Annotated in this window: 33 protein-coding genes; 19 read left to right on the top strand and 14 right to left on the bottom strand. The window is 72.5% G+C overall.

What is annotated here, in order from left to right:
• The first annotated feature begins 282 nt into the window (after nucleotides 1-282).
• Nucleotides 283-696 (top strand): tetratricopeptide repeat protein, encoded by a 414-nt coding sequence (locus M8I34_RS37285; RefSeq protein WP_244419967.1) that lies wholly within the window; start codon nucleotides 283-285, stop codon nucleotides 694-696.
• 96 nt (nucleotides 697-792) lie between these two features.
• On the opposite strand, the gene M8I34_RS37280 is transcribed toward M8I34_RS37285, so the two are convergent.
• Complete coding sequence (locus M8I34_RS37280; RefSeq protein WP_250057355.1) at nucleotides 793-1,107, bottom strand: DUF6343 family protein; 315 nt, start codon at nucleotides 1,105-1,107, stop codon at nucleotides 793-795.
• 46 nt (nucleotides 1,108-1,153) lie between these two features.
• Nucleotides 1,154-2,734 carry a UvrD-helicase domain-containing protein gene (locus tag M8I34_RS37275; protein ID WP_250057353.1) on the bottom strand — a complete coding sequence of 527 codons (1,581 nt, stop codon included), beginning with the start codon at nucleotides 2,732-2,734 and terminating at the stop codon, nucleotides 1,154-1,156.
• A 563-nt stretch (nucleotides 2,735-3,297) separates the two neighbouring features.
• On the opposite strand from M8I34_RS37275, the gene M8I34_RS37270 reads away from it, so the two are divergent.
• From M8I34_RS37270 to M8I34_RS37260, 3 genes are read left to right on the top strand one after another with little or no spacing between them, the layout of a single operon-like run.
• Nucleotides 3,298-6,243: a DEAD/DEAH box helicase gene (locus M8I34_RS37270; protein WP_250057351.1), complete on the top strand. Its 2,946-nt coding sequence runs from the start codon at nucleotides 3,298-3,300 to the stop codon at nucleotides 6,241-6,243.
• The gene (locus tag M8I34_RS37265) at nucleotides 6,240-7,709 is read left to right on the top strand and encodes an SWIM zinc finger family protein (RefSeq protein ID WP_250057350.1); all 1,470 of its coding nucleotides are present in this window, start codon (nucleotides 6,240-6,242) and stop codon (nucleotides 7,707-7,709) included. The genes M8I34_RS37270 and M8I34_RS37265 overlap by 4 nt, the downstream gene beginning before the upstream one ends.
• The gene (locus M8I34_RS37260) at nucleotides 7,706-9,658 is read left to right on the top strand and encodes a helicase-associated domain-containing protein (RefSeq protein ID WP_250057348.1); all 1,953 of its coding nucleotides are present in this window, start codon (nucleotides 7,706-7,708) and stop codon (nucleotides 9,656-9,658) included. Before M8I34_RS37265 ends, M8I34_RS37260 begins: the two co-directional genes overlap by 4 nt.
• A gap of 78 nt (nucleotides 9,659-9,736) precedes the next feature.
• Here the strand turns inward: M8I34_RS37260 and M8I34_RS37255 are convergent, their stop codons facing one another.
• Both M8I34_RS37255 and M8I34_RS37250 read right to left on the bottom strand, forming a co-directional pair.
• Nucleotides 9,737-10,813: an RNA ligase (ATP) gene (locus tag M8I34_RS37255; RefSeq protein WP_250057346.1), complete on the bottom strand. Its 1,077-nt coding sequence runs from the start codon at nucleotides 10,811-10,813 to the stop codon at nucleotides 9,737-9,739.
• 128 nt (nucleotides 10,814-10,941) lie between these two features.
• Nucleotides 10,942-12,576, bottom strand: a complete 1,635-nt coding sequence (locus M8I34_RS37250) for an NAD(P)/FAD-dependent oxidoreductase (RefSeq protein ID WP_250057344.1) — start codon at nucleotides 12,574-12,576, stop codon at nucleotides 10,942-10,944.
• 774 nt (nucleotides 12,577-13,350) lie between these two features.
• On the opposite strand from M8I34_RS37250, the gene M8I34_RS37245 reads away from it, so the two are divergent.
• From M8I34_RS37245 to M8I34_RS37235, 3 genes are all read left to right on the top strand, one after another.
• On the top strand, nucleotides 13,351-14,295 hold the full coding sequence (locus M8I34_RS37245; protein ID WP_250057343.1) for a zinc-binding dehydrogenase: 945 nt from the start codon (nucleotides 13,351-13,353) through the stop codon (nucleotides 14,293-14,295).
• Between the two features lie 147 nt (nucleotides 14,296-14,442).
• On the top strand, nucleotides 14,443-15,369 hold the full coding sequence (locus tag M8I34_RS37240; RefSeq protein WP_250057341.1) for an IclR family transcriptional regulator C-terminal domain-containing protein: 927 nt from the start codon (nucleotides 14,443-14,445) through the stop codon (nucleotides 15,367-15,369).
• A gap of 96 nt (nucleotides 15,370-15,465) precedes the next feature.
• Nucleotides 15,466-16,104 (top strand): uridine kinase, encoded by a 639-nt coding sequence (locus M8I34_RS37235; RefSeq protein ID WP_250057339.1) that lies wholly within the window; start codon nucleotides 15,466-15,468, stop codon nucleotides 16,102-16,104.
• A gap of 63 nt (nucleotides 16,105-16,167) precedes the next feature.
• Here the strand turns inward: M8I34_RS37235 and M8I34_RS37230 are convergent, their stop codons facing one another.
• Nucleotides 16,168-17,595, bottom strand: a complete 1,428-nt coding sequence (locus M8I34_RS37230) for a WGR domain-containing protein (protein WP_250057338.1) — start codon at nucleotides 17,593-17,595, stop codon at nucleotides 16,168-16,170.
• Between the two features lie 139 nt (nucleotides 17,596-17,734).
• On the opposite strand from M8I34_RS37230, the gene M8I34_RS37225 reads away from it, so the two are divergent.
• Nucleotides 17,735-18,196, top strand: a complete 462-nt coding sequence (locus tag M8I34_RS37225) for a type II toxin-antitoxin system PemK/MazF family toxin (protein ID WP_250057337.1) — start codon at nucleotides 17,735-17,737, stop codon at nucleotides 18,194-18,196.
• A gap of 19 nt (nucleotides 18,197-18,215) precedes the next feature.
• On the opposite strand, the gene M8I34_RS37220 is transcribed toward M8I34_RS37225, so the two are convergent.
• The 3 genes from M8I34_RS37220 to M8I34_RS37210 form a co-directional block, all read right to left on the bottom strand.
• Nucleotides 18,216-18,758 carry a DUF1697 domain-containing protein gene (locus tag M8I34_RS37220; protein WP_250057336.1) on the bottom strand — a complete coding sequence of 181 codons (543 nt, stop codon included), beginning with the start codon at nucleotides 18,756-18,758 and terminating at the stop codon, nucleotides 18,216-18,218.
• Nucleotides 18,759-18,834: 76 nt separating this feature from the next.
• Nucleotides 18,835-19,428 (bottom strand): methylated-DNA--[protein]-cysteine S-methyltransferase, encoded by a 594-nt coding sequence (locus M8I34_RS37215; RefSeq protein WP_250057335.1) that lies wholly within the window; start codon nucleotides 19,426-19,428, stop codon nucleotides 18,835-18,837.
• 89 nt (nucleotides 19,429-19,517) lie between these two features.
• Nucleotides 19,518-20,402, bottom strand: a complete 885-nt coding sequence (locus M8I34_RS37210) for a glycerophosphodiester phosphodiesterase family protein (RefSeq protein WP_250057334.1) — start codon at nucleotides 20,400-20,402, stop codon at nucleotides 19,518-19,520.
• A 650-nt stretch (nucleotides 20,403-21,052) separates the two neighbouring features.
• Between M8I34_RS37210 and uvrB the strand changes: the two genes are divergently transcribed.
• From uvrB to M8I34_RS37185, 4 genes are all read left to right on the top strand, one after another.
• Nucleotides 21,053-23,185, top strand: a complete 2,133-nt coding sequence (gene uvrB, locus M8I34_RS37205; RefSeq protein ID WP_244415552.1) for an excinuclease ABC subunit UvrB — start codon at nucleotides 21,053-21,055, stop codon at nucleotides 23,183-23,185.
• A gap of 239 nt (nucleotides 23,186-23,424) precedes the next feature.
• Nucleotides 23,425-24,003 carry a TerD family protein gene (locus M8I34_RS37195; protein ID WP_030993064.1) on the top strand — a complete coding sequence of 193 codons (579 nt, stop codon included), beginning with the start codon at nucleotides 23,425-23,427 and terminating at the stop codon, nucleotides 24,001-24,003.
• A gap of 100 nt (nucleotides 24,004-24,103) precedes the next feature.
• Nucleotides 24,104-26,188: a TerD family protein gene (locus tag M8I34_RS37190; protein WP_250057333.1), complete on the top strand. Its 2,085-nt coding sequence runs from the start codon at nucleotides 24,104-24,106 to the stop codon at nucleotides 26,186-26,188.
• 219 nt (nucleotides 26,189-26,407) lie between these two features.
• Complete coding sequence (locus tag M8I34_RS37185; RefSeq protein ID WP_250057331.1) at nucleotides 26,408-27,391, top strand: TerC family protein; 984 nt, start codon at nucleotides 26,408-26,410, stop codon at nucleotides 27,389-27,391.
• A gap of 115 nt (nucleotides 27,392-27,506) precedes the next feature.
• On the opposite strand, the gene M8I34_RS37180 is transcribed toward M8I34_RS37185, so the two are convergent.
• From M8I34_RS37180 to M8I34_RS37170, 3 genes are all read right to left on the bottom strand, one after another.
• Nucleotides 27,507-28,163 (bottom strand): MBL fold metallo-hydrolase, encoded by a 657-nt coding sequence (locus M8I34_RS37180; RefSeq protein WP_030993057.1) that lies wholly within the window; start codon nucleotides 28,161-28,163, stop codon nucleotides 27,507-27,509.
• Nucleotides 28,164-28,189: 26 nt separating this feature from the next.
• Nucleotides 28,190-28,933, bottom strand: coding sequence for a maleylpyruvate isomerase family mycothiol-dependent enzyme (locus tag M8I34_RS37175; RefSeq protein WP_250057329.1), 744 nt, complete (start codon nucleotides 28,931-28,933; stop codon nucleotides 28,190-28,192).
• Between the two features lie 123 nt (nucleotides 28,934-29,056).
• On the bottom strand, nucleotides 29,057-30,616 hold the full coding sequence (locus M8I34_RS37170; protein ID WP_250057328.1) for an FAD-dependent monooxygenase: 1,560 nt from the start codon (nucleotides 30,614-30,616) through the stop codon (nucleotides 29,057-29,059).
• Between the two features lie 60 nt (nucleotides 30,617-30,676).
• Between M8I34_RS37170 and M8I34_RS37165 the strand changes: the two genes are divergently transcribed.
• Complete coding sequence (locus M8I34_RS37165; protein ID WP_250057325.1) at nucleotides 30,677-31,432, top strand: TetR/AcrR family transcriptional regulator; 756 nt, start codon at nucleotides 30,677-30,679, stop codon at nucleotides 31,430-31,432.
• A 265-nt stretch (nucleotides 31,433-31,697) separates the two neighbouring features.
• Complete coding sequence (gene uvrA, locus M8I34_RS37160) at nucleotides 31,698-34,682, top strand: excinuclease ABC subunit UvrA (protein ID WP_250057323.1); 2,985 nt, start codon at nucleotides 31,698-31,700, stop codon at nucleotides 34,680-34,682.
• A gap of 163 nt (nucleotides 34,683-34,845) precedes the next feature.
• On the opposite strand, the gene M8I34_RS37155 is transcribed toward uvrA, so the two are convergent.
• Together M8I34_RS37155 and M8I34_RS37150 are read right to left on the bottom strand one after the other, a co-directional pair.
• Entirely contained in the window at nucleotides 34,846-35,844 is a 999-nt protein-coding gene (locus M8I34_RS37155) for a carbohydrate kinase (protein ID WP_250057321.1), read from the bottom strand.
• On the bottom strand, nucleotides 35,841-36,887 hold the full coding sequence (locus M8I34_RS37150; RefSeq protein ID WP_250057319.1) for a LacI family DNA-binding transcriptional regulator: 1,047 nt from the start codon (nucleotides 36,885-36,887) through the stop codon (nucleotides 35,841-35,843). Before M8I34_RS37150 ends, M8I34_RS37155 begins: the two co-directional genes overlap by 4 nt.
• A 180-nt stretch (nucleotides 36,888-37,067) precedes the next feature.
• Between M8I34_RS37150 and M8I34_RS37145 the strand changes: the two genes are divergently transcribed.
• Genes M8I34_RS37145 through M8I34_RS37135 form a run of 3 tightly spaced genes read left to right on the top strand, consistent with a single transcriptional unit; the run spans nucleotide 37,068 to nucleotide 39,938 of the window.
• Nucleotides 37,068-38,084 carry a zinc-dependent alcohol dehydrogenase family protein gene (locus M8I34_RS37145; RefSeq protein ID WP_250057317.1) on the top strand — a complete coding sequence of 339 codons (1,017 nt, stop codon included), beginning with the start codon at nucleotides 37,068-37,070 and terminating at the stop codon, nucleotides 38,082-38,084.
• A 5-nt stretch (nucleotides 38,085-38,089) separates the two neighbouring features.
• Complete coding sequence (locus M8I34_RS37140; protein WP_250057316.1) at nucleotides 38,090-39,502, top strand: sugar porter family MFS transporter; 1,413 nt, start codon at nucleotides 38,090-38,092, stop codon at nucleotides 39,500-39,502.
• 22 nt (nucleotides 39,503-39,524) lie between these two features.
• Entirely contained in the window at nucleotides 39,525-39,938 is a 414-nt protein-coding gene (locus M8I34_RS37135; RefSeq protein ID WP_250057315.1) for a Rieske (2Fe-2S) protein, read from the top strand.
• Between the two features lie 30 nt (nucleotides 39,939-39,968).
• Here the strand turns inward: M8I34_RS37135 and M8I34_RS37130 are convergent, their stop codons facing one another.
• On the bottom strand, nucleotides 39,969-40,904 hold the full coding sequence (locus tag M8I34_RS37130) for a hypothetical protein (protein ID WP_250057314.1): 936 nt from the start codon (nucleotides 40,902-40,904) through the stop codon (nucleotides 39,969-39,971).
• A gap of 241 nt (nucleotides 40,905-41,145) precedes the next feature.
• Between M8I34_RS37130 and M8I34_RS37125 the strand changes: the two genes are divergently transcribed.
• Both M8I34_RS37125 and M8I34_RS37120 read left to right on the top strand, forming a co-directional pair.
• A complete protein-coding gene (locus M8I34_RS37125) occupies nucleotides 41,146-41,793 on the top strand; it encodes a papain-like cysteine protease family protein (protein ID WP_250057313.1) in 648 nt (215 codons plus the stop codon).
• A gap of 4 nt (nucleotides 41,794-41,797) precedes the next feature.
• Nucleotides 41,798-42,670, top strand: coding sequence for a hypothetical protein (locus M8I34_RS37120; RefSeq protein WP_250057312.1), 873 nt, complete (start codon nucleotides 41,798-41,800; stop codon nucleotides 42,668-42,670).
• Nucleotides 42,671-42,698: the final 28 nt, after the last annotated feature.

The following is a 42,698-nucleotide window of genomic DNA, read 5'->3' as shown; positions in this document are numbered from 1 at the left end:
TCGGCTCGGCTCGGCTCGGCCCGGCCCGGCCCGGCCCGGCCCGGCTCGGCCTGTCTCGGCCCGTCCCGCGTCCTGCCTGTTCCTGTGCCCTCCTCCCGCCCAGCTCGTAGTGGCTTTCATGCGGAGGGCACGGAGGAGCACGAAGGTCACGGAGGCCGGTGGAGCCGGTTGAGGCCGTGCCGGCCGGGGAATGCCGCGACCGACGGGATTGTTGTGCCGCAGGCGACGCCGTACGGTCCGTGGTTGACGGATGCCCCCAGCGGCGACGGAGAGGAGCGGGCCGTGCCCGAGAGCAGCCCCGAGACGCATGTCATCGATTTCCGCGCCGCGGAGCAGCTGTTGGCGGCCCGTGACCCTCGCGGTGCGATCCGGCTGCTGGACTCGGTCATCACCGCGCACCCCGAGAACACCGCGGCCCGACTGCTGCGTGCCCGCGCCTTCTTTCTCGCCGCTCAACTACGGCCTGCGGAGCTGGAGTTCCAGATCGTGCTGGAGCGCGAGCCGGACAACGCCTTCGCGCACTTCGCACTCGGCCGCACCCTGGAGCGTGCCGGGCGCTCCGAGGAGGCACTGCGCCATTTCCGACTTGCAGCGGCCCTCGAACCGCGCCCGGAGTTCATCGAAGCGGCACGCTTCGCACCCGGTACGGGCGGCGGGGATCGCGACCCCGGCAGTCCGGACGGCGATCCGGAGTAGCTGCGCCGACCGTGCCGGTCGGAGTGTCGGCCTCCCTGCCGCCGGAGGCGATGCGCGCAGCGTCGCGCTACAGCATCTACCGTCTCGCTACAGCTTCTACGGTCTGGTGTTCCGTCGCCGGCCCGTGCCGTTCCGTATGCCGAACGAGTCGTTCCGGCCGCGGTCCGGGGCGTAGGGCGGTATGTCCTTGCCCGGCTGGTAGTGCGGTCCCTGGCGGATATGGCGGATCACCATCGCCAGGTCCGTCGCCGCCACCATCGCCAGTGCGGCACACGCTGCCGCCCATTCCGGTCGCCCGGCATTGGCGAAGGCCACGGCTCCGGCGATCGCCCACAGCAACCCCCACAGCGCCAGCCCGCGGCGGATTTTCAACGGGCTGCGTGCCTGAAGTGGCTCATTTCCCGTACGCATCGGCACCCATCTCCCACCTCCAGGATCCTCCCGATCGGCGCGCCAGTCATCTGTCCCTGACACCTCTTTTCGTGGTGGATGCCGTTCTTTCCGGTGCGTGCTCCACGGGATTCCTCTCGGTGGAGGGCGGGTCGGGGTGCGGGTCGGCCAGTGGGTCGCCGGCGGGGTGGCTGTTGATCCAGGACAGCCCGCCGATATCGAGCAGCGACCGGGCGCGGGTCACGGCGACATAGGCCAAGCGCGCCTCGTCGATGTCGATCGGGCCGGGCAGCGGGGCTCCGTCCTCCCCGGCCTCGTCGAGATCATCGGGCCCCGTGAAATCGTCCGCGATACGCACGCTCGCCCACTCCCGTCCCTTGGCCCGATGGACCGTGGACACCGTCACGTCGGCGGAGTCCTCGGGCGACAGCTGATCCAGGGCGCGCAGTAGCGCCTCCGTGCCGTGCTCGTCGACGACCTCCACCAGGGGCAGCAGGTCCCGTCCGGCCGGATCGCACTCCGCGTACTCGCGCAGTTCGCCCCAGGTCTCGAAGAGCATCAGCTCGGGGTGGCCGGTGCGGCGCCCGGCCTCGAGGTCGTGTGCGGCGCGGGCGAGAGCGCTGAGTGCCTCGCCGCCGCCCGCGAGGGCAACCCGGCGGTCCGCCTCCAGTTGTCGTATCACCTCCACCATCGCTCCCACATTTGTCCGGCACAGGATCGCCTCCGGCGCGCGGACGGCACGTAACTCCGTGTGAAGAAGAGGCGAACCTGTGAGCCGGATCGGGGCACCGACGATCGTGAGCCAGCGATTGGCCTCGGCCGCAAGCGCAGGACCGAAGCGGAACGAGCGGGAGAGGCTGAGCTGTCTGCCGTCGAATCCGGTCATCACGTCGCGCGCGCCGCGCCAGCCGTAGATGGCCTGGGCGGAGTCTCCGACCAGCACCAGTTGGGCGTGGTCGCGTTGTGCGGTGAAGACCTGCTCGACCACGGGGTTGGTGTCCTGTGCCTCGTCCAGGAGCAGGAAGTCCGCCGGGATGACGGGCTCACGCAGTGCCCACATCTTGAGGTAGTGGTCGTGCTCGAAGCGGACGACGCCGCGGTCCGGATGTTGCAGGTCGGCCCAGGCCTTGCGCGCGTAGGGCAGGACCAGCTCGGTGAGTTGTGCGTGCAGCGGCTCGGATTCGGCGCCGCGCAGGGGCGGGACGTGGTGCGGCCCGATGTCTCTGTCCGCCGACTGGCAGAAGCGGGTGACCGTCCGCAGGACTGTGTACGAGAGTGCCTTGTGGGTGACCTTGCGGGCGCCGGCCCGCATGGTCATGTCCTCGTCGATGCCCAGAGCCGCGCCCGTGCGCCATCCCGCTTGCCGAGGGGCGTTCATCCGCGCCTGGTAGCGCCTGCCCACGGCGGTGTAGGCAAGGGCATGGGCGGTCCCGCAGGCCACCTCGGCGGGGAACGTCCGTGCGGCATGGCGCGCGACCGCTCTGTTGAAGGCGATATAGCGGCCTGACCGGCCCTGGCGCCGCGCGGTGCGGGCGAGCATCGCGAGGGTCGTCGTCTTGCCGGTCCCGGCGCCGGCCTGGATCACCAGATGCGAGCCGGTCGGAAATGCCTCCGCCGCGGCGGATTGTTCGGGTGTGGGGAGATGCATGAGCGCTCCTCAGCGAGGCCGGTCGATTACTTAGAGTGATGACGTCACTCACCGTAGCGGATTTCGGGCTGAGGGCAAGAGGGAAATGTGCGGCCTGTGGATAACTCCGGACGGTGCGTGGAAGGCCTGGTCAGGGCGCATTGTCAGTGCCGTCTGCTTCTATCGGTCTTGCGTGGCCGGAGGCCGCGCGGCGGAGCCGGGGTCGGCGGGCAGCGCGTCGCCTCCTGCGTCCTGCGGTGGGAGGGGCGTGCGCGGGCCGAGGGATGGTTCGGTCCACGCGTACGCGTCCCGTAGTGCGTCGCCCGGCGCCGGAGGGAGGTGCGGAGGCCGGGGGCGGAGGCGGAAGGCGCTGCGGATACGTCCGTAGACTCGCAGGTCGGGGGCGTAGGAAGCGGGGGTCGGGCGGGGCTCGGCGGCCGTTGCGGCCGCGGCAGGCATCGCGAGCGCTCCGGGCGTTGCGGCCGGGGCGGGACGGCCAAGCCGTAACGACCGAGAATGAACGACCGAGAATTCTTGACCAAGATCGACGACAGAGAATTGACGAGCAAGAAGTAAGGGATGGCATGACGAGGCGGTGGGAGGCGGCGGCAGGGGAGTCCCGGCCGTGGGGCGACCCGCCCACGCCCACGGCCGGGTCCGGTGGTGTGGGGAAGGACGGTGCAAGCGGCGCTGGCCTGGGGCGATGTGCCGCGGTTTTCCTGCCCGCGCAGCCGCCGCGCGCCGGGAGGATCGCCTTGTGGCGGCCCGATGGCGGTGCGCTCCCGGACGTCGAAACCGGGGGGAAGGACGATGCGGCGCCGGGCATCGACGGGGTGGCCGAGCAGGGTCAGCTGACGGTCGCCCGCCGTCATGGAAACGGCGCCCGCAGCCGTACGGTCCCCGCGCTGCTGCTGCCGCTGGCCGAGGCCGTCCCGCTGCTGGTCCGTGCCCGGCACGATCCGGCCGCCCACCCGGCCGCCGCCTGCTGGGGCGCGGCCACCCTGCATGCGCTGCATCTCGCCGCGCGCGGCAGACTGCTCCCCGGGCTGACCACCGAGGACACCGACGCCTGGCGCGCCGGCCCGCTCGACCCCGACGACATCGCGCACCTGCGGGCCATCGCCGCCGCCATGCCCGCCGACGCCCATGCGGTGCCGATTCCCGGCAGCCGCCCGCTCCAGGTGCACGACCCCGCGGCCCTGGTGCGGCTCTACGTGGATGCGGTCGCCGATACGCTGCCGCGCACGCCCGCCGCGGCGCTGGTGACCGGTGCCCCGTTCGCCGCGAGTGCGCCCCAACACCTCCCCGGCGCCCGGGAATGGGCCGCCGAGGTCGCAGCCGGCGTCGACGCGGGAGTACGGCTCTCCCTGCGTCTCGATCTCGCCCCGCACAAGCTCTTCGACAGGGGCGAGGAGAGCGGGACGGGTGGTACCGAGGAGCGCAGTGCGGCGGCTGCGGTCCTCCAGGTGCACAGCCTCACCGACCCCACCCTGGTCGCCGACGCCCGCGGACTGTGGGAGGGCGAAGGCCCCGACCACTTCGGCCCGCGCTCCCGTATCGACACCCTCCTCGCCCTGCGCCGCGCCGCCCGCGTCTGGGCGCCCCTCACCCGCCTCCTGGAGCAGCCGGTCCCCGACGTACTGGCGCTCAGCGAGGACGAGTTGTACGAGCTGCTGGGGGAGGCGGCGCCACGCCTGGGCGCCGCGGGAGTGACCGTCCACTGGCCCAGGGAACTGACCCGAGGTCTGACCGCGGCGGCGGTGCTGCGCCCGGCACCGGGCTCGGCAGCGGACGGCTTCGGCTTCTTCGACACCCGTGAACTGCTGGATTTCCGCTGGCAGGTGGCCATGGACGGAGTGCCGCTGAGCGAGGCGGAGATGGACGCCCTCGCCGAGGCGCACCGGCCCGTCGTCCGGCTGCGCGACCAGTGGGTCCTGGTCGACCCCGGGCTCGTCCGCAAGGCCAGGAAGCGCGAACTGGGCTACCTGGAGCCGGCCGATGCCCTCGCCGCGACGCTCAACGGCACCACGGAGGTGGACGGCGAGGAGGTCGAGGTGGTGCCCCTGGGGGCTCTCGCCGCGCTGCGCGGCCGCCTCACCACCGAGGCGCGCCCCCTGCCCCAGCCGCCCGGACTGCGGGCCACCCTCCGTGACTACCAACTACGGGGCATGGCCTGGCTCGACACCATGACCTCCCTGGGCCTCGGCGGCTGCCTCGCCGACGACATGGGCCTGGGCAAGACCATCACCGTCATCGCGCTGCATCTGCACCGTCAGCCCGTGGAACCGGTGCTCGTGGTCTGCCCGGCGTCCCTCCTCGGCAACTGGCAGCGCGAGATCGAGCGCTTCGCCCCCGGTACGCCCGTACGCCGCTTCCACGGCGCCGGCCGCAGCCTCGACGGCCTGGAGGGCGGCTTCGTGCTGACGACGTACGGGACAATGCGCAGCAGCGCCGCCCAACTGGCCGGACGGGCCTGGGCCTGGATCGTCGCCGATGAGGCCCAGCACGTGAAGAACCCGCGCTCCTCGACGGCCAAGGCGCTGCGCAGCATCGAGGCCCCCGCCCGGATCGCCCTGACCGGCACGCCCGTGGAGAACAACCTCTCCGAATTGTGGGCGCTCCTCGACTGGACGACCCCCGGGCTCCTCGGCTCCCTCAAAACGTTCCGTGCGCTGCACGCCCGTGAGGTCGAAGGCGGCGAGGACCCGCGGGCGGCCGAGCGGCTGGCCAGGCTGGTGCGCCCGTTCATCCTGCGCCGGAAGAAGTCCGACCCCGGGATCGCCCCCGAACTCCCGCCCAAGACCGAGACGGACCACCCGGTGGCGCTCGGGCGCGAACAGGCCGCGCTGTATCAGGCCGTCGTCCGCGAGACCCTCTCCCGGATCGAGACCTCCGAGGGCATCGCGCGCCGCGGCCTGGTCATGAAACTGCTCACCGCCCTCAAGCAGATCTGCAACCACCCCGCGCAGTACCTCAAGGAGGCCGCCCCCGGCCTCGCCGCCCGCTCCGGGAAGCTCGAACTCCTCGACGAACTCCTGGACACCATCCTCGCCGAGGGCGGCGCCACCTTGATCTTCACCCAGTACGTGGGCATGGCACGGCTGCTCGAAGGCCATCTGACCCACCGGGGCATCCCGGTACAGCTCCTGCACGGCGGTACCCCCGTCGCCGAACGGGAGCGGATGGTCGACCGCTTCCAGTCGGGCCACACCCCGGTCTTCCTGCTGTCCCTGAAGGCGGCGGGCACCGGCCTGAACCTGACCCGCGCGGGCCATGTGATCCACTACGACCGCTGGTGGAATCCGGCGGTGGAGGAGCAGGCCACCGACCGTGCGTACCGCATCGGCCAGACCCAGCCCGTCCAGGTCCACCGGCTGATCGCCGAGGGCACGGTCGAGGACAACATCGCCCAACTCCTCAGCGCCAAAAGGATGCTCGCCGACGCGGTGCTCTCCGGTGGCGAGACCGCGCTCACCGAGCTGTCCGATGCCGAACTGGCCGACCTCGTCTCCCTCAGGAGGCCCGGATGACCCCTCGCCCCGCCTCCGGGCGCGCCGCCGCCGCGGACCGGCTGGCCCGCGCGGACCGCTCGCGCACCTTCCCGCCCCTGCCGGCCCGGCCCGGCGCCCGCGGGCTGTTCGCCGAATCCTGGTGGGGCAGCGCCTGGCTGGACGCCCTGGAGTCCACGGCCCTCGACAGTGCCCGGCTCGCCCGCGGCCGGACCTACGCCCGCGACGGCCATGTCGACACCATCAACGTCACCCCGGGCCGCATCGTCGCCACCGTACGCGGCAGCAGGCCCCGCCCCTACAGCGCGGAAATCCGCCTCAGGACCCTCACCGACCAGGAGTGGGACGGCCTCCTGGACTCCATCGCCGCGGACCCCGGCCGGCTCACCGCCCTGCTGGCCAAGAAGCTGCCCCAGGCCCTGGCCGAGGGCGAGGTGCGCCTCCTCCCGGGGCCGGGCGACCTCGTCCCCCGGTGTTCCTGCCCCGACCACGGCAGGCCCTGCAAACACGCTGCCGCCCTCTGCTTCCAGGTGGCCCGCCTCCTGGACGCGGACCCGTTCGTCCTGCTGCTGATGCGCGGCCGCGGCGAACGCGAACTCCTCGACGAGCTTTCCCGCCGCAACACCGCCCACACCGCCCGCGAAACCCACGCCCACACCCATACCCACGCCCCCGCGTCCGCCCGGCCGCCCCGGCACCGTCGCGACCCCGAGGCCGGGGGAGAGACCCGCGACGCCGTTACCGCGCCAAGCGCCCCGGCGACGCCCGGCGTTGACCCAGGGGAGCCCGAGGCGCCGGGCGCCCCGCCGGTGGGCGGTGTGATGGCCAAGGCGGTGCTCGCCGACCGCCCCCGCCCGCCGCTCCCGCCCCCGCTGCCGGCCCCGGCCCGGCCCGGCCGCCCGCCGGCCCTGCCGGACGGTGACGCCCTCCCCTTCGACCCGGCCGCCCTCGAATTCCTGGCAGCCGATGCCGCGGCCCGCGCCCACGCCTGCGTCTCCGCCGCCGCATCCCCGGGTCACGGCGGAGGGCACCCGCCCGTCCACAGCCCGTTCCCCGCGCTGCCCCCGTGGGAGGACGCCATCCGCCTGGCCGCGACCGCCCACCCCACCGCCGGTCTGACCTCCGCCACCCGGGCCCTCTACCGTGACCTCGCCGCGGCGACCGGCCGTACGACCACGGACGTGGCCCGCTCCGTCGCCGCCTGGCGGCAGGGCGGCCCCGAGGGCCTCGCCCTCCTCGACACCCCCTGGGACCCGCCGGCCGGCGACTTCGACCGGGCCCGCAGCGCCCTCCTCGCCGCGGACCTCCCGGCCCTGCGCCCGCGCCACAACCACCTCACCGACGCGGACCGCGGCATCCAGCTCCGCTTCGGCCACGACAACCGCTGGTACCCGTACGAATCCGAGCCCGGCACCGAGGACTGGTGGCCCACCGGCCCCGCCGACCCCGACCCCGTAGGCGCCCTCAGCGCCCTGCTCGCGCGATGACTAACCTCAACGCCGTGGAAGGTCTCGACGCACTCACCCGGTCCCTCGCCCGGCGCACCCCCGAGCAGCTCGCCGCGCTCCTCACCCGTCATGCCGAGCCGCTCGCCCGCCGCCCCGCCCCCACCGAACTACGCGGCCTGGCACAGGCGTTGTGGTCCTATGAAACCCTCCACCAACTGGTGCTGCATCTCGACCACCCGCAGATCCAGGTGCTCGCCGCCACCGCCCGCATCAGCCAGGAGCGTGCCGGGCGGGACGCCCCCGGCCCCGCCGCCCCCGCCCCGGGCGCCGACTACCAGTCGCTGATGGCGCACCGGCTGTCCTTCGCGCATCTGGCCACCGAACCCGTCGAGCCCGAGGACGTCTTCGCCGCCCTCGGAGCCGCCTCGCCCGGACCCGCGCGCACCGCCGCGGAAGCCGCACTGCACCACCTCTACGACGACGGCCTCGCCGCGCCGGCCGAGGACGGCACGGTCGTCGTACCGCCGCGCGCCCCGCAACTCCTGGCCGCCCACGACCTCGGCCCGTTCCTCGCGGACGCCCCCCGGCCCGTCCCGGACGACACCACCACCCCCGCGACGCCCGCCGCCACCATCCCTCCGACGACCTCGCCGCACGACGAATCGCGGGCCGCCGCGGCCACCCTCGCCGCCACCGTCGACCGTCTGCTGGCCGCCCTGGCGACGCAGCCCGCCGCGCTGCGCAAGTCGGGCGGGCTGGCCGTACGGGAGATCAAACGGCTGGCCAAGGCGGCTGGCGCCACCGAACCGCACACCCGCCTCCTCCTCGACCTCACGCTCGCCGCCGACCTGATCGCGCTCACCCGCAGCCCGTCCGGCATCACCGCGCTGCCCACCGGCGCCTACGACGACTGGCTCGGCCGCCCGCCCGGCGCCCGCCTCGCCCCCCTCCTGGCCGCCTGGTCAGGGCTGTGGGACATCCCCACCCACACCCCGTTCGGCGAGACCCCGACCGCCCTGGTCCGCGGACACGACCGGCACGCACCCGCCCTCCGGCACGCCCTCCTCGCCGCCCTGGACACCGTCCCCCTCGGCGCGGGAGCACCCCTCCCGCCGCTGCCGTTCACGGAACCACCGGAGCCGGAGGCGGGCATGCGCACCCCGTGGAAGGACCTCCTCCGGGCAGCGGACTGGCACCGGCCCCTCGCCGTCACCCGCCAGCCGATGGCCGGGGAGCGCGCCGCCCACACCCTCCACGAAGCCACCTGCCTGGGGCTGGCCGCCCACGGCACCCTCACCCCCCTCGGCCGGGCGCTGCTCGCCGACCCGCGCTCCCTCGACGAGCCGCTCGCCGATCTGCTCCCGCCGCTCCTCGAACAGGCCCACTTCCAGGCCGATCTGACCGCCGTCGTGCCCGGCCGCCCCGCCGCCGCGCTCGACGCACTGCTCGCCTCCGCGGCCGACCGCGAATCCGAGGGCCACGCCGTGACCTGGCGCTTCACCCACCGCTCCGTACGCCGCGCGCTGGACGCCGGGCACCGCGCCGAGACCCTCCGGGAGGACCTCACCCGCGCCTCGGCGACCGGCACCCTGCCCCAGCCGCTCGGCTACCTCCTCCAGGATGCCGCCCGCTCCCACGGCCGGATGCGCGTCCTGCCCGCCGCCTGCTGTATCCGCTCCGACGACGAAGCCCTGGTCGAAGAGCTTGCCGCGCACCGTGCACTGCGCGACCTCGGGCTGCGCGCCATCGCCCCGACCGTCCTGGTCAGCGGCCGCCCACCGGCCGCCACCCTGGACGCGCTGCGCGCCGCGGGCTACGCACCGGCCCTGGAATCCGACACCGGCACCACGACCGTCGAACGCCTCCCCGCGCACCGCGCCAAGGCACCCGCCGCCACCCGCAACCCTCACGCACCACTGGCCCTCGCCCACCGCCTCCTGGGGCACCCGACGGAACCCCAGGAGGCCATCGCGGCAGGCGAGAGATGACCCGGTGGCCGACCGCACTGCACACGGCACAGGGCATCGCACTACGGGCCGCACCACGGGCCGCGGTGCGGGGGCGGGCTACTCGTACTCCGTGCCGCCCTTGCGCGTCAGATACGCGCCGCTGACCACCTTCGCGATCGCCCGCCCGCCCAATTCCGCGCTGTAGCGGTCCTGGAGCGGACGGACGACCACCCCCTCCCGGAGGTGGACCGCACGTCCCGACAGGGACTCGCGGCCCTCGGCCAGCTCCATCACCAGCCGCGCGTCATACGGGCCGCTGTACAGCGTCGGCACCACCGGAAGCCTGCCGTCCAGCACCGTCGTCAGCTCCTGCGGATCCAGCCACCGCAGCAGTCCGCCGATGTCCACGGCGATATCGAACACCGCGTACGCCGGCTCGCCGCGCCGGCTGTCCGCGCCGTAGCCGAGATCCTGGACGCCGTCGCCGTACACCTCGCCGTACACGCCGACCCGCGACGCCCCCAGCTCCCCGGCGATCTCCGCCGCGACCCGCGGTACGTCATGACCGCGCACCGCCCGCCAGTACAGATTCTTCGGATCCTCGACCAGCGCGAGCCGCTGTGCACCGAGCCCCTTGGACGTCACCTGGACGTGCTCGTCCCGGACGCCGAAGGTCAGACAGCACGCGGTGCCGTGCACCTTCTCCGTGACCGCCACCGGCTCGCCCTCGGAGAACGCCGCCGGATACCGCTTCAGGTTCTCGATATCGATCCACGGCAGAAGACCGGGCGCCGCCTCGACCTCCCCGCTCATCGAAACCGGCACCGGCGGCACCCACTTCACGACCCCCAGCTCCGCCGCGAGGTCGGCACCGTCCGCGTGCGCCCGCACCAGATCCGCGCCGTTCAGCGCCTTCGGACGGCAGACGATGCCCTGCGACAGCTCGCCACGCAGCCGGATCGCCTTGACACGGTTGGCCGCGGACCCGGCCAGCTTGCCCGACAGCCCCAGCTCGGCCACCAACTCCTCGGGGAGGACGGCCTGTTCGGGTAGGTACACGGCGAGGTCGCCGGTGCGGTAGACGCCCTTGGCGACCACCGCGCGATACAGACCCACCTGCGCGAGTTCCAGCGCATCGGCATGCGGATGCTCATGAACCGTCAGTTCCTCGACCGTGACGCGCAGCGTCGACATCCCGTTCCCCGTTCCACACCAGCAGTCGGGCGCCGCCGACGCGGCCGCCCCGCCACCACTGTGCGCGAGGCCGGGCCGCCGGGCGACCGGTTTTCACCCGGGACGGGGCCGGGCCGGCGGGCGGGACCTCAGTCGTCGGCCGGTTTCCGCCGGCCGGCCCCGCCGATGCGGCGCAGTGCCGTCGGGCCGAAGCCGAGCGGGCGCGGGAGGCGCCTGGGGGCGGGTTCGGAGGCGGGGTGCGGGGACGGAGGTGAGGGGTGTCCCGGAACGGGCGGCGCGGCCGAGAGAGCGGCGGCAGGTGTCGCCGGGAGGGCGGCGGCACCGGTCGCTGCCGGGGGGCGCGGGCTTGCGGCCGACGACGTGCCGGTCGTGGCCGGCACAGGGGCCGGGGCCGCCTCCGGCGCGGCCGGTCCGCCCGGTGTGCCACTCGCCGCCGGGCGGATCCGTGCCGTACCCCGGAGCAGGCCGAGCGCCGCGGCGATCCGCGGGGCCGGGGCTTTCGGAGCGGAGGGCGTCACCACGTCGAGGTAGGCGCGGCTGACGACGGGCCGGCCCGCGGTGGGGGAGTGGAGGCCCGTGCCGGCGGCCAGCGACCACGGTTCCTGCACGAGGCGCCCGATGGCCTGCTGCACCTTGCGGGCGAGTGCCGGATCGTCCATCCCGTGCCGCCGCAGCGCCCCGCGCAGCGTGGCGGCACCATGGGCGGCGAGGGACAGGCCCTGACCGCAGTCGGGGGCGAGCGAGGCGACGGCACCGCCGAGGACCACGAATCCCGTCGGCCAGGACGGCAGTTGCTCATAGCGCCGACGCCTGCTGGTCGTGTCGCGGGACAGCCGTACCTCACTCAGCGGCTCGGCGTCGGTGATGAGGTCGCCGATGACGGCGCTGCCCGTGCGACGGGCGAACGGCACGAACCGGCCCGCGTGTTCGGAGGGCCGGTCGTCCCCGGCGCCGGTGAGCGTGACCAGCCAGCGTCCGCCCTCGATCGGGACCAGCGTCGCCGTCTTCCCGGGAACCGGGCGCCGCGACGCGAAGGGGCCGGGAACCGGGCCGGTGAACGCCGAACGGGTGGTGAGCACCGGGACCTCCATGCCGACCGGGGCACGGAAGATACGGGTCGCCGAGACGATCCCGGAGTCCGAGACGTCTTCGCGCGCGGTGGGCAGTCCCAGTGCGGCCAGCCGGTCCTGGGTGGCGGAGTGCCGCCCGGTGGCGTCGATGACGAGGTCGGCGTCCAGGAGGTAGGTCGCGCCGGTGGTGGTGTCGCGGACACGCACCCCGGTGATGTGTTCCGCGGTGCCGGTCAGCTCGGCCGCTTCGGTGCCGTCGAGGACGCTCACCCCGGGGAGGGCCGGTACCTGCCGGCGGATGACCCGGTCGAGCAGATCGCGGGAGCAGGCGATCAGACACTCCCTGCGGGCCCGTCGCCCCGACCAGCCCTTCGAGCGGCGGCCGGTGAGCTCCGCCGGTCGCGGCACCCGGCGGGCGCCCTCGGCCAGCCAGCTGTCGACGCTCCCGGGCAACAGGGCGTCGACCAGCCGGGCGCCGTCCGCCGTCAGCAGATGGGCATGCCGCGCCTGCGGGAGGTCGGTGGGGAGGGCGGGGGTCCGCGGCAGCCGTTCCCGCTCCACGACGATGACGTCGGCGTGTTCGGACAGTGTCGCGGCGGCGAGCATGCCCGTGAAGCCGCCGCCGAGCACCACGGCGAGGTAGGGATGGGTGAACTGGAGCCCGTCGCTGCTCGTCGTGCTCGACCCGGTCATGGGCAGTCCCTCTCTCGGCGGCGGAGCACGGATCCCCGGCGGGCGCGGGACACGTCCAGAAAGGGCGGTGCCGCATACGGTCGGGAACGCCGGCGTGCGGCGGCGATGACGGCGCCGGTGGCGGCCGTGAGCGAAGCCGTCACCGAGGCCGTGAACGAAGCCCTGAACGAAGCCCTGAACGAAGCCGTCAACGAGGACGGCAGGGACGCGGTAGCGGTCCGCAGCATGCGCAGAGGTGCCGGTGGAAGCGGTTGTGCGCGTTGTGGGTCCCGGCAGGCCGACGCGAACGCCGGCCTGCCGCCCCCCGATTTCCCCATCATGATTCCCCCTCAGGCCGTGCCCGCCCCGCCCTGCGCACCGCCACGTCCTCCTCCGCCACCCGCCCGTATCACCGGGTGGGGCGGGCGAGCGCAGCTGCCTCGCACAAAGCGCGCTGCCCCGGGGGACGCAGCCGTCGCATCTGGTCGACGGCGGACACAGTTCGGGATCGTAGGCGGCGGCGATCACATCCGACAGCCGGGTTTGAGCGAGAGACGCATGGCAGCCACCCCGGCGATACCGCTGGGTAGATCTGCTGCAAAACGGCGTAAGCGGTGGAAAACGCTGCGGAGCTTTCTCGCGACGCGAGAAAGCAGCCCGGAAATTCTCGTGACGAGAGGGGCGGCGGGCGGTGAAGCGCCGCAGGGTTGGCGCGAAATAGCCGGGCAACCGCGGGCAGATGACCGACGTGCCTACCCTGTGCGGGCACCGCACCGGAGAACCTGAGGGAGAGTCGTGCGCGCGATTGTGATGCGAGAATTCGGCGGCCCGGACGTGCTGCGGCTCGAGGACGTCCCCGAGCCCGCGCCCCGCGGCGGCCACGCGCTGGTCGAGGTGGCCCTGGCCGGTATCAACTACGCGGACGTGCACGCACGGGGGGACTCCTACCTCGCGCCCGTCGAGCTGCCGTACATACCCGGGAACGAGGTCGTGGGAACGGTGGACGGCGGACGGCGCGTCGTCGGGCTGTGCCGCGGAGGGGGATACGCGGAGCGGACGCTGCTGCACCGCCGCGTCACCTGGGACGTCCCCGACACCATCAGCGACGAACAGGCCGTCGCGCTCGCGCTCCAGGGCAACAGCGCCTGGCATCTGCTGTTCACCTCGCTGCGCCTCACCGCGGGGGAGACCGTCGTCGTGCCGGCCGCGGCGGGGGGCGTCGGTTCGCTCGCCGTCCAGCTCGCCGCGCGCGCCGGAGCCAAGGTCATCGGCCTCGCGGGCTCCCCGGAAAAGCGCAAGCTGGCCGAGGAGTTCGGCGCCCACGCGGTGATCGACTCGACCGCCGGGGATCTGACCGAGCGCATCCTGGAAGCGGCCGGCGGCCCGGTCGGGGCGGCGCTGGAGATGACCGGTGGTGTCACCTTCGAGCAGACCCTCGCCGCCGTCGCGCCGCGCGGCCGGCTCGCCGTCTACGGGTACGCCGGGGGCGAGCTGGCGAGCGTGCCGACCCGGACGCTGATGGAGCGGAGCATCACCGTCTCGGGCTTCTGGCTGCCGCAGCTCTACGCGGACCGTACGGCGCTGCCGACGTCGATGCGGGCGCTGTTCGACGCGGTCGCCGACGGCACCCTCAAGCCGCTGACCGGCGCGGTTCATCCGCTCGGCGAGGCGGCACGGGCACACCACGACCTGGCCGCACGCACCCAGGCCGGGAAACTGGCCCTCGACGCCGCCCGATAATTCCGGTAGCCCGGGAAGCCGGACGGGCACCACGGCTGCGGGAGCACACCCCGCCGGCCGCCGGGAACCGCGGGCGGCGGGAGTGCCGGCTCGCAGCGCAACTGCCGTGCGCCTTCGGGCGCGGACCACTGCCAGGGGAGACAGCACATGGGCAACAGCACCGCAGCCACGGGAGCACCGGCCTCGGCCGCCGCGCCCGCCACCGGCGTGGCGTCGGGTACCGCGGGCACCAAGAAGGCGCGCCAGGCGCCCAAGGGCGCGTCGTCCACGGGCTCCCGGGCATCGGGATCCGGCCATGCCGAGCGGGTCTTTCTCGTCCAGACGGCCTTCGCCGAGCTGGGGGGATCCGCCCATGGGCCCGGTGAGATAGCCGAGTTCACCGGCCTGGACGACTCCGTCGTCTACCGCATCCTCCAGTCCGGCATCTACCAGCGGATCTTCGAGCGGGTGGACCGCGGCCTCTACCGGCTGCGGACCTCGGCCGCCCAGCTCGCCTTCACCGCGCTCGACCACCGCCTCGACGGCGCCACCTCGCAGACGGTGCTCCGCGAACTGCGGATGGCCACCGACGGCGGGCTGGCGTTCCTCTACATGGTGGCGCCCTTCTCCGGCGCGCAACGGCAGTGCGTCGACATGGCCGTCGGCGACTCCGATCTCGCGGAGCTCGGAATGACGCCGCGCGATGTGCTGTCCGTGACGCGTTCGCTGCGCACCGGCGCCTCCGGGCGGACGATCCTCGCCTACCTGCCGGAGGTACTCCAGCAGCGGGTGCTGGCCGAGCCCGTACCCGACCAGGCGGGACCGGGCGTCTACCGGGACAACGAGGCGCTGGTGGCGTCGCTCGCGGAGGTACGCGACCTCGGCCATGCGCTCGGCTACGAGGAGTGCATGGCCGGCTGGAACTCCTGCGCGGCACCGATCATGTGGGACGGCTCCATCATGGGGGCCGTCCTGCTTCTCCAGCTCAAGTCCGTGATGCCGGTGGCCCCCTACAGCGTCATCGAGGCGACGAAGGAGGCGGCGGCCGAACTCAGCCGCTACGGAGCCGCCCGCCCGTCCGCGGACCAGGCCTGAACCGCGGCGCCCGGCCGCCTGCCGGGCCCTGAACCGGCCCGCCTCTCCCGTGGGGCACAGGCGGCGGCACGGACGGCTGCCTGCACAATGGGCGGGATGCGGCTCGAAGCGATCACCTGGGAACGGCTCACCGACGCGCTCGCCGGGCGCCTCGCCACGATGACGGCGAAGGACGGGAGCCCCTGGCTGCGCGTGGCCGTCGACGGGGCTCCCGCCGCCGCGCCCGGCGAGCTGGCCGGCCGGCTCGCCGAGGCGCTGCGGATCCGGGGGCGGGCGGTGCACCAGGCCGGCACCTTCGGCTTTCTGCGCCCCGCCTCGCTGCGGCTCGAATACGGCCGCGAGGACCCCGACGCCTACCACGACGAGTGGTTCGACCGGCAGGCCCTGTGGCGCGAGGTGTTCCAGCCGCTGGACCCGGGCGGTACCGGGCGGGTGCTCCCGGATCTGTGGGACCCCGAGGCGGACCGGGCGACGCGCAGCGCGTACGTGGAGCTGCCGCCCGGCGGCGTCCTGCTGCTGCACGGCCCCCTGCTGCTCGGTCACTGGTTCCCCTTCGATCTCTCCGTGCATCTGAAGCTGTCGCCGGCCGCGCTCGCCCGCCGCACCCCACAGGACGAGCAATGGACGCTGCCCGCGTTCGCGCGCTACGAGGCCGAGACCCGGCCCGAGGAGGCGGCGGATGTGGTCGTACGGGCCGACGATCCCCGCCGGCCGGCCTGGAGCGGCCCGGCCTGAGCACCCGGCCCGCTGAGCACCCGACCGGGCCGGAGCACCCCGACCCGGCCGGAGCCCCCGGCCTCAGACGAGCTGCCGGATCTCGCCCCGGACGCGGTAGAAGCCGCCCGCCGCCGAGAGCTCATCGACGACATACCGCGCACCGGGCCGGCGTATATGGCGCGGGAACTGCACGTTCCAGGACGGTTCATAGCCGTCGGAGACGACATGGACCCGCAGCCGGCCGCTCTCCTGCACGCACTCCACCACGACCCCCGAGGCGGCGGCCGACGTCACCGTCCGCACCGTGGCCGACGGGGTGTACGTGGGCAGCGCGGCGGCCGACTTCACATCCCTGGCCACCGGCACCGTGCCCGACCTGGCGGCGGCCACGGCCGCGTCGCTCGCATCCACACACACCAGGGAGCCGTCGGTGGTGACCATGTACAGCTTCTCGTCGAGGTACTGCATGGACAGCGCCGATCCGCCGCCGGTGCCCAGCTTCCACAGGCGGGTGCCGTCGGCGGCGAAGCAGTACACCGAGGAGGCCGAGTCGCCGGCGAAGACATAGCGGCCGCCGGGGGCCGTGGCACAGGAGTAGACGACCGTGTCGCACTGGTACGTGGCCTCCAGTGCGCCGCTGTCCTTCGTGAGCCGCTGGACGACGCGCCGGTCGGTGCCAGCGTAGACGGAGTGGTCCTCCTGCCAGCCGAACAGCACCGCACCCGTGGTCGGGGTGTGCCACAACTCGCCGCTGCCGTCGGCGGAGTAGGCGGTCACGCCGCGGCGATGACCGTGGTAGACGGCGCGTTCGTCCCGCCGCACCATCCAGGCGTGCTCGCCCGCACTGCGCCGCGACCACTGGTACTCGTCCTCGTGGTCGATCACCGTCAGCCCGCCGTTGCGGTCGGCGACATTGAGGATGCCCTCGCGGATGTCCAGCCAGAAGATGTCGACGTCGGGGGCGATGCCGTAGGCGGCGAAGGGGAGCTTCGAGGAGAGGTCGTAGACCGTGCCGTCGTCGCAGCCCGCGTAGATCCAGAAGTCGTCCGCCACCAGGCACTTGACGCCGTCGGGGAGCTGATAGCGCGCCAGCACCTCGCCGTCATGGCCGAGGGTGTGGACATCGCCGTTCTGGTTGCCCACCCAGCAGCGGTCCTCCGCGATGTGGATGCCGAAGGCGGCGGCCCCCGTACGGAAACGCCACAGCACCGGTGCGACCGCACGGGCCGTCGACGGCGCGGAGGCGACCTGGCGCCGCGTCACCGGCCGGGCGGTGCGCTGCCCCCGGACCGCCGGCGCATAGCCCTTGCGGACCTTCTCGCCGATCTTCCTGGCGGCCGCGGCCTGCGCCTTCTCCCGTGTCGGGAACGTCGAGGTCTGCTGCTGGCCGCCCGCTCCGATGCGTCCGTAGCGCACCGAGACGACCGTGCCCTGCACCGTCACCTCGTAGAACTTGTGGGCGCCGCCGCCCTCTTGCGACAGCTCCAGATACGTCGTGGCCTCGGACATGGCGATCCCCTCCCCCGGGCGGCCCCCACGGCCGTCCCCCGCTGGAAAAAACCGTACGGCCGACCACTGACAATCGAGCCGGGACCGCCGGGCGCGGACCGCTGGTGGCCGCGCCGGGGACGGAAGTTAGCGTGATCCCGTGACCACTTCATTCAACGCATCCGACGAGCCCGCCGCGCTGCCCGGCAGCCAGGGGCCCACCGCGACCGTGGAGGCCCGGCCGCGCTCCGTCGGCACCGTCAAGATGTCCTATGCGCCCGACCCCGACGGCGACCCGGACCCCGGAGAGATCGTGTGGACCTGGGTGCCCTACGAGGAGAACGACGGCCGGGGCAAGGACCGCCCCGTGCTGGTCGTCGCCCGCGAGACCGGCGGCACGCTGCTGGCCGTGCAGCTGTCGAGCAAGCGGCACAGCAACGACTGGGAATGGGTGCCGCTCGGAACCGGCCCGTGGGACCGCGCGGGCCGCGACTCATGGGTGGCCGTGGACCGGGTGCTGAGGGTGCACCCGGCCGGGATGCGGCGCGAGGCCTGCGCGCTGGACCGGGGCCGCTTCAACCTGGTGGTCAACCGGCTGCGCGAGCGCTACGGCTGGCGCTGACGGGCGCGGCGCCGGGACCTCAGGCGTCCGCCAGGTCCAGGAGCTTGGTGACGGTGTTCCAGTTACGGGCGGTGGCCGTCACCCCGAGCGGGGCACGGCTCACCGCCGCGGCCAGCTTGGAGCGGCCGATTCCGTCGGGACACCACAGATAGAGTTCGCGCCCGATCAGCCGGTACTGGTCGGGCGCGAACGCGTCCAGGTCGAGTGCGTCCAGCCGGGACGTGTCGGCCGGCACCGCCGACAGGAACGTGACATGCAGGCTCCTGGGCTCCGGTACGGCCTGCGGAAACGGGTTCGCGGCGACGGTGGCGGCCAGCTCGTCGCGGGTCCGGACGAGGACCGGAACCGTCAGGCCGAGGTCGGCGGCGATCCGCTCGTGCAGCACCCGGGCCGTCTCCTGCGGCGGCGTACCCGGGTCGGCGAAGACGATATTGCCGGTCTGGAGCAGGACCGAGACGTCCTCGAAGCCCAGGGACTCGGCCAGCTCCCGCTGCTTCGCCTTGGGGAAGGAGTTGTGGCCGCCGACATTGATGCCGCGGAGCAGAGCGATCTGACGGGTCATGGCGCTGCCATTCGTAGGGGCCGGTCTCGGCGAGGGTGGACGACGGGGGAGCCGACGGGCGGAGCCGTCGCGGGAGTCAGAAGAGCGGAGCGGGCAGGACACCTTCGAGAGCCAGCAGCAGACGCTTGGTCTCCAGTCCGCCGCCGAAGCCGCCGATGCCGCCGTCACTGGCCACGACACGGTGGCAGGGGACGATGACCGGCAGTGGATTGGAGCCCATCGCGGCGCCCACCGCACGGGCGGCTCCCGGTTCCCCGACCCGGTCGGCGAGGTCCTGGTAGCCGACGACGCTGCCGTAGGGAACGCCGTCGGCCAGGGCATGCAGGACCCGTGCGGAGAAGCCGGAGGACAGCGACCAGTCCAGGGGGACGGTGAAGGAGTGCAGCTCCCCGGCGAAATAGGCGGTGAGCTCGGCGGTGGCCGTCTCCAGGTGAGGGACCGACGCGAGCGGCGCCCCGCCGAAGAACTGCTCCAGACGGGTCAGCTCACGGCGGGCCGTCCGCTCCTCGGCATGGAAGACGACCCGTACCATGCCCTTGCGGGTCGCGGCGAGCAGCAGCGGACCGATGGGGGTCGCCAGCCGCTTCCAGGCCCAGTCGCGGCGGGCCGCCGCTTCCGGAGTGGCGTCCGGGGGCGCCGCCGGTCGGGAAACCTGCTCGGAATGCGTCACCTGATCAGGGTAGGACGCACCACTGACAAGGCGACGGGGAACGGACCGGCGGGAGGCCGCCGGCACCCGTTCCCCGTCGGACCTGGCCCTCAGTCGTCGCTGTCCTCCAGCGCGTCACGCACCACGTCGGGCTTGTTGGTGATGATGCCGTCCACGCCCAGACCGGCGACCTTGACCGCGGTCGCCGGGTCGTCGACGGTCCAGGTGTACAGGTCCAGCGGCCGGCGGTGCGGACCCTTCAGGCCGTGCACGGCGGCGACGTACTCCGGGGTGACCGCCGTGTGGACGGGGTTGATCTGGTCGCAGTACTTCGCGAACTTCGGGAGGTCGGCGACGGACGGGTTGCCGAGGAAGCCCGTCTTGAGGTCCGGCCGCAGTTTGTGCACGGTCTTGATCGCGTCGGCATTGAAGCTCTGGATGATCAGACGGCGCTTGACGTGCCTGTTGTCCAGCCAGCCCGCGCGGCGCAGCTCCCTGAGGGTCTGGAGCTCGATACCGGGGTAGAGCTCCGGAGACTTCAGCTCCATCAGCAGACTCTGGTCGTTGTGCTCGACCTCGTCCATGTAGTCCTCGAGGGTCGGCACCCGCTCCCCGCGGAACTTCGGTCCGAACCAGCTGCCCGCGTCCAGTTTCTCGATCTCGTTGAGCGTGAAGTCCGATACGTTCCACGGAGAGCGGCCGGGGAAGATCTGCTCCACGTCGGTCGTCCGGGCGAGCGAGTTGTCATGGAGGATGACAAGCTCGCCGTCCTTGGTGCGCTGGACGTCGTTCTCGACCCACTCGAAGCCGAGCCGTTCGGCCGCGTCGATCGAGGCGAGGGTGTTCTCGGGCGCGTACGACGAGGCGCCGCGGTGGGCGACCGTCACCGGAGTGTGCCGGTCCGGTGCGGCCTGGGCGACGGTTGTGGAGAGGACGAGCGCGGACAGACCCATGAGCGCACCGGCGACAACGGTGGCGACGGGGCGAATACGCATACGGGCTCCTCATGACGTCGTGGACGTGAGCTGACGTGAAGTGACGTGAACCGGGTCGGACGGACAGAGGCTCGCAGCCGGGCCGTAGCAGGAGGCAGTCGTGTGATGGCCGGGCGCTGAACGAGAAGTGACCGGTATTCCGTTGTGGAGCGGCACGCAGTTGCAGGATGCCCGGATTAGCCGTGCCACAGACGTACGCTCCGCCGCCGTCCAACTTGCCGGAGCCACGGCATCCGCGCATCTTGGCCGATGATGCGTCACCCCTCGTGCTTCTGACCGGTTTTGGCCTGAGGTCTCACAAGGCCGCGCCGCCGCAGCCGACTTCGCGCGAGCACGCCGCGCTCACGCACCCGGATCCGGACGGGGAGCCGGACAGCCATCCCGGTATTCGGCGGCCACGGCCTGTCGCCCGCGCGCGAGGGTCATGGCCCTCGGTGTTCCACACCGCCCCGCCGCCCCGCCGCTCGCCGTCGCCCGCTGCCTCGCGCCCCTGCCCCCGCCGCGGCTCGCCCTCCCCACCGCCCGCCGCCCCGCCGCCCCGCGCCCGCCGGGCACCGCGGGACGCCCGCAGAGAGCGCCGAAGACGACGAAACCGCAGGTCGGAGCGCTGTTCGTGCCGGTTGTCAGTGCCGAGTCGTACGGTTGATGCCATGCGGCCCGTATCAAACATCGAACGCACGGTGGCGCCCTTCGAGGTCGTCAGCCCCTACCAGCCCAATGGCGACCAGCCGGCGGCCATCGCCGAACTCGAGCGGCGTATCCGCGGGGGTGAAAAAGATGTGGTCCTGCTCGGCGCGACCGGCACCGGCAAGTCGGCGACCACCGCGTGGATGATCGAGAAGCTGCAACGCCCGACGCTCGTCATGGCGCCCAACAAGACCCTCGCGGCCCAGCTCGCCAACGAATTCCGTGAGCTGCTGCCGAACAACGCCGTCGAATACTTCGTCTCCTACTACGACTACTACCAGCCCGAGGCGTACGTCCCGCAGTCCGATACGTACATCGAAAAGGACTCCTCCATCAACGAGGAGGTCGAACGCCTGCGCCACTCCGCGACGAACTCCCTGCTCACCCGGCGTGACGTCATCGTGGTCGCCTCAGTGTCCTGCATCTACGGCCTGGGCACGCCGCAGGAGTACGTCGACCGGATGGTGCCGCTGAAGGTCGGCGACGAGATCGACCGCGACCAGCTGCTCCGCCGCTTCGTCGACATCCAGTACACCCGGAACGACGTGGCCTTCACCCGGGGCACCTTCCGGGTGCGCGGCGACACCATCGAGATCTTCCCGGTCTACGAAGAGCTGGCCGTGCGGATCGAGATGTTCGGGGACGAGATCGAGGCGCTCTCCACCCTCCACCCCCTCACCGGCGAGGTCATCAGCGACGACGAGCAGCTGTACATCTTCCCGGCCAGCCACTACATCGCCGGCCCGGAGCGGATGGAGAAGGCCATCGCCGGGATCGAGGCCGAGCTGGCCGACAGCCTCGCCACGATGGAGAAGCAGGGCAAGCACCTGGAGGCCCAGCGGCTGCGGATGCGCACCACCTATGACATCGAGATGATGCGCCAGATCGGCTCCTGCTCGGGCATCGAGAACTACTCGATGCACATGGACGACCGTGAGCCCGGCTCCGCGCCCAACACGCTCCTCGACTACTTCCCGGATGACTTCCTCCTGGTCATCGACGAGTCGCATGTCACCGTCCCGCAGATCGGCGCCATGTACGAGGGCGACGCCTCGCGCAAGCGGACCCTCGTCGAGCACGGCTTCCGGCTGCCCTCCGCCATGGACAACCGGCCGCTGAAGTGGGAAGAGTTCCTGGGGCGCATCGGCCAGACCGTCTATCTGTCCGCGACCCCCGGGAAGTACGAGCTCTCCCGCGGCGACGGCTTCGTGGAGCAGATCATCCGCCCGACCGGCCTGGTCGACCCGGAAGTGGTGGTCAAGCCCACCGACGGGCAGATCGACGACCTGGTGCACGAGATCCGTGCGCGCACGGAGAAGAACGAGCGCATCCTGGTCACCACCCTCACCAAGAAGATGGCCGAGGACCTCACGGACTACTTCCTCGAGCTCGGTATCCAGGTCCGCTATCTGCACAGCGACGTGGACACCCTGCGCCGGGTGGAGCTGCTGCGTGAGCTGCGATCGGGTGAGTACGACGTCCTGGTGGGCATCAACCTGCTGCGGGAGGGCCTCGACCTCCCCGAGGTCTCCCTGGTGGCCATTCTGGACGCCGACAAGGAGGGCTTCCTGCGGTCCGGTTCGGCGCTCATCCAGACCATCGGACGCGCGGCGCGCAACGTCTCCGGACAGGTGCACATGTACGCCGACAAGGTCACCCCGGCGATGGAGAAGGCCATCGACGAGACCAACCGCCGCCGGGAGAAGCAACTGGCGTACAACAAGGAGAACGGCATCGATCCGCAGCCGCTCCGCAAGAAGATCGGCGACATCGTCGCCACCATCGCCCGCGAGACGATCGACACCCAGGAGCTGCTGGGCACGGGGTACCGCAAGGGCTCCGACGCCAAGGAGCCCCAGGGCACGGCGCCGGTCCCGGCGCTCGGCGGGAAGGCCGCGAAGGGCAAGGGCGGCAAGGCGGCCGCGACGCTGACGGACCGTCCCGCCGCCGAACTGGCCGAGCTCATCGAGGAGATGACGGAGCGGATGCGGGCCGCCGCGGCCGAGCTCCAGTTCGAGGTCGCCGCCCGGCTGCGCGACGAGGTCGGCGAACTGAAGAAGGAGCTGCGGCAAATGAGGGAGGCCGGGGTGAAGTGAGGGGGAGCGGTGTGAAGTGAGGGGGAGTACGGGTGGCCGTGCGCGGCCGCCCGCCGGGAGGGGCACACCCGCCCCGTTACGACATCGCCGCACGTGAGCGGGGTCTGTCCAGCGGTGCACGGTGTGTTGCAGAAGCGCCACAAAACGCGGGTCCGGCGCGCCCCTGGCCCGCCGTCGTGCGTAGGGTCGAAGGGGCCGCCGGAAAGCTGGGCGGGGACAGTACAGAGAGGGGACGGCGCGTGTCGGTCAATTTGTCCAAGGGTCAGGGCATCAGCCTCCAGAAGTCCGACGGAGGAAACCTGACGTCGGTGCGGATGGGGCTGGGATGGCGCTCGGCGCCGCGCCGGGGCCTGTTCGGGAGGCGGACCAGCGAGATCGACCTCGACGCCTCGGCGGTGCTGTTCGCCGACAAGAAGCCCATAGATGTCGTCTTCTTCCAGCACCTCGTCAGCGACGACGGCGCGGTCCGGCACACCGGCGACAACCTGGTCGGCGGCGCGGGCCAGGGCGGCGACGACGAGGCGATCCTGGTCGACCTGGCGCGGGTGCCGGTGCACATCGACCAGATCGTGTTCACCGTCAACTCCTTCACCGGCCAGACCTTCGCCGAGGTGCAGGACGCCTTCTGCCGCCTGGTGGACGAGGCCACGGGCCAGGAGCTGGCCCGCTACACCCTCACGGGCGGCGGCAACTACACCGCGCAGGTCATGTCCAAGGTGCACCGCGTGGGCAACGGCTGGCAGATGACCGCCATCGGCGAGCCCTCCGTCGGCCGGACGTTCCAGGACCTCGTGCCGGCGATCCTGCCGCACCTGTAACCACCACCACCGCGGCAGCGCGTACCGGGCCGCGCCGCCGCCGCTCCGGGCCCGCGCCCGGGGCCGGCCCGGGACGCCACGATCACCAGGGGGAACAACGATGACGGCCGAGCTGGTCCGGGGGCAGAACCATCCACTGGACCGGGCACGGGTGGAGATCCGGGTGACGGCGGGCTCTCCCGTCGTGGCCGGGGTCACCCTCGGCGACGAGCAGGGCCGGCTCGCCGGTGCCGAGGCGGTGGCCCACCCGGGCGCGCCCCGGCGCCCCGGCATCGAGGTTCCCCGCCAGGCGGCCGCCGACCACCGCATCGCGGTCGATCTCGACGCACTGCCCGGCGACGTCCACCGGGTCAGCGTGCTGCTGGCGCTGCCCCGCGGGATCGGCGCGCTGAGCACCTTCGGGTCGGCCGCCGCGCCCTCCGTCACGGTCACCGGCCTCGACGGCACGGGCATCGCCCGCTACACCGTCACCGGCCTGGGCGCCGAGTCCGCCGTCGTCGCCGTCGAGCTCTACCGCAGGCAGGGCGCGTGGAAGGTGCGCGCCGTGGGCCAGGGCTACGCCGACGGCCTCCCGGCGATGCTGCACGATCAGGGCCTGCCGCAGGCGGCGGAGCTGGCCGCGCAGATCGAGGAAGCGATCAGCCATGGCCAGGCCCGCGCCGTCCAGGCGCCCGCCGTGGCGGCGGGCCGGTCCGAACGGGCCGGGGCCGGCCCGGCCGCCGCGGACCGGCCGTCCCCCGCGCACCCTCCGGCATCTGACGGTGCGCCATCCGCGCCGGGAGCCGCACCAGGCACCGGAGCGAAGGCCGCAGCCGCGGCCCGGCCCGCAGACGTAGCGCCCGCCCCCGTGGGCGGCGGCCCCATCGACTACCGGCACCCGCAGCGCCGCAGCACCCCTCCGCCGGCCGGCCAGGCGCCGACCGCCCCCGCTCCGGCCCCCGCGGCCCCGGCGGGCGCCTCCGCACCGGCCGGGAGCTCCGCACCGCCCGACGGGCCTTCGCTGCCCGTGGCGGGCGACGCCGCCGGCTGGAGCATGGAGGAGCGGCTCTACAACCAGGTCTGGGGCATGTTCGAGGACCTGGCCCGCTCGGTCGCGGCCTACCGCAGTGCCTCCGGCTTCGCGGAGTCCCGCCTGGAGCAGGAGCTCGACCAGGCCCTGTCCGACCCGCGCAACCGCCTCGGTACGGCCGCCGATGCCGCCCGCGCCACCGCCCGTGACAAGCACGCCGCCCTCGTCGCCCAGGCCCGCGCCGCCCTCGACCGCGACCTCGCCCAGCTCGCGGCCGAGTCGGCCGTCGTGGAGCCCGCGCTGCCGCCCGCCTTCGCCCGCTGGGACCACCCCGTCTGGCAGGGCCACCACATCCCGCTGGAGCGCCCGATGGCGCTGCGCCTGGGCGATCTGCACCTCCCGGAGGTCCTGCACCTGCGCATTCCCATGCTCGTACGCCTCCCCCTGGAGCGCGGGCTGTGGATCGACAGCGGGCCCGATGCCTACGCCGGGAGCGCCGGCCCCGATCCCGACCGCGACATCGCCCGGCGTGAGCTGGGCAGCGCGCTCACGGACGGGCCGCCCGACGAGGCCGGGCTGCGCCGCCTGGCGATGGAGACGGCCGTCGCGATCGCCGCCCGGATGCTCGCCATCCACCCCGCGGGTGATTTCGCGGTCCAGGTCATCGACCCGGGCGGCACCGCGGCGTCGGCGCTCGCGCCGCTGGTGGAGAGCGGTGCGCTGCCCGCCGCCCCGGTGCCCGGCGCCAAGGGCGTGGCGACGGTGCTGGAGGCGCTGACGCGCCGGGTGGACCTCGTCCAGATGGCCGTGCGCCATCGCGCCGGGGACGCACTCCCGCCGGATCTCGACACTGCCGAGCAGCTGCTGATCGTGCATGACTTCCCGCACGGCTTCGACGACCGGGCCCTCACCCAGCTCCGCTACCTGGCCGACGAGGGGCCGGCGGTCGGGGTGCATCTGCTGATGGTCGCCGACCGTGCCCAGTCCCGGGAGTACGGCCCGGTCCTGGACCCGCTGTGGCGCTCCCTGCTGCGGATCACGCCAGTGGCCGACGCCCACCTCGCCGACCCCTGGGTCGGCCATGCCTGGACGTACGAGCCCTTGCTCGCCCCGAAGGGCAGTCAGGTGGTGCGCCAGGTGCTGGGCCGGGTCGCGGCCGCCCGTCGGGCATCCTGACCAGGCACTTTACCTTTTCCTTTACTATTCATTGGTCTTCCTTTACGCTTCTTTGTGCGGAGGGGAGTATTCCCCCTACGACGTACCCGTCATCACGGATTTGCGAGTGTGACGAGATCCCGGGGCGTCGGTCCCGTTCCTCCATTGGGCGGAACGGGGCGGAAGAGACCTCCGGCAGCGACGACGCTGTAAGTGCCGTACGACTCTGCCGGAGGAGCAGTGGACGTTTCCCTGATGCTGTGGGTCCTGACCATCCTTGGTCTGTGCGCCCTGATCGCCGCCGATTTCTTCATCGGCGGACGCAAACCACACGAGGTCTCCCTCAAGGAGGCCGGAATCTGGACCGGAGTCTGGATCGCGCTCGCCGCGCTCTTCGGCCTCGGACTGCTGCTGTTCGCCGGCACCGCGCCGGCCGGTGAATTCTTCGCGGGATTCATCACCGAGAAGTCCCTGAGCGTCGACAACCTCTTCGTCTTCGTACTGATCATGGCGAAGTTCGCGGTCCCGACGATCTACCAGCAGCGGGTGCTGATGGTGGGTGTGCTGATCGCGCTGGTGCTGCGGGCCGGCTTCATCGCCGCGGGCGCCGCGATCATCGCCAACTTCTCCTGGGTGTTCTACCTCTTCGGCGCGTTCCTCATCTGGACCGCGTGGAAGCTCATCCAGGACGCCCGCGCCGGGGCGGAGGACGAGGAGTACGAGGAGAACCGCTTCCTGAAGGTGGTCGAGAAGCGCTTCCCGTCGACCGACAAGTACCACGGGACCAAGCTGTTCATCGTCGAGAACGGCAAGCGGCTGATGACGCCGATGCTGGTCGTCATGCTGGCGATCGGCACCACCGACGTCCTCTTCGCGCTGGACTCCATCCCGGCGATCTTCGGCCTCACCCAGGACCCGTACATCGTCTTCACCGCCAATGCCTTCGCCCTGATGGGCCTGCGGCAGCTGTACTTCCTGATCGGCGGACTGCTCAAGAAGCTGGTCCACCTCTCGTACGGCCTGTCGGTCATCCTGGGCTTCATCGGCGTGAAGCTGGTACTGCACGCCCTGCACGAGTCGGGGGTGGCCGTTCCGGAGATCGACATTCCGGTCTCGCTGGGCGTCATCTGCGCGGTGCTGGTCGTCACCACGATCACCAGCCTGCGCGCCTCGAAGAAGCAGGCCGCGGCGGAGGCGGCGGCCAAGGAGCGCATCGACGTCTGAGGCCGGCCTGCACGGACCGTGGTACAACACCGACGGCGCCCGGTTCCCCCTCCTTGCCGGAGCGGGAACCGGGCGCCGTCGCGTGATCCGCGGCCTGTGGCGCCGCTCTCCTGTCCTACCAGCCGCGCTCGTGCCACTGCGCGAGGTGCGGCCGCTCCGCGCCGAGGGTGGTGTCGCTGCCGTGGCCCGGGTAGACCCAGGTCTCGTCGGGCAGTTCGCCGAAGAGCTTGCGCTCCACATCGTCGATCAGGCGGGTGAAGTTCTCGGCGCTGCCGAAGGTGTTGCCGACGCCGCCGGGGAACAGGCAGTCCCCGGTGAAGAGATGAGGGGCGCCGTGCGGGTCGTCGTAGACCAGCGCGATGCTGCCCGGCGTGTGTCCGGCCAGATGGCGCGCGGTCAGCTCGACACGGCCGACCCTGAGGGTGTCGCCGTCCTCGACCAGCACGTCCGTGGGGACGGGGATGCCCTCGGCGTCATGGCGCCCCGCATAGGTCCGCGCGCCCGTCGCCTCGACGACCTCGCGCAGCGCGCCCCAGTGGTCACCGTGCCGGTGCGTGGTGACCACGGAGGCGATGCCGCTGTCGCCGATCAGCGCGAGAAGGGTGTGCGGTTCGGCGGCCGCATCGATCAGCAGTTGCTCATCGGTCGCCCGGCACCGCAGCACATAGGCGTTGTTGTCCATCGGACCGACCGCGACCTTCGAGATCATCAGGTCGGTCAGCTCGTGCACGTCGGCCGGTCCGCCGACCTTCACTGCTCCGCTGTAGCCCATGGGACCACTCTAGAGCGGCGGCACCTCTAGAGCGGCGGCACCTCGGGCAGGACGGAGCCGTGGCTGTCGAGTTTGCGGCCGTCGCCGCGTCCGGTGAGCCAGCCCACCAGCGCGGTCGCGGAGCCCGTCACCACCACGGGTGCGGCCTCGGCGCCCGATCCGGGGCCGAGGCGGCCGGTGTGCCAGCGGCGGCCGTCGTCGGCCCGCAGTTCCAGCGCGGGCAGATCCGGGTGCCCGGCGAACTTGATCGTGGCCAGGAAGGCCAGTTCGCGGTCGACGAAGGCGGGCGACAGCTGGTCGACGGTGTGGCCCACGCCGAGGTCGACATGGTGCAGTTCGAGTTCGGCCAGCCGGCGCAGGGGCAGCCGGTCCGCCCGTTCGACGACGTCGTTGCGCATCTCGACCTCGTACGCCCGGCGGGCCTCGGGCAGCGCGTCCATCGCCGCGTCGAACCGCGCGGCGGTCTCCTTGAGATCCTCCAGGTGCGCCGCCAGCGGCCGGTCGGCGCCCTGCTCGATATCGGCCTGACGGGCCTCGGGGCCGGCGTACATCGGCGTCCGCACCTCCGTTCGCGCCCAGGTGAGGAGGTTGCCCAGCGCGTCGGCGTTGCGTGCCAGATGGGCGAGGACATGGCCGCGGGTCCAGCCGGGGAGCAGCGACGGCTCGCCGATCGCCGCGTCGTCGAGCTTGCTCACCGCGACAAGGAGCCGGTCGGTGGCCTCGCGGACGGCTGCCACATCGCGCGGGAAGTCGGGCGGGGTGAGGGTCATGGTCCGACGCTAGCGCCGCCGGGGCGGGTTCGGGAGTGGGCCGGAGCCGATCGGGGCGTACGCGGGCGGAGCGGGCGGCGCGTGGCAGCCGGAAGGGCCGCCGGTCCGCGCCGCCCGCGGTGGTCAGGCCGCCGCCGCGTCGGGCGTTCCGAACCAGCGCCGGAGCGCGGCGTCCAGCTCGTCCGGCGCGTCCGGGCCGCCGGGGGAGTCCGCAGCCCAGGCGGTGGCACCGTCCGGCCGCACCAGGAGGCCGGCCAGACCGGGCCGCTCCGGGCAGCCAGCCGTGAGCACCCGCAGCCGGTCGCCGTATCCCGCGGCGCGCTTGCGCACCTCGCCGTCATCGGCGAGATCGAGCAACAGCCCCTGCCCGCTGTGGAGATGCCCGGCGAGCCGGGTGCCGTCGGAGAGCACCAGGTCGGGTGCGCTGCGACCGGTCAGCGGATGGCTGCCGGGCAGGTCGTAGCGCTGCCCGGCACCGGAGATCTTCTTGGCGAAGAAGGTGGTGGCGTCGACCGTCCCGGTCAGCTCGGCGAGCACCCCGCGCAGCGCCCGGGTATGCGACTCCGGCCGCATCAGCGCCACTTGGGCCCGGGTCCACTCCAGTACCCATGCGCCCAGGGGGTGCCGCTCGGCGGTGTACGTGTCGAGCAGCCCCTCGGGAGCCCAGCCGCGCACCGTGGCGGCCAGCTTCCAGCCGAGGTTCATCGCGTCGCCGATGCCGAGGTTCAGCCCCTGGCCGCCGAACGGCGAGTGGACGTGCGCCGCGTCACCGGCGAGCAGCACCCGCCCCGCACGGTAGTCGGGCACCTGGCGCGCATTGTCCGTGAACCGGGTCGCCGAGAGCACCTTGTGGATCCTGACGTCCGCCACCCCGGAAACCTTCCGCAGTGAAGTCTCCAACTCCTCGGCGGTGACGGGGGCTTCACGGTCCGCGGGCGGCCCGTCGAACTCCACGGTGAGGATCCGGCCGGGCAGGGGGCCGTGGGCATAGGTCCCGGTGCTGGTCCAGTGCCAGCCGGCGCCCAGGGCGTCGGCGCCGGTCATCTCCACGAGGGCCTGACGGCCGGTGATCTCGGGAGCCGTACCGGGGAAGGGGAAACCGGCGAGCCGGCGGACCGTGCTGCGGCCGCCGTCGCAGCCGACCAGCCGGCCGGTGCGCAGCGACCCCTCCGAGGTGTGGACCTGCACCCCGTCCTCGCCGGCGTCGAAGCCGGTCAGGGTCACTCCGCGGCGCAGGTCGACGCCCAGCTCGGCGGCGCGGGCGCCGAGCAGCCGTTCCAGGGCCTCCTGCGGTACGAGCCCGACCTCGGCGGCGGGCCCGGGGCCGTCGAAGTCCGGGTCGGACGCGTCCAGCAGATCGCCGCGCAGCATGATGCCGGCGAAGTGCCCGGCGAACTTCGGAGGCTGTTTCACCCCGGTGGCGCCGGCGGCCCGGCGCTGCCGCAGGAACGAACCGAACCTCTCGAAGGCCTCGCGCTGTGCCTCCGCCAGGCCGGGCAGCATCCCGCGCCGGTAGAAGGCCTCCGCGGTGGGGGAGTTGATCGCCCCTGCCTTGATCGTCGTATCCACGTCGGTCAGCCGCTCCAGGACGATGACCGACACCTTCGCCAGGGCGAGTTCGCAGGCGAGCATCAGCCCCACCGGGCCGCCCCCTGCCACTACTACGTCTGCGTCATGATTCATGAGCGTAAGTGTAGTGACTATAAATTTGTTGCGGCTAAAAATTACCCTAGGATTCCGGCCATGACGGATCAGGAGCGGCGCGGTGGTGAACCGGCGACGGACGGCGGGCGGACCGGCGGCCGGCAGGCGGAGACCGGTTTCGCCGAGGAGGACGGACGGCTGACGCTGCGCGAGCGCAAGAAGCTGCGCACCCGGCAGCGGATCTCCGGCGAGGCCACGCTGCTGTTCATCCGGCGGGGCTTCGACCACGTCACGGTCGCCGAGGTGGCCCGCGCCGCCGAGGTGTCCACGATGACGGTGTTCAACTACTTCCCGCGCAAGGAGGACCTCTTCCTCGACCGGATCCCCGAGGGCCGGGAGCTGCTCACCCGCGCCGTCCGCGAGCGCGGCGCGGACGAGTCGCCGCTCGCCGCATTGCGCCGGCTCACCCTCGGCCTGCTGGCGGAGCGGCATCCGCTGGCCGGCGTGGGGGAGGGGTTCGAGCACTTCTGGCGCACGGTGCTGGACTCGCCGGCGCTGCGGGCGCGGGGCCGCGAGGCGGTCGAGGAGATGGAGGACGCCCTCGCCGTGCTGCTGGCCGAGGCCGTGGGCGACGAGGCCGGCCGCCTCGGCCCTGTGGGCGGCGAGGCCGGCGTCTCCGGCCGTGACGTCCGGCTGGCCGCGGCGCTGATCATCGCGGGGATCCGGGCGGCGTTTGCCGGAGCGGCGGCCCGGCAGCTCGGGGGTGACCCGGTGGACGAGGTGGCCGTTGAGCAGGCGGAGGTGCTGCGGCGCACGTTCGATGCGCTGGAGCGGGCGCTGCCCGGCTTCGCCTGACGGGAGAGTTCCCGCAGCGTACGGGCGTGTGGCGGGCGCGGGAAGATTGTGGGGCCGCCACACGTTCGGGTGAAGAGGGCTTGCGAGCCCGGTAAATCGAATGCGCGTGCTATAGGCTCGTGTGTGGCATCCCAAAGACAGTGCCGCGGAGGTCCCCATACCCTGGGGCGGGGGCTCCGCTCCGCCCCGCCGCCTCTGCTCACCCACCGCGCGGCGGATGTGGAGCCGCGGCCCCCACCCCCTTCCAAGAAAGGTGCCGACCGGCGTGGCCGACCGTCTCATCGTCCGTGGCGCTCGCGAGCACAACCTCAAGAACGTCTCGCTCGACCTCCCCCGCGACTCCCTCATCGTCTTCACGGGGCTCTCCGGGTCGGGCAAGTCCTCGCTCGCCTTCGACACGATCTTCGCCGAGGGGCAGCGGCGTTATGTCGAGTCGCTCTCCTCCTATGCCCGGCAGTTCCTCGGGCAGATGGACAAGCCCGATGTGGACTTCATCGAGGGCCTGTCCCCCGCGGTATCGATCGACCAGAAGTCGACGTCGCGCAACCCGCGCTCGACGGTCGGCACGATCACCGAGGTCTACGACTACCTCCGCCTGCTCTTCGCCCGTATCGGCAAGCCGCACTGTCCCGAGTGCGGGCGTCCGATCGCCCGGCAGTCGCCGCAGGCCATCGTCGACAAGGTGCTCGAACTCCCCGAGGGCAGCCGCTTCCAGGTGCTCTCCCCGCTGGTGCGCGAGCGCAAGGGCGAGTTCGTCGATCTCTTCTCCGACCTCCAGACCAAGGGCTACAGCCGGGCGCGGGTCGACGGGGAGACGATCCAGCTCTCCGAGCCGCCGAAGCTGAAGAAGCAGGAGAAGCACACCATCGAGGTGGTCGTCGACCGCCTCACGGTCAAGGAGTCCGCCAAGCGCCGGCTGACCGACTCCGTCGAGACCGCCCTCGGGCTCTCCGGTGGCATGGTCATCCTCGACTTCGTCGACCTGGACGCGGACGACCCGCAGCGCGAGCGGATGTATTCGGAGCATCTGTACTGCGCCTACGACGATCTCTCCTTCGAGGAGCTGGAGCCGCGCTCCTTCTCCTTCAACTCGCCCTTCGGCGCCTGCCCGGACTGCACCGGCATCGGCACGCGCATGGAGGTCGACCCCGAGCTGATCATCCCCGACGAGGACCGTTCCCTGGACGAGGGAGCGATCCACCCGTGGTCGCACGGCCACACCAAGGAGTACTTCGGCCGCCTGGTCGGCGCGCTGGCGGACGCCCTCGGATTCCGTACGGACATCCCCTGGGCAGGGCTGCCGGCCCGCGCCAAGAAGGCCCTGCTCAACGGCCACAAGACCCAGATCGAGGTGCGCTACCGCAACCGGTACGGCCGCCAGCGGGCCTACACCACCCCCTTCGAGGGCGCGGTGCCGTTCGTCAAGCGGCGGCACTCCGAGGCGGAGAGCGACAGCAGCCGGGAGCGCTTCGAGGGCTATATGCGCGAGGTGCCCTGCCCGACCTGCGAGGGCACCCGGCTCAAGCCGATCGTCCTCGCCGTCACGGTCCAGCAGAAGTCGATCGCCGAGGTCGCGGCCATGTCGATCAGCGACTGTGCCGACTTCCTGCGGGAGATGACGCTCGACGCGCGCGAGAAGAAGATCGCCGAGCGGGTCCTCAAGGAGGTCAACGAGCGGCTGAAGTTCCTGGTCGACGTCGGCCTGGACTACCTCTCGCTGAACCGCGCGGCCGGCACCCTCTCCGGCGGTGAGGCCCAGCGCATCCGCCTCGCCACCCAGATCGGCTCCGGCCTGGTGGGCGTGCTCTACGTCCTCGACGAGCCGTCCATCGGTCTGCACCAGCGCGACAACCACCGGCTCATCGAGACCCTGGTGCGGCTGCGCGACATGGGCAACACCCTGATCGTCGTGGAGCACGACGAGGACACCATCAAGGTCGCGGACTGGGTCGTGGACATCGGCCCGGGCGCGGGTGAGCACGGCGGCAAGGTCGTGCACAGCGGCCCGATGAAGCAGCTGCTGACCAACAAGGAGTCGATCACCGGTCAGTATCTGGCCGGCAAGAAGGCCATCGCGACGCCGGACATCCGGCGGCCCGCCGACCCGTCGCGGCAGCTGACGGTCCATGGCGCGAAGGAGAACAACCTCCGCGACATCGACGTCTCCTTCCCGCTCGGGGTGTTCACCGCCGTCACCGGCGTCTCCGGATCCGGCAAGTCGACGCTGGTCAACGACATCCTCTACACCCACCTGGCGCGCGAGCTGAACGGTGCCAAGTCGGTGCCGGGACGGCACACCCGGGTCGCCGGCGACGATCTGGTGGACAAGGTCGTGCATGTCGACCAGTCGCCGATCGGCCGCACCCCGCGCTCCAACCCGGCCACCTACACCGGCGTCTTCGATCATGTCCGCAGGCTCTTCGCGGAGACGATGGAGGCCAAGGTCCGCGGCTATCTGCCGGGACGCTTCTCCTTCAACGTCAAGGGCGGCCGCTGCGAGAACTGCTCCGGCGACGGCACGATCAAGATCGAGATGAACTTCCTGCCGGATGTGTATGTGCCGTGCGAGGTCTGCCACGGTGCGCGCTACAACCGGGAGACGCTGGAGGTCCACTACAAGGGCAAGTCCATCGCCGAGGTGCTGGACATGCCCATCGAGGAGGCGCTGAGCTTCTTCGAGGCGGTGCCGACCATCGCCCGGCATCTCAAGACGCTCAACGAGGTCGGTCTCGGCTATGTCCGGCTGGGGCAGTCCGCGCCGACGCTCTCGGGCGGTGAGGCGCAGCGCGTCAAGCTGGCCAGCGAGCTCCAGAAGCGCTCGACGGGCAGCACGGTCTACGTCCTCGACGAGCCGACCACCGGTCTGCACTTCGACGACATCAGCAAGCTGATCAACGTGCTGGCCGGCCTGGTCGACAAGGGCAACACCGTGATCGTCATCGAGCACAACCTCGATGTGATCAAGACGGCGGACTGGGTCGTCGACATGGGCCCCGAAGGCGGCAACGGCGGCGGCCTGGTCGTCGCCGAGGGCACGCCGGAGGATGTCGCGTCCCTCCCGGCCAGCCACACCGGCAAGTTCCTGCGGGAGATCCTCGGCGACCGCGTCAGCGATGCCGCGCCGGCGGGGACCTCCGCGAGGAAGCCGGCGGCCAAGAAGGCCGCTGCCAAGACGACGGCGGCGAAGAAGACGGCTGCCAAGAAGACCGCGGCCAAGAAGACGACGGCGCGGGCCCGCCAGGCCTCCTGACCCGGCGGACCGTTCCTGGACGGGCCGTCACTGCTCTCCGTACAACGGGGGCGGTGGCGGCCCGCCGTGCGTACGGGGCGTGAGCGCAGCCGTGGACACGGGCGGTCGCCGAAGCCCCCGGCCCCGGCCCCTGCCCGGCCCTGGTCCCTGCCCCGCCCCCGCTCTACGCCGCCAACTCCGTGGCGAACGGCGGTTCCGCGCCCGCGCGTGAGCAGGTGACGGCGGCCGCGCGGGCGGCGAAGCGCAGGATGTCGCGCCAGTCGTCATCGCCGAGGCCGGCGACGGCGGCGCAGGAGAGCGCGTCATGGGCGTCCAGGCGGTGCAGGAGCGCGGCATTGACCGTGTCGCCGGCGCCGATGGTGTCGACGACGGTGACCCGCTCACCGGGAACCGTCAGCTCCGCGCCGCCCCGCGTCAGCACCGTCAGACCGTCCCCGCCACGGGTGAGGACGATCGCCGAGGGCCCCGCGCCCAGCCACTCCTTCGCCGCCGCGGTGACCGCCTCCCAGCCGTCGCCCGGCGCGGCGCCGGACCCGGCCAGCCACAGGGCGTCCTCCTCCGACAGCTTCAGCAGGCCGAGGTCGGGGAGCCAGGAACGGAAGCGGGCCCGGTAGGCGTCCGGGTCCGGGATCAGGCCGGCCCGGATGTTGGGGTCGAGCGCGGTGAAGACACCGCGCCGGGCCTCGCGGCGCAGCAGGGACTCGTACGCACTCGCCCCCGGTTCCAGGACGAGCGAGCAGGTGCCCAGGGAGAGCGCGCGGGCCGCGGCGGGCAGCGCCGGCGGCAGGGTGAAGAGCCGGTCGGCGGTGCCGTCCACATAGAAGCCGTAGCCTGCCGACCCGTCCGGACTGATGTCCGCCACCGCGAGCGTGGTCGGTTCACCGCCGCGCTGCACCAGAGAGGTGTCCACACCATCGCCGCGCAGCCCCTGGAGCAGCGCTTCACCGAAGGCGTCGGTCGAGATCCGCGAGCAGAACGCGGCGGGCGAGCCCAGCCGCCCCAGGGCGACCGCGGTGTTGTACGGACCGCCGCCGCGCCGCGGCAGCAGCGCCGGCAGCCGGGAGTCCGGCGTGGGGATACCTCCGGTGCCCGGCACGGACGGGGGAGTGGCCTGCGGGCTGGGGACGAGGTCGATCAGTGCCTCGCCGGCGACGACGATCACGGGGTGGGGTTCCTTTCCTGGGCGGCCGGGGGCGTGGCCGGGGCGGGTTCGGCGCAGCCGCACGACGTACGGTGCACCAAGGTGCAGGGGAGGCGGACGGTGCGCGGAGGCCGGTCCGGCTCCGTCAGGCGTTCCAGCAGCAGCCGGACCGCCGCCGCCCCGATGTCCTTGCTGGGCTGGGCGATGGCGGTCAGCCGGGGTGTGAACAGATCGGCCCACGAGAAGTCGTCGAAGCAGACCAGCGCGATGTCGCGGGGCACCTCCAGGCCCAGTTCGCGCAGGGCCCGCAGCGCGCCGATGGTCATCGCGTTGTTGGCGGTGATCACCGCGGTGGGCGGCTGCGGCACGGCCAGCAGCCGGCGGGTGGCGTCCTGGGCGCCCTGTGCCTCGGAGTGGCCGCCGGCGAGGAGCTCGGGCGCGAAGGGCAGACCGCAGGCGCGCAGCCCCTCGCGGTAGCCCTGGACCCGCTCGGTGGTCGTGCTCAGCCCGGGCAGACCGGCCACCAGGCCGATCCGGGTGTGCCCCAAGTCGGCCAGATGTCCGACCAGTTGGCGCACCGGGCCGGTGTTCTCGGCGCACACCTGGTCATGGCCGTCGCCGACCAGCCGGTCCAGGAAGACGGTGGGCACCTCTCGGCGGGCCAGATACTCCACCATCGCGGAGGGTTCCGCGGACGGCGCCACGATCATGCCGTCCACGCGCCGTTCGTGCAGCAGCTGGACGACCTTGCGCTCGTGCTGCGGATCGTCGTGCGGATCGGTGAGCAGCAGGCTGTAGCCGGCCTCCAGGGCGCCCGCCTCGACGCCCTGGAGGATCTCGGTGAAGTACGGGTTGCTGATCGCCGAGACCGCCAGGCCGATCGAGCGGGTGCGGGAGGTGACCAGGGAGCGGGCCAGGGTGTTGTGGGTGTAGCCGAGCTCGTCGATCGCGCCGAGCACCGCGGCGCGGGTGTCGGGGCGGACCGGACGGGTCTCGTTCAGCACATGCGAGACCGTGGCGACGGAGACCCCCGCACGCCGCGCCACATCCGTCATCGTCGTCATCCGGCTCTTCCTCCCCGAGCGTGCGGCACCACGTCGGCGCCGCGGCCTCCCACGGCCTCGTCCCGCGAAGTCCACCACATTACGAGCACCCCACCCGAAACGTAAACGCTTGCGTAAGCGTTTACGTCCAAGCTACCTTCCCGACATCGCAATCCCGCACGACGTCGTGAGGAGGCGCCGATGCGCGCGCTCGTGGTCACCGCACCGGGCAAGGGGGGCAGCACCGCTGTCACCGAACTGCCCGACCCCGTCCCGGAGCCCGATGAGGTGGTCGTGCGCGTCACGTCCTGCGGGCTGTGCGGCACCGATATGCACCTGCTCGGCGGCGAGCTGCCCGCCGCGGCCTATCCGTTGGTCCCCGGGCACGAGCTGACCGGCGAGATCGTGGCGGTGGGCGCGGCGGTGACCGGCCGGGCGGTCGGGGAGCGGGTCGCCGTCGATCCCAACATGCCGTGCGGCGCCTGCCACTACTGCCGGATCGGCCGCGGCAATCTCTGCGAGGACTACACCGCGATCGGCGTCACCCGCGCCGGCGGCTTCGCCGAGCTGGTCGCCGTCCCCGCACGCTGCTGTTACGTCCTGCCCGACAGCCTCTCGGAGGCCGCGGCGGGACTCGTCGAGCCGCTGTCCTGTGCGGTGCACGGCCTGGGCCGGCTACCGCGCCGCTCCGGTGAGCACTATCTGATCTACGGCGCCGGCACCATGGGCCTGCTGATGGCCGCCCTCGTACGGACCGCGGGCGCCGCCTCGGTGTCCGTCGTCGACCTCAACGAGGACCGGCTGGCGTTCGCCGGGTCCTTCGGCGTCGACGCGGCCGTGACCAGCGCCGACCAGCTCGGCCGGACGCCCGGCTTCGAGGTCGTGGTCGATGCGACCGGCGCCGTGGCGGCCATCGAGGACGGGCTGGGCCGGGTGCGCCGCGGCGGGACGTTCCTCCAGTTCGGCGTCGCCGACCCGGCGCGCGCGGCGTCCTTCTCGCCGTACCGCGTCTACCACCACGAGATCGACATCATCGGCTCGATGGCGGTGCACCACAGCTTCCAGCCCGCCATCGACGTGCTGGCCGGCGGCCTCGGCGGAGTCCCCGTCGACTCGCTGGTCAGCGACGTCTATGGTCTGGACGACTTCGACGAGGCGGTCGCCCGGTTCCGGGCGGGCACCGGCCGCAAGATCCATATCGCCCCGCAGAAGGGCTGAGCGCCGTGCCCGCACGCATCAAGAACGCGCTGATCTGGGTCTTCGGGGCGCTGGGCGGCATCCTGTGGGGCTATGACACCGGGGTCATCTCCGGCGCCATGCTCTTCATCAAGAACGACATCGCCCTCACCCCGCTCCTGGAGGGCCTGGTCGTCTCGGGCCTCCTGGTGGGCGCCATGCTCGGCGCGGGGCTCTCGGGGCGGCTGAGCGACTCCTGGGGGCGCCGCCGGCTGATTCTCGCGGCGTCCGGGGTCTTCATCCTCGGCACGCTGGGTGCCTCCTTCGCCTTCGGCCCCGCCTCGCTGATCGCCTTCCGGTGCGTGATCGGCATCGGCGTCGGCATCGCCTCCGTCGTCGTCCCGCTCTACCTCACCGAACTCGCCCCCAAGCAGCTGCGCGGCGGCCTGACGTCCCTGATGCAGCTGCTGGTCACGGTCGGCATCTTCGTCGCGTACGTCACCGACTATCTGCTGGCCGACGCCGAGGCCTGGCGCTGGATGATCGGCCTCGGTGTGGTCCCGGCCGCCATCCTGGCGCTGGGCATCCTCACCCAGCCGGAGAGCCCGCGCTGGCTGGTGGGCAAGGGCCGCACCGACGAGGCCCGTACGGTGCTGACCCGGCTGCGCGGCGACGCCGGGGCGGCGGGGGAGGAGCTGGCGGAGATCGAGCGGGCCGAGCGCACCGAGCGGGAGCGGAGCGAGCCGCTGACCGTGCGGCGGCTGCTGTCACCGCGGCTGCGTCCGGTGTTCGTCGTGGGGATGCTGCTGGTCCTTTTCCAGAACTTCGTCGGCATCAACACGATCATCTACTACGCGCCGACCCTGCTCACCGACATCGGTTTCGGCTCGAACGGCGCGATCCTCGCGAACGTCGGGATCGGCCTGCTCAACATGCTGATGACGCTCCCGGCGATGCGGCTCATCGACCGCAAGGGGCGCAAGCCGCTGCTGCTGTTCGGCGCGCTGGGCATGTGCGCGGCGATGGTGCTGCTGGCCGTCACCAACCTCTCCGGGCTCGGCTACGGCGCGCTGCTGTCCGTGCTCACCCTCGGGGGGATCGCGCTCTACATCGCGTCCTTCGCGATCTCCTGGGGGCCGGTGCAGTGGGTGATGCTGCCCGAGCTGTTCCCGATGCGGATCAGGGCGGCCGCGGTCAGCCTGTGTGTGCTCTTCAACTGGCTGTTCAACATGATCGTCGCGCTGGTCTTCCCGTCGCTGCTGCACGCCTGGGGCGCCGGTATCAACTTCCTGTTCTTCGCCGGTACGACCCTGCTGGCGTTCCTCTTCGTGCAGCGGCTGCTGCCGGAGACCAAGGGCCGGAGCCTGGAGGAGATCGAGCAGGACCTGCTGCGGGGGCGTCCGGCCCGGCGGGAAGCGGAAGGATCTGTGCCGGTATCGTCGGGATCCGCCAGCCACTGACGCCGTCACCTCCGGAGCAGCCATGAGCCAGTCCCCCGCCCGCCGCACCGTGCTGCGGGGGGCCGCGCTCGCCGGCGCCGCCGGCTTCGGCCTGGCGGCCTGCTCACCGGGGGACTCGGGTGCGAACGCCTCGGCGGTGCCCTCCGAGCCGGTCGAACTCGGGGCCGCCGCCGAGGTGCCGGTCGGCGGCGCCAGGCTCTACCGCGAGGACCGGCTCGTGGTGTCGCAGCCCGCCAAGGGCACCTTCAAATGCTTCAGCGCCAAGTGCACCCACGCCGGCTGCGTCCTGGCCGAGGTCGAGAAGGTAGAGGGCAACTGCCCCTGCCACGGCAGCCGCTTCGACGTCACCACCGGCAAGGTCCTCCAGGGGCCGGCGACCGAGCCGCTGCCCGAGGTCCCGGTCAAGGCCGAGGGCGGCAAGCTGATCGCGGGCTGAGGCGCCGGGCCGGCAGGCGCTGCCGGGGCCTCACCCCCAGTCCCAGGCGATGCCCAGGATCCCGGGCCGTACGCCCTGCTCGACGAGGTGCACGGCGCGGTGCCGCCCGCTGAGGGTCAGCTCCTGCCGGCCGCTGCGCGGGGCGCCCGCCGAGGTCTGGGCGAAACGGCAGCAGCGCACCGGCAGCGCCGCCTCGTCGAAGCGCACCTGGAGGACGTACTGGCCGCCGGCGAAGCTGAAGCCGCGCAGATACTCCGTGCTCGGGCCGCCGCTGCCGTCCTCGAAGGCGTAGCCGAAGACATGGGTGTCGCCGGCCCGCAGCCGGGCGTCGAAGAGCAGCTCGGCGACCACCATCCCGGCCTCGGCGTGCCCGCGCACCCGGCCCAGCCGGCAGTTCTCCGCGGCCCGCACCCGCACCCGGGACGGATCGCAGCCCGGGTCGCCCCGGTGGATGGCGACATAGCGGTCCACGCCGTCCCGGTGGGCGCGGACCACCTGGAGCGATTCGCGTCCGAGGAGCCGGCGCTCGGGCCCGATGCGGACCCGCTCGTGATGGCCCACGGTGTGCAGCCCGCCGTCCGCGGGGGCCTCCAGCTCGGCGAACAGCTGCCGCAGCGCGGTGGCGGGCGCCATCAGCGAGCGGTACGAGCGGGCGGCCGGCCGCTCGGCCTCGGGGGTGCGGCCCTCCGGCACCAGCAGCCGGTGCAGCGAGTACGCGGGCAGGTCGAGGACCTCTTCCAGGGCGCGCACCGCCCGCAGTGACTCGGGGCGCTGCGGCCGCCGGGCGCCCTGCTGCCAGTAACTCAGGCTGGTCACCCCGATGGTGATGCCACGCTGGGCGAGCTTGTGCTGGACGCGGGTGAGGGCGAGACCCCGTTCGGTGAGCGCGGAGCGCAGCGCGAGATGGAACGGACCGGTCCGCAGCAGTTGGGTCAAGTCCGGCGATGGGGGGGTGTTTTGTGCCATTGCTTCATTCCTCCGGCGCGCGCGTGAACGTTCACAACCGGATCGCACGCTGCACGCTCTGCCTGCCTGTTCACCGCAGTACGCCGGGCACCGGCCGTTCACATGGGGGCGTGTCCGTCCACACCCCCATGTCACCTCGCATTGAAGCGTGTTGACCTGCCTGCGACAACACTTGATGCTCCTCAGCAGCATCCGGATGCGCTCCTCTCCCCCTCACCCCCCTCAGTTCGGGAGGAACGCCATGACTCGTGCACCCCACGCACGCCGTTCCCGCCGCAGACGGCTGTCGGCCGCCGCGCTCACCGCCGCCGCACTCACCCTGCTCACCGGGACGACCGCCGCCTCGGCAGCGCCCCTCGCGCCCCCGGCGCACGCTGCCACCACCGCGGAGCAGGCCGCCGCCCCGCGCGCCGCCAACCGCCTCGGCGTCTCCATGCAGGCCCAGGAGCAGACCAACTGGTGCTGGGCGGGCTCCGGCAACACCATCGCGGCCTGGTACGGCAGGAACTACAGCCAGACCCAGTTCTGCAACGCCGCCTTCCAGCGCCAGCAGGGCACCGCCTGCCCCAACGACCAGGCCACCCTCGGCAATGTGCAGAACGCGTTCGCCTGGATGGGCCTCAACTCCGGTTCCTACGTGAGCGGTTGGCTCGGCTACGACACCGTGCGGAGCGAGATCGACGCCAACCGGCCCCTCGAGACCCGCATCCAGTGGTCCTCCGGCGGTGGCCACATGCATGTGATTTACGGATATGACACGGATCGCCATTGGGTTTACTGGGGTGATCCATGGGCGACCAACAATCGCTACAACTGGGGCGATTTCGACTACTACGTGAACGGCAGCTCCTTCGCCTGGACACACTCCCTGTACCGGATAGGAGCCTGAGGCCATGACGAAGCGCACCGCCGTCCGCACCGCCCTCCGCGCCGTCGCCACCGGCACGTTCGCCGCCGCTCTCCTCGGCCTCGCCCCGCACACCGCAACGGCCGCACCGGTGCCCACGCCCCTGACCCCGGGCCGGGCGAGCGTCACGGCCGCGCACGCCGCGGCCACCACCCCCGCGACCCTCGACACCGTGGCCCGCTTCTTCGCCGCCGACCGGAAGCGCAGCGGCGCACGCGCCGTGGCACCCGGCACCGCGCGGGCCGTGGTGCACATCGAGGGCGGCACGGTCCCCGTCCACGTCCTGTCACCGGACTTCGTCCGCGGCCGGGACGGGGTGCCCGTCGCCCGCCCGGAGTTCCTCGCCAGCAAGGCCGTCGCCGGTGACGGCCGCACCGCCTCGGTGTGGACCGCGCGGCGGGGCGACACCTGGAAGGTCGTCAACATCGCCGGCGGCGACGACGAGACCCGCTACACCGCGGCCGGGGCCGCACGGGCCAAGGGCGGCACGGTCTTCCACGAGCCGCAGACCGACGCCTGGTATGTGCAGCACGGCGACCGGATCGAGCCGCTGGACGCCGACGCCCGCAAGGCCGTCGGCGCGCACGGCACCACCGTCGCCGCCTACCAGAAGCGGGTGGCGCAGGCCTACGGGGACAAGCTCCCCGGCTCCGCGTACGACAAGCGGGGCGAGGCCGGCGGCTACGGGAAGGGGCCGGCCGAGGCCGGGGAACCCCCTGCCCGGCGCCCCGTCACGGCGGGTGCGCTCGCGGACGACAGCCTGCCGGTGACCGCCGCCACGACGCTCGCGGGCGCCGCCGCCCTGCTCGCCCTGGGGCTGTCCCTCTCGGCGGCGCTGCGCAGGCGGCACAGCGGCTGACCCGGTCCGCCTGCCCGTCGGACGCCGT

Origin of the sequence: Streptomyces sp. MCA2 (genome assembly GCF_023544705.1) — a bacterium.
In the GTDB taxonomy this organism is placed as follows: domain Bacteria; phylum Actinomycetota; class Actinomycetes; order Streptomycetales; family Streptomycetaceae; genus Streptomyces; species Streptomyces decoyicus.
This window is presented reverse-complemented; position numbering and strand designations above follow the sequence as displayed.

What these genes read in the sequence shown, in the direction of transcription:
- M8I34_RS37220 (WP_250057336.1), bottom strand. Translation starts at nt 18,758, where the DNA reads ATGACCCGTCAGATCGCTCTGCTCCGCGGCATCAATGTCGGCGGCCAC.
- M8I34_RS37145 (WP_250057317.1), top strand. Translation starts at nt 37,068, where the DNA reads ATGCGCGCGCTCGTGGTCACCGCACCGGGCAAGGGGGGCAGCACCGCT.
- M8I34_RS37210 (WP_250057334.1), bottom strand. Translation starts at nt 20,402, where the DNA reads ATGCGTATTCGCCCCGTCGCCACCGTTGTCGCCGGTGCGCTCATGGGT.
- M8I34_RS37240 (WP_250057341.1), top strand. Translation starts at nt 14,443, where the DNA reads ATGGGCAACAGCACCGCAGCCACGGGAGCACCGGCCTCGGCCGCCGCG.
- M8I34_RS37190 (WP_250057333.1), top strand. Translation starts at nt 24,104, where the DNA reads ATGACGGCCGAGCTGGTCCGGGGGCAGAACCATCCACTGGACCGGGCA.
- M8I34_RS37130 (WP_250057314.1), bottom strand. Translation starts at nt 40,904, where the DNA reads ATGGCACAAAACACCCCCCCATCGCCGGACTTGACCCAACTGCTGCGG.
- M8I34_RS37235 (WP_250057339.1), top strand. Translation starts at nt 15,466, where the DNA reads ATGCGGCTCGAAGCGATCACCTGGGAACGGCTCACCGACGCGCTCGCC.
- M8I34_RS37175 (WP_250057329.1), bottom strand. Translation starts at nt 28,933, where the DNA reads ATGACCCTCACCCCGCCCGACTTCCCGCGCGATGTGGCAGCCGTCCGC.
- M8I34_RS37270 (WP_250057351.1), top strand. Translation starts at nt 3,298, where the DNA reads ATGACGAGGCGGTGGGAGGCGGCGGCAGGGGAGTCCCGGCCGTGGGGC.
- M8I34_RS37150 (WP_250057319.1), bottom strand. Translation starts at nt 36,887, where the DNA reads ATGACGACGATGACGGATGTGGCGCGGCGTGCGGGGGTCTCCGTCGCC.
- M8I34_RS37165 (WP_250057325.1), top strand. Translation starts at nt 30,677, where the DNA reads ATGACGGATCAGGAGCGGCGCGGTGGTGAACCGGCGACGGACGGCGGG.
- uvrB (WP_244415552.1), top strand. Translation starts at nt 21,053, where the DNA reads ATGCGGCCCGTATCAAACATCGAACGCACGGTGGCGCCCTTCGAGGTC.
- M8I34_RS37260 (WP_250057348.1), top strand. Translation starts at nt 7,706, where the DNA reads ATGACTAACCTCAACGCCGTGGAAGGTCTCGACGCACTCACCCGGTCC.
- M8I34_RS37275 (WP_250057353.1), bottom strand. Translation starts at nt 2,734, where the DNA reads ATGCATCTCCCCACACCCGAACAATCCGCCGCGGCGGAGGCATTTCCG.
- M8I34_RS37230 (WP_250057338.1), bottom strand. Translation starts at nt 17,595, where the DNA reads ATGTCCGAGGCCACGACGTATCTGGAGCTGTCGCAAGAGGGCGGCGGC.
- M8I34_RS37135 (WP_250057315.1), top strand. Translation starts at nt 39,525, where the DNA reads ATGAGCCAGTCCCCCGCCCGCCGCACCGTGCTGCGGGGGGCCGCGCTC.
- M8I34_RS37280 (WP_250057355.1), bottom strand. Translation starts at nt 1,107, where the DNA reads ATGCGTACGGGAAATGAGCCACTTCAGGCACGCAGCCCGTTGAAAATC.
- M8I34_RS37125 (WP_250057313.1), top strand. Translation starts at nt 41,146, where the DNA reads ATGACTCGTGCACCCCACGCACGCCGTTCCCGCCGCAGACGGCTGTCG.
- M8I34_RS37180 (WP_030993057.1), bottom strand. Translation starts at nt 28,163, where the DNA reads ATGGGCTACAGCGGAGCAGTGAAGGTCGGCGGACCGGCCGACGTGCAC.
- M8I34_RS37265 (WP_250057350.1), top strand. Translation starts at nt 6,240, where the DNA reads ATGACCCCTCGCCCCGCCTCCGGGCGCGCCGCCGCCGCGGACCGGCTG.
- M8I34_RS37255 (WP_250057346.1), bottom strand. Translation starts at nt 10,813, where the DNA reads ATGTCGACGCTGCGCGTCACGGTCGAGGAACTGACGGTTCATGAGCAT.
- M8I34_RS37170 (WP_250057328.1), bottom strand. Translation starts at nt 30,616, where the DNA reads ATGAATCATGACGCAGACGTAGTAGTGGCAGGGGGCGGCCCGGTGGGG.
- M8I34_RS37250 (WP_250057344.1), bottom strand. Translation starts at nt 12,576, where the DNA reads ATGACCGGGTCGAGCACGACGAGCAGCGACGGGCTCCAGTTCACCCAT.
- M8I34_RS37120 (WP_250057312.1), top strand. Translation starts at nt 41,798, where the DNA reads ATGACGAAGCGCACCGCCGTCCGCACCGCCCTCCGCGCCGTCGCCACC.